The sequence below is a fragment of the Corynebacterium sp. KPL1814 genome, assembly GCF_000478175.1.
Taxonomy (GTDB): Bacteria; Actinomycetota; Actinomycetes; order Mycobacteriales; family Mycobacteriaceae; genus Corynebacterium.
Genome location: NZ_KI515774.1, coordinates 771010 through 827720 on the forward strand (window position 1 = coordinate 771010; position 56711 = coordinate 827720).

A 56711-nucleotide genomic window follows, 5' to 3' on the forward strand; every position below is an offset into this window, starting at 1 on the left:
TCCTGATGACTTCGGTCCCCGCGGCGATGGCAATTCGCAGGACGGAAAATAAGTGGCGATATTTTTCGCCCGCCTCGTCATAGCGGGCATATCTGGTGCGCTGACCTTTACCGCCCTTGAGCCGCGCGGCTGGTGGTGGGGCGCGATCATTGGCATCGCCCTGCTGTATGTGAGCCTCATGCCTTGGCGTGGGCGACAGGTGCGCGGGGCCACAGGCGCGCTTTTGGCGGTGGCGCACGGGCTGATTCTGTACTTGCTGAGCCTGCCCTGGATTGGCGAGTTGGTAGGGACCGTGCCCTATGCGGCGCTTGCCATCTGGCTTTCGGTATATGCCATCCTTTTAGGGATATTCGGGGCCTCTGTGGCGCGGTGGCGATATGGATTTCTGGTCTTTCCCTTCGTGTACCTCGCCGTGGAGGTCCTGCGTTCCTCGGTGCCTTTTGGTGGTTTCCCTTGGGTCAAACTGGCGTGGGGACAAATCGAAGGGCCCTTAGCCAATCTCGCCCCGTGGGGCGGGACCTCCCTGATTACAGTGGCAACGGCGCTGTGCGCCTGCGGCCTTGCCGGCTTATTGCTGCGCGGCGGGCGGGTAAAGATTGCCGCTGGCGCCGCCCTTATTCTCCCGCTCATCGTTGGACTAGCGGCCGGGCGTGGCATCGATCCTGCCGATACCAAGGTTGGCGATACCAAGGTGGCGGCCATTCAAGGTAACGTGCCGCGCAGCGGTCTGGACTTCGCCGGGCAGCGTCGCGCGGTACTAAATAACCACGTTCAGGAAACGGAGAAGCTCGCGCGCCGCGAAGACGATATAGATCTGGTGATCTGGCCGGAAAATTCTTCCGATATTGATCCTTTCCGCGATGGGGAAGCAGCCCAAGCCATTAGCGGGGCCGTCGATGCCATTGACGCTCCCGTGCTGGTCGGTACCGCCACCCGCGATGAGGTAGGCGCGCGCAATACCATGCAAGTCTTTACCCCTGGCCACGGTGAGGGCGATCACCACCATAAGAAGTACCTGCAGCCGTTCGGTGAGACCATGCCCATGCGGGACTTCTTCGCGCATTTCTCTGACTACGTTGACCTCGCCGGTGATTTCAAGGCAGGGGACGGGCCCGGTGTGGTCTCCATGAATTCCGTCGCGGTAGGTGTGGCGACCTGTTATGAGGTCTCCTTCGATAATGCCTTCCATGAATCCGTCAAAAACGGCGCGCAGATTCTGACGACTCCGACCAATAACGCAACATTCGGCTTTTCCGATATGACGTACCAGCAGCTGGCTATGAGCAGGCTGCGCGCGCTAGAAACAGACCGCGCCGTCGTGGTTGCAGCCACCTCTGGAGTGTCCGCACTCGTGCACCCAGACGGCAGCGTGAGCCAATCCACGGAGCTTTTTGAGCCCGCGGCACTGGTAGAACGCCTGCCACTGAAAACCGGCGAAACATTTTCGGTGCGCTACGGTTCGCTCATGCAGTGGCTGATGGTTATTATTGGTACCGTCTGCGCACTCATTGCCGTGCGTACTAACCGATTGGGTCGTACACCTCGCGGTGTCGGCGCTAAAGAAAAGTAGGAGCATTAATTACTGTGAGCACTCTTGATTCTGCGACGCTGGTTATCATCCCAACGTATAACGAGATTGAAAACCTTCCCCTGATTACCGGCCGCGTCCGCGAGGCGCTGCCAGAGGTTCACATCCTCGTTGTGGATGATAATTCCCCCGACGGCACCGGCGAGAAGGCCGATGCTTTCGCAGCAGAAGATGACCACATTCACGTGCTACACCGCGAGGGCAAGGGCGGCCTTTTGGGCGCTTATATCGCCGGCTTCGAATGGGGCCTGGAGCGCGACTACCAGGTCCTTTGTGAGATGGATGCCGATGGCTCCCACGCCCCAGAACAGCTGCACTTGCTGTTGGAGGAGATTGACGAGGGCGCGGACCTAGTCATCGGTTCCCGCTACGTGCCGGGCGGCGAGACCGTCAATTGGCCGGCATCCCGCGAGTACCTGTCCCGCTTGGGCAACCTCTACATCTCTTTCGCGCTCGGAACCGACCTGTCCGATATGACCGCCGGCTACCGTGCCTTCCGCCGCGAGCTTTTGGAAGACATCGACTTTGATGAGCTGTCCAAGGCCGGCTATATCTTCCAGGTGGACTTGGCCTTCCGCGCGGTCAAGGCTGGATACGATATCCGCGAGGTGCCCATCACCTTCACCGAGCGCGAGTACGGCGAATCCAAGCTGGATGGTTCCTTTGTCAAGGATTCCCTCTTCGAGGTAACCAAGTGGGGCGTGGCCCACCGCGCGGAGCAGGTGAAGGATTTTGCCGGCGAGATGTCCAAGCTGGCGGACCACGAGGTCAAATACGGCTCTGTTCACAATGCCGGCCAGAAGGCCCGCAACGGTGTGGGCTGGGCCACCAACTTGGCCAATGAGCTGGGATACTTGGTCAAGCACCAGGTGGGCCAGCTGACTAAGAAGAAGTAATCTAAGCAGCATAAAGCCCGTACCCCAACGCCACCGTGGCGGTCAGGGTACGGGCTTTAATTAATTCCGCTTGAGCCTTTAAGACTTCTTCTGCTGTTCCTGCTCCTTGAGGAGGCGAGCAGCGGTCCGACGGCGGGAGCGCAGGTGGTTAATGCGCTCTTCCAAAAGCTCATCGAGCTCCTCGATGGAGCGACGCTCCCGCAGCATATCCCAGTGTGTGCGCGGTGGCTTGATGGGCTTAGCTTCCACGCCTTCGCCCTCTACGAGGTGGCCCAGTTTGCCATTCTTGCACATCCATTCTTCAGGGATTTCTGCCTCATGTGCAAAGGGCACCTCATAAATCTCACCATCGTCCGTGCGGTATTTCACCATCTGACGCGGTGCGAGGTCGTGGTCGCGGTCAGTTTCGTAGCTGACTGCACCCATACGGCTGCCACGGAGTACGCGATCTGCCATGCAACATCATCCTTTTCAAAGAGATCCCTGATTGACGGCGATAGTTTCGCCTAAGAGCTATTTATTATAACGAACACCCACGCGGTATTGTTCCCAGCCCGCCGTTTAATGGACTAAAGTGTATCGAGTGATCCGTACAGCTAGTCGTGAAAGCAATGTCGGTTCCTGCCAATGGTGTGGAAAGGATATTGACCAAGGCGGTAGGGGACGACCACGTAAGTTTTGCAGCGCCTCGTGCAAACAGCGTGCCTATGAACAAAGAAACAATGTTAGTGGCACGGATATTCCTGCCGATGCAGTAATCTTAAGCCCAGATAAAGTGCAAGGTTTGCGCGACGGCCTTTTTGAATTGCGGTGTTCCGCAGAAGACATTCATACCGCCGCGGAAGAAGGCGCGAGCGCGGAAGAGCTTTCCAGTCTGTGTGAGGAGCTTATTTCGCTGGCTCGGCGTTTAGAAGGACTTCGATAGTAGATGAAAAAGCTTTTTTATAACCGGAAACTCGTCGTTTCCATCTTCGTGGTTTTAATCCTCGTGCTTACTGCCGTAGCGATCGGCCCGATTGTGTACTCGCTTTTCAAAAGCGGCGGCGTCAAGACGGAGCCCGTGACTGCCGATGGCGCCAAGGCAGCCTCAACGCCGGTCGACGGTTCCTGGTCTGTGGCCAAGGGCCGCGCCGATAACCACACCTCGGTGGGCTTTACCTTCGACGAGGTTCTGCCGGCGGAGAGGACGTCCACCTCTGGGTCGACCACGGAGGTCACCGGCCAGGCGGAGATTTCCGATTCCACGCTGGAATCCGCCACCATCACGGTGAATATGGATTCCTTGACCACGGATAAGAAAGTCCGCGACCAAAATATGAAGTCCAAGCTCTTTAAGACCTCAGACTTCCCAGAATCGTCTTTCACGCTTACCAAGTCCGTCTCACTTGCCGATGTCCCCGAAGACGGCACCATAGGCTCCGTTAAGCTCACCGGTGACCTCAAGATCAAGGACAAGACGCAGGAAATCACCCATGAGTTCGATGTTTTGCGCGACGGCGACGATATCGTCATTGGCGGCGATATTCCGATTAACCGCTTGGACTACAACGTGGAGACGCCAGACATGCTGGCGGCTAAGGTTGCCGAGGACGGCGAGATCAACCTGCGCGTCTCCTTGAATAAGGACTAAACCGTGAATTCTCGACGTTTAATTCCCGTGCTTTGGTTCCGCCTCATTGTCGTCATAGCTTTCTCGATTTTCGTCGCGGTCCAACAGATGTGGCTAGTCACGGCGGTTGCAGCATTGCTGGCGGTGTTAACCATCTGGCAGCTGTGGAGCGCCTACAAAAACCAATAGCGTTATTTTAACGTCACTGTGACTAAATGCCGGGGTATAAGTGTGCCAAGGTCCAGCGGCAGGAAAGGACCGCCTGAAGCGAATCTCGACTCAATCGGACGTCCGAGCCGTCCGGAGCCGTGGCGTGCCGCCTGCCAGACACTCCACACAAGCCTCGTCGAAACGATTTCTCAAGCCAGGCTCGCTTCAGGAATCTAAACTCTGGCCGCTGAGGAGCCGAAGTCGCAGAAGCTTTGACGCTCTCAAGACCTCAGCGTGCAGCAACAGGTAGGCCAGCCAACATCCCGGACCGAATCCACGGACCTAAGGGGTTACACTCAAGCCGCCCTCAACTTAACCAGCAGATCTCCATAATTGTCCGATAATGTACATTATGTCATTTTAGATCCGTAGAAGTCCCTCCCATCGTGCCGCGGCCCTTGATCCAAGAATGGTCCAGCCACCCGGGCGCAAAGTGTTCCAAATTTACAAATAGAGCCCCTCAAAAGGCCCAAATCGGCTCGCTATTTGCAAAAACGCATCACGCCATGCCAGCGCATCCCGCATGCAAGCCATGCCGGCACATCACACCAACCCCACACACCACATACACCAAACGTGCAACGCCCAAGGCCAACACATATGCTGGACTTCATGACTATTCAACGCGTTGTCACTAAGCCTTCCCGCGCCGCCCTGTTCCTGGTCTTGAACATTGCAGAAGGCGGCGAGCAAGCCACTCGGGACATGCTCTCCGCATTTGGCGATACCCTCAAGTCCGTCAATTTCCGCCATAACGAGGGCGAGCTGTACACGGTCGTTGGCATCGGCGCCAACATGTGGCCACGCCTCACCAGCGCTCCCCGCCCGGACAAGCTCAAGGAGTTCGAGCCGCTCGAGGGCACGTACAAGGCGCCTTCCACGCCGGGCGATATTTTGCTGCATTTCCGCGCGAATACCTATGACCTCTGCCACGAGATGGCGCGCCAGGTCTTGCGCCAGCTGGGCGATGCTGCGACCGTCATCGATGAGACCCAGGGTTTCAAGTACTTGGACCAGCGCGACCTCCTAGGCTTTGTGGATGGCACCGCCAATCCCCTCCCCGAGGAAGCTCTAGAGACAGTGCTGCTTGCCGATGACGCCGATTATCCCCGCGGCTCCTACGTCACAGTGCAAAAATACACCCATGACCTAGATAAGTGGAGCGGTATCAGCACCGAAGAGCAGGAACGCGTTATCGGGCGTACCAAGGCCGATGACGTGGAGCTCGATGAGGATGCGCAGCCATCAAATTCCCACGTGGCTCTCAATGACCTCGAGGAGGACATCTACCGCGAGAACATGGTCTTCGGTTCCTTTGCCTCAGGCGAGATGGGCACTTACTTCATCGGGTACGCCAAGGACCCAGAAGATATCAACGAGCGTTTACGCAATATGTTCATCGGCGATCCCGAGGGCAATTATGACCGAATCCTGGACTTCTCCACGGCCTTGACCGGTACGAACTTTTTCGTCCCGAGCGTTGAACTGCTGGACGAATTTGATGAGCTTCCGCAATAAAAATCCTAGCGGCGCCCGCCGCGATTGCGGTGGGTCAGTCCGAATTGGACGGAGTCTATCATCCCGAGGCTCATGAGCGCCTCACGAAGCGCGAATTGGAAGGTCCATAACCTGCGGAAAACCGGATCAAAGCCGGCAGCGGCGGCCTCGCGAAGATGCCCATCAAAAAAGGATCGCTGCTGGCGCAGGGATTCGATATAGTGGCTGCCCACGTGCGTTTCGGACACGATGCGCAAGTGCGAGTTCTTATCCACGAGCCGGTGCACGTCCATGGTCAGCGGATAGTCGAGTCCTGGCCAGATATAGGCCCGCATGGCCTGCAAGGATGCTCGGGCAGCCTCCGACATGGACTCGGTGGCCACGATGGATTGAAAAGCCGCCCGACCGTTTGCGGTAAGGAATCGGTCGAGGACTCGGATATAGGCCTTGCGCTCTCGCGGGCTTAATTGTTCGAACTTTTCCACGCTGATGATCGCGTCGTAGTGCCCGCGCCACTGCTTCGGGCTCGGAACGGAATCCGGAATCCGCTCTACGTGGATAGAATCTTCCGTTCCGGCAAAGACAAGCGCCTCGCGCATCTGGGTGATTTGTTCGACATCGCTGGTCAGGACGTCGACTGTGGCGCGGCGCTTGGTAGCGCGTATCGCGGCCTGCATCCCGGCCGCGGGATAGACAAGAAGGTGGGTACCGGCGCCGGTGCGGGTGGCATCGAGAAGCCAGTCTGCCGCCCTGCGCTGCGCCTCTCCCAAGTCATCCCGGTCCACGTTGGTGGGCTCGCTCACCGTGGTGACATCGACAAAGTGGCTCTTCGGCTCCCTGCCGCCGGCTTTCGGGCTAAAGCTCTCGACCGTTTCCCGGATCGTCGTCGGCACGCCGCTGGAGAAAATCCCGCCAACGTGGCTGAGGCCATCGCCGGCATAGAGGTGCACCAAGTCGAGCGGCAGCTCCCCTGGCTCAGAATCACGCACGCTTACCCCTTGCGGTTTGGGAAGGTACCCCACCTGCAGGAGCTTGCCCAAAACTTTTACCAATTGGGCGGAGGATTCGACGGTCCACTCGCCTGCCATATAGCTTTCGGCAAAGCCTAACCATCCGGTAGCGGCGATCCGCTCAAAGAGCGCATCGTGACCCACCTTCAAATCGGGGCCGCCAGCAGCATCGAGTTCGAGCTCCAAGCCGGCGCTATCGCAGGCCTTGGCAAATTCTGCTTCGGCCCGGCGGGATTTTAGCGTCGCCCAGCGCTGCGATGGCACGGTCGCGATATTGGGCCACGCCTCCGCGTTAATGGAGCGTAGATGCTCGGGGGTGGAAAAACTCATGGTTTGGGGAGCGCTCCTGGGTGCAAGGGTCACGGTTGGGCTTATTTTAGCCAGATTCTGAGCGGTTTCGGTCGAGGCACTCCGCATGAAAGGAAACCCGAATCGTATGTAAATGGGCATCAAGTATGCACGTTATGTGACAAGCGTTTACACTATACGGGTACTTAAATAAGCTTTCTCGAGGAAGGTCGCATTAATTCCATGACTGATACCCCTTATCGTCCAAACGGAAGCCGTCACCACGTCGTCGTGGTTGGCGGTGGATTCGGCGGTCTTAACACTGTGAAGAAGTTGAAGAACGCCGATGTTGAGATCACCCTCATCGATAAGAAGAACCACCACCTGTTCCAGCCAATGCTCTACCAGGTGGCTACCGGCATGATTTCCGCTGGTGAGGTTGCCCCTTCGACCCGCCAGCTGCTGCGCAACCAGGATAATGTGGACTTTGTCAACGGCAACGTGACCGACATTAACCTGGAGGATCAGACGGTTACCGCCGAGCTCGATGACTTTTCGCGCACCTACTCCTACGACTCCCTCGTGGTCGCCGCTGGTTCCAGCCAGTCCTACTTTGGCAATGACCACTTCGCCGAGTTCGCCCCTGGCATGAAGACCTTGGATGATGCCCTGGAGCTGCGTTCCCGCATCATTTCCGCCTTCGAAAAAGCTGAGCTTACCGATGACCCCGCTGAGCGCGAGCGCCTCCTCACCTTCATCATCGTCGGTGCCGGCCCAACCGGTGTGGAGCTCACCGGCCAGATCGCTGAGTTGGCTAACCGCACGCTTAGCGATGTCTACTCCACCTACGGCACCTCCGCCGCAAAGATTTACCTGCTCGACGGCGCGCCCCAGGTACTCCCACCGTTTGGCAAGCGCCTCGGCCGCCGTGCCCAGCGCACCCTGGAAAAGGAAGGCGTTAACGTTCGCCTGAACGCCATGGTGACCGATGTCAACGAAGACTCCGTGACCTACAAGAACATGAAGACCGAGGAAGAGGTCACCCTCGAGGGCGCGACCAAGATCTGGTCCGCCGGTGTCGCTGCTTCCCCATTGGGCAAGATGGTCGCTGATCAAGCTGGCGTCGAGGCTGACCGCGCGGGCCGCGTATCCGTCAACGATGACATGACCGTTGGTGACTTCAACAACGTCTACATCATCGGTGACATGATGTCCCTGAACCGCCTGCCGGGTTTGGCACAGGTGGCAATTCAGGGTGGCGAGCACGTCGCCAAGCTCATCGAGACCAAGGTGGACGAGGAGTCCACGGCCGATGAAAAGGAGCCATTCGAGTACTTCGACAAGGGCTCGATGGCCATCGTGACCCGCTTCAATGCCGTCGTGAAGCTGGGCAAGACCGAATTCTCAGGCTTCCCGGGCTGGTTGGCATGGTTGGCCCTGCACCTGACCTACGTCGTTGGCCTGCGCAGCCGCTTGGCCGTATTGGTCAACTGGGCGGCTAATATCCTCTCCCGCAACCGCGGCAACCTGGAGATTACTACCCAGCAGCGCATCGCCCGCAACCTCATCGATGAGGCAGAAGAAGAGAAGAACTAAATTCTCCTCGGCACCAGCCGCCGTCCTACTACCCCGCAACGGGACTGTGGGCGGCGGCTTTTGTGGTTTTCGTTCCTATTTTCCCATTTTTGTTAGGCTTGGGCAGTACAACATGGGGTGCCACGCAGTGGCTGAGATATACCCATTGAACCTGCTCTCAGTTAGAACTAGCGAAGGGATTGTTGTGGATTGTTCATTTCTCCGTGCCCACGATGCGGTGCGCGATACCGCTCCACTTATTCAGTGCTTGACCAATAAGGTCGTCAGCAATATTTCTGCCAACGCGCTGTTGGCCATCGGCGCCAGCCCAGCAATGGTAGATACTCCAGATGAGTCGCAAGATTTTGCGAAGATCGCCAGTGGCGTGCTTATCAATTGCGGTACCCCGAATTCCGAACAATACGACGGCATGCGCGAGGCAATCGCCGGTGCGACCGCGGCTGGAAACCCGTGGGTCCTCGATCCCGTCGGCGCAGGTGGTCTGCACAAGCGCACCGAGTTCATGCACGAAGTCTTGCCGCAGCGCCCGACGGCGATTCGCGGCAATGCTTCCGAGATCATAGCTCTAGCAGGAACCGGAGCCGGCGGGCGCGGCGTGGAGTCCACCGATGGCGTAGAGGCGGCACTGGAACCGGCACTCAAATTGTCCCGCGAGACTGGTGCCGTTGTTGCCGTGTCTGGCCCCACGGATCTCATCGTGCAGGCAGGCGAATCGCCGAGGGCGGTAAGCCTCGAGTCCGGGCACCCGATGCTGCAAAACGTCATCGGCACGGGTTGTTCGCTGGGCGCCATCTGCGCGGCTTACCTGGCAGCGTGGGAGGATCCATTCGCAGCGATCATCGCAGCGCATGCGCATGTGGGGGCCGCGGGCAGCGTTGCCGCGGAGAAATCCTCGGCGCCCGGCTCCTTTGCGGTTGCCTGGCTCGATGCGCTGCATGAACTGTCGACCGATGGAATCAAGAAGCGGATCTCTGCCTCCGAGGTCGCAGACATTGCGGGGCTGTCATGAGCATCGATTGGACGCTGTACCTCATCACAGATCCTGAGCTCGCCGGCGGGCGGGACAAGGTCGTTCCCATCGTACAAGAGGCAGTGCTCGGCGGGGCTACCGTCGTGCAATTGCGCGATAAGGAGGCCAGCGACGAGGAGGTGGAGGCTACCGCCCGCGAGCTCATGAAGGTCTTAGGCGATGTACCGCTTTTTATCAATGACCGCGTCGAGGTAGCGGCCAGGGTGGGCTGCCACCTGCACATTGGCCAAAACGATATGGATTTACACCAAGCACGCGCGCTGCTCGGCCCCGATAAGCTCATCGGGCTTTCGGTGGGCACACGGGAAGAGTTGGACGCCATTGACCCGCAGGAGGCCCCCGATGTCATTGGCATCGGCCCGGTTTATTCGACGGCGACCAAGAAGAATGCGCCAGCGGGAATCGGCGCTGAGGCAGCCAGGCGCCTTGCCACCGCGGCGCGCGAACGCGGCATCGAGTCCGTCGCTATCGGCGGCATCAAGGCGCACAATGCCCACGAACTTTCTGCAAGCGACTTCGCAGGGATCTGCGTGGTCAGCGACGTTATGGCTGCTGGTGACCCGGCAGCGGCAGCACACAACCTAAAGGAGGCCTACCGTGGCTAAAGGAACCTACCCCCGTATTCTCTCGATTGCTGGAACCGATCCCACAGGCGGAGCCGGCATTCAGGCCGATCTGAAGTCCATCGCTGCCGCGGGCGGGTATGGAATGAGCGTGGTCACCGCGCTAGTGGCCCAAAACACCCAGGGCGTGCGCAGCGTCCACGTCCCGCCGCTGGATTTCCTGCAGGAGCAGCTGGATTCGGTCCGCGAGGACGTAGAGATCGACGCCATCAAGATCGGCATGCTTGCCGATGCCCCCATCACCGACCTCGTGTCCACCTTCCTCGACCAGATCGAGCCGTCCGTCCCCGTGGTCTTGGACCCGGTCATGGTGGCCACCAGCGGTGATCGCCTCTTGGACCCAGAGGCGGAAAAGGCGGTGCGCGAGCTGTGCTCCCGTGCTGATGTCATCACGCCCAACCTCAAGGAGCTAGCCGTGCTGACGCAGACGGAGGAAGCCACGGATTTGGACCGTGCCATCGAGGTGGCTAAGGCGTGGGCCGCTGAGGCGGATACGGCGGTCATCGTCAAGGGCGGGCACCTTGACTCGGCGATTGCCGATAACGCCGTGGTCACTCCCGATGGCAAGGTTCACCGCGTGGAATCGGCCCGAGTGCAGACCAAGAATACCCACGGCACGGGCTGCTCCCTCTCCTCTGCCCTAGCAACGCGGCTTGGCGCAGGCGATGATGCCGCCACCGCCCTTGAGTGGTCGACGGACTGGTTGCACGAGGCGATTGCTAATGCGGATGCGCTGGGCGTCGGCAAGGGCAGCGGGCCGGTAGACCACCTGCACCGCTCGCAGCGCTTGATGCGGGCTGCATCCTCGGTCCCGCTTCCTCACTTGGCTGGACCTTTGGAAGAGGTAGAAAATCCCGAACAGCCGCGGGTTGCCGCCGCTGGCCCGTACACGCAGCGCCTGTGGAATATCGCAGCGGAGCACTGGGATCAGGTAAAGGCACTACCCTTCATCCAGAAGCTCGGGTCCGGAGCACTCGCCAACGATGCTTTCAGTTTCTACCTTGATCAGGATTCGCAGTACCTGGCGTCCTACTCGAAGGCCTTGGCTCGCTTGGCCAGCCAGGCACCCGATACCGCACAGCAATTGCACTGGGCGCAGGGCGCCTACGAATGCCTCGCAGAGGAGGCTGAGCTGCACCGCGGGTGGTTGAAGGATTCGGCCACCACGGCACCATCGCGGGTCACCTGCGCTTATACGGATTTTCTGATTCGCAGCACGCACACGGAAGATTATGCCGTCGGCATCGCGGCGGTACTTCCCTGCTACTGGCTGTATGCGGAGGTAGGCCTGCACTTGGCGGAATTCGACTCGCCGGATCACCCCTACCATGCCTGGTTGGAGGTCTACGGCGGCGAAGATTTCCTCGCCGGGGTGCGCGAGAGCATCAGGATTGTGGAGGAAACCTTAGAAAAGGCGGATGAGGCCACCCGTACCCGCGCCGAGCGCGCCTTTATCAGCGCCAGCATTCACGAGGTAGATTTCTTCGACCAAGCGGACCGGCGCTTTTAAGGCCTTATGCCAATAGGTCTGCGCCAGGCCTGGAAAGCACGGCGACCAAGAAGGTGGAATGCTCCGAGAATAGCTTCATGTCCCAAGAAGAGAATGTGAAGTCAACGCGGTAACCCACCTTCTGCGCCATATCGAGGAAGTCCTGGAAGTCCCAGCCGCGGCCTTCCCCAAAGCCGGTGACGAAGCGTCCGCCGGGGGTCAGCGAGTTAAAAATATTCCGCAGGGCTTCCTCGCGGCCGTCCACGGCCAAAAATCCCATGACGTTTCCCGCAGAAACAGCGAGGTCAAAGGGTCCTTCAGGAACCTCTTCCGTGCACAGATCCCCGACGAACCATTCGCCGTCCGGGAAGTCATGTTCGGCGTGTTCGATCAGAATAGGGTCCACGTCGATGCCCACCACGCTGTGTCCGCGGCGCAGCAATTCCCCGCCGACGCGGCCGGTTCCACAGCCGGCGTCGAGGATGGTGGAATTGCGTTCCACCATGGCATCGACAAGCCGGGCCTCCCCATGAATGTCCTTGCCCTGCGCCTCTAGCATCTTCCATTTGCGGGCGAAATTATGGGAGTGGGCGGGATTGGCTTCGGTAACTTCTTTCCACGTAGGCATAGATTCGATTATATTACCCACCGTCGGTGTAAGCTTTACCCGCTGCGTAAAACGTGGCCCGTTTTACTACTTGATTGCGTTACTATCCGCACTATCGTGCAAAGGAGGCTGAAACGATGCCGTCCGTACCCACGCCCTTTAGGGGCCGAAAGAAATCCACGCCTCCTAGTCAGCCTTCCTTCCCACCGGTTCCTGCCGAGCGCGCCATCGAGCACTGCCGCGTCTTCGTTGATGGTGAGGCCCTGCCCGGCGAGTATTCCGCGCATTCCGCCCTAGAAACCGTGGCGGAATATGGGCGTGGATTTGTTTGGGTGGGCTTGCATGAGCCCTATGAATCCCAGATGACGAAGATCGCTTCGCAATTTGGCATCCACGAGCTCATCGTGGAAGACGCTGTTATGGCCCACCAGCGCCCAAAGCTAGAGCGCTACGATGACCAGCTCTTTGTGGTGGCGCGCTCGGTGAATTACCGCGACCACGATGAGGTAAAAGATAAGCGCCAGATCATTTCCACGGGCGAAATCCAGATGATCATGGGCTCGAACTTCATCATCACCGTCCGCCACGGTGCAAAGCTGCCCAACTTGGCCTACACGGTTGAAGACGAACAGGACTTGGTGGAGCTCGGCCCCGTCGCCATGGCCTGGAAGATCCTGGACATGATGGTGGACCGCTACTCCGAGGTGGCGCGCCTTATTAGCGATGAAGTCGATGAACTCGAAGAGGAAATCTTTACCCCGAACCTCAAATTCGATGTCGACCGCATTTACATGTTCAAGCGCGAAGTCTTGGAGATGAAGCACGCCATTTATCCGCTTTCTGCGGCGTTAAAGGCAATGGTCTCGGATCACAAGGATCTCATCTCTAAGCAGATCCGGTCCTATCTGCGCGATGTCTATGACCACGAGCTCGTGGTCAATGACTTGGTGGCCAGCTTCGATGAACGCCTGACCTCGCTTATTGATGCCTCGGTGGCCAAGGTCACCATGCAGCAAAACTCGGATATGCGCACCATCTCCGCGGTCGTCGGCATGTGGGCCGCGCCGACCCTCGTCGCCGGTATTTACGGCATGAACTTCGATATCATGCCGGAGCTGCACTGGGCCTTTGGGTATCCCATGGCAATAATCATCATGGTCGCTGTCGTCGCCGGCCTGTGGGCGTGGTTCCGGAAGAACCACTGGCTCTAGCTGCGCTCACCCATAATCATGGTGCGCAGCGTGGTGCGTGCAACCAAGGTGTCTCCTTGGCGCATTTCTACGCTCCACACGTGGGTCCGCGTGCCCAATTGAATGGGGGTCGCTACCGCTTCTAGCTCGCCCTCACCTGTCGCTTTGATGAAGTCCGTGGAGTTATTGACTCCCATCGCTAGGGCATCGGCAGCCGCGACGCTGGCAAGGGAGGCTACCGTTTCCGCGATGGTGCAATATAGCCCGCCGTTCGCCACGCCCCAGGGTTGGTGGTGCTGAGGGGTCACGGTGAGGTGCGCGCGGGCCTCGGTTGGGCCAACGCGGTCGAAGGTGAGCCCGATGAACTCGGCAAGCCCGCCGTTGACCGAATTTAGTTTCTCCAGTTCCTCCTCGTTGAGCAGGCGCGTGTGCGCGGTGTGAAGTAAGTCATTGAGTATCTGGGTATCTGACATAGCCTTCAAGCTTAGCCGCCAGCGCGGCGAAAGTGAGGCGGTGACGTAGGATAGGCACCATGACTGAAAAGAACGAACTCGCGCACATTGGTGTAGTCGGCCTAGCGGTAATGGGCTCCAACCTAGCCCGCAACTTTGCCCGCAATGGCAATACCGTCGCCGTCTATAATCGCAGCCCAGAAAAGACCCACGCACTCATTGAGGCCCACGGTGACGAAGGAAACTTTATTCCTTCCGAGTCTATCGCGGATTTCGTGGCTTCCTTGGAGCGGCCCCGCAAGGCCATCATCATGGTGCAGGCGGGCAAGGCCACCGATGCGGTCATTGACCAGCTTGCCGATGCCATGGATGACGGCGATATCATCATCGATGGCGGCAATGCGCTGTTTACGGATACCATTCGTCGCGAAAAGGAAGTGGCCGAGCGCGGCAAGCACTTCGTGGGCGCGGGCATTTCCGGCGGCGAGGAAGGCGCCTTGAACGGCCCGTCCATCATGCCTGGTGGTCCGGCCGAGTCCTGGGAGACCTTGGGCCCCATCCTGGAGTCCATCGCTGCCGAGGTAGATGGCACCCCGTGCGTGACCCACATTGGACCGGATGGCGCCGGCCACTTCGTTAAAATGGTCCACAACGGCATCGAGTACGCCGATATGCAGGTCATCGGCGAGGCCTACCAGCTGCTGCGCTACGGCGCTGGCATGGAGCCTGCCGAGATCGCGGAAATCTTCAAGGAGTGGAACTCCGGCGACCTGGACTCTTACCTCATTGAGATCACCGCCGAGGTACTGGCCCAGAAGGATCCGGATACGGGCGCCCCGCTTGTCGATGTCATCTTGGACGCCGCCGGCCAGAAAGGTACCGGCCGCTGGACCGCCATCAATGGCTTGGAATTGGGCGTTCCAATTACCGGGATCGCCGAGTCCGTCTTTGCCCGTGCACTGTCTTCTTCTAGCCAGCAGCGCGCCGCCGCGCAGGAGGGTCAGCTTCCAGCAGGCACGAACGCGGACTTCGACATCGATAAGGATGCGTTCATCGAAGACGTTCGCCGTGCGTTGTATGCCGCCAAGCTCATCGCCTACTCCCAGGGCTTCGATGAGATCAAGGCTGGTTCTGCTGAATTCGGTTGGGATGTCGATCCGCGCGACTTGGCCACCATCTGGCGCGGCGGCTGCATCATCCGCGCTAAGTTCTTGGATCGCATCCGCGAGGCATTTGATACCAATCCAGAGCTTCCCGCCCTCATCCTGGATCCCTACCTCAAGGGCGAGCTGGAAGACCTCATCGAACCGTGGCGCCGCGTCGTCGTCGCGGCAACCCAGATGGGCCTGCCCGCCCCGGTATTCGCGTCTTCGCTGTCGTACTACGACAGCCTGCGCGCCACCCGCCTGCCAGCCGCCCTTATCCAGGGCCAGCGCGACTTCTTTGGCGCGCACACCTTCAAGCGCACCGATAAGCCCGGCACCTTCCACGTCGAGTGGTCCGGTGACCGCAGCCTGACGCAAACGGACTAAACTGCCGTACACATAGAGGGAGGACCTGCTCGGTGCAGGCCCTCCCCTTTTTAGTACCTGGACTTAGACCAAGCCCAGCCACGACCAGTAGGTGGCAGAAAGCAGGAGGATAAGCAGGTATCCGACGATGGTCAGCGGGATACCAGAGCGAAGGAATTGTTTGGTGCTAAAGGCACCGGTGCCATAGGCCAGCATATTCTGCGGCGCCGAGACGGGAAGCAAGAATCCGAAGCAGATGACAAACTGCTGAATGACCACGAAGCCGATGCCGCCGTTAGGCACATCCAGCGTGGAGGCCAAAGCAATAAAGACCGGGATGAGCGCGGAGGCAAGCGACGTAGCAGAGGCAAAGCCCAAGTGGATGAGGATATTAAACAGCGATACCAGCGCAATCGTTGCCAGAATCGGCAGCGAATCCAGCCCCATCAGCCCGAAGGTCTTTTCTGATAGCCACGTGGCAGCGCCCGTATCCAACAGGAATGAGCCGAGCGAAATGCCGATGGCAAAGACGATGAGGGTACCCCAGCTCACTGATTTTTGGGCCTCTGGCCAGGTAAACACGCCGATCTTCGGTAACAGCATCAGGGCAACGGCCACCGCGGTAATGACGGCCGAGCTAATCGGGTGCAGTAGCCCTTCGGTGGCCCAGAAGAAGAGCAGGAGGAGGGAAAATCCGATGAGCCTCTTCTCTTCCGGTGAGGTGGGCCCGAGGTCCTCTAGCTGCTTGGCGATGAGCTCCTTTCCTCCCTCAATGCGTTCCGTTTCCGGTTTGATGACGGCGCGCATGATGAAGTACAGCGCGATGGACATCAAGATGGACCAGGGCGCGGCCCAAATAAACCACTGCCCCCAGGAGACCGACTGCCCCATTTGATCCTCAATAAATCCCACCGCCACGAGGTTTTGGGCGGCGGCGGTTTTAATGCCTACGTTCCAGATTGAGACGGCCTGCGCTGCGGTAATGACGAGTAGAGCACCCAGCTTCGACTCATAGGACAGGCCGAAGGCGGCTACCATACCGAGCAAGATGGGTACTACGGCGCCCGCACGCGCGGTGGCAGAAGGAACGAAGAAGGCCAAGATGATGGCAATCGCAATGGCGCCGATAACGATGTGGGAGGTCTTCTCCCCCGCGACCTTCAGCACGTACAGGGCAATCCGCTTGTGCAGGCCCGTAGCTTGCATCGCCCCGGCCAGAATCAGCGCTGCGGCCACGAGTGCTACCGCGGAGGAGGAAAATCCTGCCATCGCGACCTTGAGAGCGTTGGAGGTGCCGTAGATGCCATCGGATTCTGGATCCGGCCCGAGCCCCAAAAGCAGGGAAATAAGGCCAACGATGAGCAGGGCGCTTACCGGATAGCTCACGGCCTCGGTCACCCACATGATCACCGCGAAGGCCAGCATGCCCAGAGCCACTTTGGCGGGCCAGTCGAGTCCTGGAATCGGGATAAGTAAGACGACCGCTAGAGCCACGAAGGCCAGCGCGAACCACACGGCATCAAGGTGAAACCTCTCCTTCTTCGTGGGCTCTGTTGATTCCTGCGGTGAGGAGTGGGAAGAAGTACTGGCTGCGGATGCTTGTGCTTGAGCCATGTGACGACTCCTTAACAGTTCGGTGTGGCCTTGGAAAGGGCCGGTGAGTGGAGAAAAAGATTTGCGTGCTTCCCAGCACCACCTTCCACGTTAGGTAATAACCAGTGAAATACCTAAAGCAGGGGCTTATTTTTGCTATGGGATTTCTCACTTGTACCGTAGCCCACCAATCGTGCGTCGGCCGATGCGGGATTTTGCGCGCCCACCAGTTAGAATTGCCCAACGATGACTACTTTTGCCGAACTCGGCTTACCTCAGCGCGTGGTTCACGTTTTACACAACCAAGGAATCACGGAAGCTTTCCCCATCCAAGCCGCAGCCATCCCGGATGTACTCGCAGGCAAGGACGTACTTGGCCGCGGGCCTACCGGATCCGGAAAAACCTTTACCTTTGGGCTTCCCACATTGGCTCGATTGGCTGGCTCGGGCGCCTCTACCCCGGGCCAGCCCCGCGCGGTCGTGCTCGCCCCCACCCGCGAGTTAGCGACGCAGATCCAACAACGCCTCGATGAGCCCGCCGCCGCATTAGGGCTACGCGTCCTCGCCGTGGTCGGCGGCGTTAATATCAACCATCACATCCGCTCTCTGGCACGCCCAGTAGACCTCTTGGTCGCCACACCTGGTCGCGCCCAAGATCTCATCGCCCAAGGGAAGTTGTCCTTCGACAAGGTACAGATCACCACTCTTGACGAGGCAGACCAGATGGCCGATATGGGTTTTCTTCCCCAGGTGCGCAAGCTTTTAAACTACACCCCGCCCACCGGTCAACGGCTGCTTTTTTCTGCGACCCTCGACGGGGACGTCAATAAGCTTGTCGAGCAATTCCTGCACGATCCCGTGGTCCACTCCACAGCTCCAGTTGCCGCGGCGGTGGAATCGATGTCGCACCACCTATTTTTCGTGGGCGATCGCCCCGCCCGCAATGAGGTGGTTATGCGCATCGCTGCGCGCGCAGGCAAGACCATCATGTTCATGCGTACCAAGCACGGCGTGGACAGGCAGGTAAAAAAGCTTCGGCGTGCCGGCATTAACGCCTATCCACTGCACGGAGATAAGGGCCAGGGGGCGCGCAGCCGCGCCATTTCTGGCTTTGCCGATGGCTCCATTCCAGTCCTCGTAGCCACCGATATTGCGGCGCGCGGCATCGATATTGCAGACGTTTCCCTCGTCGTCCACGTGGATCCGCCTGCAGAACACAAGGCCTACCTGCACCGCGCAGGGCGTACGGCGCGCGGCGGCGCAACAGGCACGGTGGTTACCTTGGCCACCGATGAACAGCGCTCAGAGGTAGCTGCCCTCATCAAAAAGGCCGGTGTGCGCGCTACCGAATACGATATTTCCCACCGCGAAAACCCGGCCGGTGCCCCTGAGCTGCGCACGGTCACCGGCGCCCGCAAGCCGCACGGACCGGCACTTCCGCCGCCGGGCCAAAACAGTTCTAACGGCTCGGGCCAGCAACAAAAGAAGCAGCCTCCACGCCAACAGAAGCGGCAGGTTGGAGGAGCTAAGAGGGGTAAGGGGCGGCGTCGCTAAGCGCCAGTGCAATAGAAAGGAGGATGTGCGCGTGCAGGTTTTATCTACCGCTGACTGGACCGCCCGCATAAATGAGCACGAGCGGCGGGCAGCGGACCGCCTGGAGAGGTTTCGCCATCCGGGCAGCTATCACCCGGTGTTTGATTTCCTTTTTGAGTACTACCCTGTCCGGCCGTCGCATCTAAAGCGCTGGCACCCGGGCATCGACACGGCACTCGAGGGTAATGCACCCCAGGCTAGCTGGCGCGATTACCACGAGACTGCGGACGGCATCACCGTGGACGTGGAGTCCTATATGCAACGCCGCGGAAGTTCCGTTGACTATATTTTGGATCTGCTGCGGCGCTCTGCCACCAACCCGGTGCACTTTGATTGCTTTGGTCTGCACGAATGGGCGATGGTTTACCACACCGATTCCCCACGCCATGATCTCCCGCTGCGCTTAGGCGCAGAAAGAACCAACCGGGTCGTTGATACTCATTCTCTAAAGTGCTCGCATTATGATGCGTTCCGTTTCTTTACCCCGCCCGCGCGTCCGCTCAATTTGACGGTTCTCAACCGTGAGGATCAACCGGCCAACGACCAGGCAGCCTGCGTGCACGTGACCATGGATCTTTATAAATGGGCGTGGAAGCTCGGCCCCTTGGTCCCAGGTGATCTCTTCCTCGATTGCCTGGATCTGGCTATCGATGCCCGCATCCTTGACATGGAGGCCTCTCCGTATGATTGCCGTAATTGGGGCCTTGGGGTAGTTCCTATTGAAACACCAGAGGGCAAAGCGACGTATGTCAACCGTCAACGGGGCCTCGCGCAGCGAGCCCAACCACTGCGTGAGCGGCTTGTCGCAGTAATGGAAAAGGCTTATTGCCAGTTACACTAGATTAAACGCATCATGCGCTGGCTCGGGAGTTTTGGAGAAAGGCACTACATGGCACGGCACTCAAACGGGGAAAACAGATTCGCACTAGCCGGCTGGGTTATCGCGGTTATCATCATCGCAATCCTTGCCGTCATCGCACCGTTGATTTTCCTGTTGCGCGCTGGGGACGGGTCTGGAGAGCCTACAGCCGCAGATACCGCACACGAATCCTCTGTGGAAAACAACCCAGGAGGATCCTCCTCTCCTGGTGCGACGGACACCGGCGAAGGGGGCAAAGAAGCTTCCTCGTCCAGCGTAGACATGGTGCCCAATACTCTCCTGCTCGTTGATACTTCTGCGAATATGACCGCGATGTTTGACGCAACGCAACAAGCGCTATCTGGCACCGCAGAAAAACTGAGCGACAACAATAGTCAGGTTGCCTTGTGGAACTACTCGTCCCCCATTTCGGAGGCCGCGGCGGTGGGGTACCGCGACAACCTCGGATTCGGCGATGGCTCTGAGGTGTCGCAGACACTCGCGGCACTCGGCACCGGTGGTGTGCCGCAAACGCGCAGCGCTACAATCGCGGCACTGAATACCGCAGCGGATCAAGCCGTTGGCACCAACCAAAAGACACGGGTCGTCCTCGTTACGACCGGTACTGAGCTCGACATGGATGATGCCCAGTTTGCCGCCTCCCTTGACGGCGCGAAGTCAGACAACGTAGAGCTATCCGTTGTCCACGTGGGCCCAGGGGAAGTCGATGAACAGCTAAAGGACGCTGCTGAAAAATTCACTAGTGTCGATGCAGGCACCCAGGAGGACCTCAACGCCGCGGTGGATAAGGCCGCTGGGGTTTAAACAAAAAAGTTCTCCCTCCACCCCCGTGAGCTGGGGTGGAGGGAGAACTTTTAGGAAGACTTAGGAGCTCTTGCGGTTGCGGCGAGCGGCAAGCTCATCGAGGCCAACCACATTGTCATCGGGCAATTCCTCGATGCGCTCTGCAGGGAACGACGTAATTGTGCCGGACAGTTCCTTCAAGATTCCCGGCACTGCGATGCCGAAGACACCCTGACCGCCGGCGAGAAGGTCAATGACCTCATCATTGGAGCGGCACTCGTACACGGTGGTGCCATCAGAGACGAGGGTGAGCTCCGCCAAATCATTGACGCCGCGGTCATGCAACGATTCCACGGCCAAGCGGATATTTTGCAGGGAAATACCGGTGTCGAGCAGGCGCTTGACAATCTTGAGGACCAAAACGTCCTTGAAAGAATATAGGCGCTGCGAGCCCGAGCCGCGGGCGGTGCGAATGGAGGGATTGACCAAGTTGGTGCGTGCCCAGTAGTCCAACTGGCGGTAGGTGATGCCAGCAACTTGGCAGGCGATGGGCACGCGGTACCCCACTTCTTCGTCCGGCCCCACATCAAAGAGGGATTCTTGGACGTACTGGGACTCGGACTGAGTGTCCTCGGTGATGCTCACGTAATTACTCCAATGGGGTTTGTTGGAAGCTCTAAAGATCAATTAAATGCCAAGCGCACACCCCCGTCAAGCGGTGCTTGCTTAACCTTCGAGTACAACTTTAGACTTTAAAAACCACATTGTCACCATTAGTCACACGCGTGTCATTAATTTTTTCCGTCTTCTTCCCCCGTGTGGAAATCGGATTCATCCATGCCAAGGCTGCGCATCATCTCTTCAAAATCGGCATCGGCCTGCGCGTTTCCAGATGCAGAGGTGCTTTCCCCGGCGGAAGTGGCATCGCTATCTCGCCCCTCCTTGGTGGGGGTAGGAAGTTCAAGGTCGAAGTATTCCTTAATGTCCTCCTCGCTGGCGAAAACGGATACCTGCGCCAAGAGCGCAGACTCGGCAACAATGGGAACCTTAAAGTGGTCAGCTACCGCCAAGGCATCGCTCAAGCGGGCATCAAAAACCTCGCCTTGCGTGGTCTGAATATCCACCATGAAGGTGCCTTGATGGTGGTTGACAATCTCGATGGCTTCAACTCCACCTGCAGCCTCCAGGACCTCACAGAGAAGATCGTGAGTCGTGGGGCGATTTGGGTGCTGGTCAGAAAAAACAGCGGCCAATTGAATTCCGTCTACGGCTGAAAGCCAGACGGGAATGAGGCGATTCTCTTCGGGCCAACGCAGCAGCGCGCAGATATCATCTTCTGGCCCAAGCTGGTGAATGCCGTGAAGTTCAAGGGTTACATCACTCATAGCTACCACTCTCCCACATGGGAGGTGGCCATGGTGAGTTAGCCGTTAAATTCGTGGCGCAAATCCGTCTTCACCAAGGTGGCATGCAAAGAAACGACCAGCGCCGTCATCTGCTGGGAGAGTTCTTCTGCCTGCTGGTGCGCGGTATCGGAATTCGAGTGCGCTACGGGGGCCGCGACCTGGGATATCAAGTCCGCTTGGCGGCGTGCGCTATTGCGCAGGGACTTCAGCTGGCTAGCGCTAAAGCCGAATGCCTGCAGCGCTACTGCTGCAGAGGCGATGGCCACGTCGTCCGTATTGAAAAATCCCGCGGCGTCCGGCTTAATGAGCTTGTCCTTGATAAAGGTGGCAATATCCGCCTCGGATGCTCCGGCTTGCTCTGCTACCTCGGCATCGGTCAGGCGTGTTACCGCGGGCGCCTTGAACTGCTGCGGGGACAGCAATGTCTCCGCATTGCCAGCAGAAACAATGGCGGTGACCTGGCCGGAATCCATTGCTTCCAGCTGCTCGCGGATGACCTTAAGCGGGGTGTAGTTATCCCGCTGGGTGGTCAAGATATAGCGCAGCCTATCCACATCTTCCTGCGTGAACCGGCGGTAGCCGGAGGCAGTGCGCTGGGGAGAAATCAGCCCCTCTGACTCGAGGAAGCGGATTTTAGACACAGTGACATCAGGGAATTGCTGATTCAGCGTTTCTAAGACCACGCCAATGGACATGGTCTTAGCCTTCTTCGTATTCGGGCTCTTGCGGCGAGCTGATGCCGCCGCGGATTCTGCTGCGCTCACTGTGTCTATCTCTTTAAAAGTGTCTCAGTAGTCGTTGGATATAAAAAGGAGACCAAACCGCTTTAACCGAGGACGGCAAAACGGTCTGTCTGCTGCGGTTTTAGTCCTGCTTGGTGATGAAGACGAGACGGAATTTACCGATCTGAATTTCATCTCCAACCTCGAGCACCTGCGAGTTGCGCGGTTCGCGGTTGACGTAGGTGCCGTTCAGGGATCCCACGTCTACTACCTCGAATTGGCCGTCATCATTCTTGCGGAATTCAGCGTGACGGCGGGAGACGGTGACATCATCCAGGAAGATATCTGCCTCTGGGTGGCGCCCTGCCGTGGTAGTGTCCTGGTCCAGCAGGAAGCGGGCACCGGCATTGGAGCCACGCTTGACCACAAGCAATGCCTGGCCATCCTCCAAGTTTTCCGTACCTACCGCAGAGGTTTCGGTTCCCTTGGTGCCATTTTCCATTTCCTTGAGCAGGTCAGCGCGGAATACAGAGGTGGTCTCCACCTGTGGTTCCGGGGTTCCGGTGTTCTCGCTCATTGTTACCTCCGGGGATTAGTTTTGAGTTACTTATACCAATAATAGCGACTCTTCCGAGTCTGTGATCTCTCAGTGGGCAATTATTTCACCGAAAAATATTTCCGATGCCGCTCAACACGGAATTTCCCTGCCCCGCAAGGGGGTTATCAGAAACCATATAGGTCCAAGTTGCGCTTGGACGGTTCAACCCAGAGTCTGCAAGGTGTGCCCCCTCGGCGTCAATAGGCACCTGCCTGAAGGTCTCTACCGCCTGATCGACTGCCCGTTGCGCTAAGTCCTTAAACTCGCGGACCGCAATGCGGTGATATTCGTCAATTGGGGTCTCGCGCGCGATGGCGCGCAAGTGGATGGATTCTCGCACATCATCGAGCAGCTCGAGATGATCGGCCCAGCCCATGTCGAGGTGATACAGCATGATCTCCCGCGCCGCCTGAATCCGCGCTACCTCTGGGAGATCCGCAAGCTCGCTCGCCCGCTCTGGGGCGCGCTCAGCTAGTTCCTGCCACGCTTGGTCTGTATCCAATAGCGCTGCACGGCGCTTATCGATGATGATGCGCTGATCCGCCAAGAGCTGGTTATACTTCCAGGTTTGGGCGTGAATTTCTAGCAATTGACCCTCTGTTACCCGCTGGCAATGTGCCACAAAGTCCTGCACCCGTTTGGATTCGATGAGCCCGCCAGGGCCAGGTTGCGCGCTGACCTTTTCCCCAGCACCGCCTTGTTGCACCACATCATCTTCCAGGGAGACGAAAAATAGGGCCAGGCCTGGGTCTCCTTGGCGCCCTGCACGCCCGCGCAGCTGGTTATCGAGCCGCGCGGTACGGTGCCGAGAGGTTCCGATCACGGCAAGGCCGCCGCGCTCGGCCACCTCATCGTGGTCGGCCTCATCGGCGCCGCCGAGCTTGATATCGGTACCGCGGCCGGCCATTTGTGTGGAGACAGTTACCCGCCCAATATCGCCGGCTTCGGCAACTATCTGTGCCTCTTCGCGGTCATTTTTGGCGTTAAGCACGTTGACTTCGATATCTCTATCGCGCAAGGCCTCCGCCAAATTTTCTGATTCCGCAACGTCTTGGGTTCCCACAAGCACAGGTTGACCAGCATCGTGTAGGCGGGCAATTTCCTCGACGATTGCCGCCGACTTCTCCCCTATGGTGGCAAAAATCCGATCCTGCTCATCAAAGCGTTGCAGTGGCTTATTCCGGTCGATAACAGAAACGTGCAGGTCATAAAACTGCCGCAGCTGGTCGGTGGCCTCTACCGCAGTACCCGTCATTCCGCAGACCAGCGGGTACCGGCGCATGAGTTCTTGCAGGGTAATCGTATCGAGGATGCGCCCGCCCTCAGAGACTTCCAAGCCCTCTTTGGCCTCTACCGCTGCCTGTAGCCCGTCGGGCCAGCGTTGTAGATCGGCGACGCGGCCCCGGGAGGCATCGATTAGCTGCAGCTTGCCATCCACCACGATGTAATGAATATCGCGAATCAACAGCGCCTTTGCGTGCAGCGCCAAGTTGACCTTGACCAGGACGGTGCCGATATTGTCCTCGGAATATAGGGAATCGATGCCGAGCTCTCGCTCTACGCGGGCTGCGCCGACATCGGTAAGCTGCACCGTGCGCCCGTCATCCGAGATGACGTACTCGTGGTTCTCCCGGAGGCGGGAGACCACATTGGTAATTTGCCCGGTGGGCGCTTCACCGGGGCGATTTCCGGCCAAGACCAGCGGCACGAGGGCCTCGTCCACCAAGACGGAATCGGCCTCGTCCACCAAGGCGACATCCCCAGGAGCCTGCACCGTCTGTGCACGTTCGGTGATCTGATTATCGCGCAGCAGGTCAAAGCCCAATTCATTGACGGGGGCGTAAATAATATTCTGCGCATAAGCCGCGCGGCGCTCATCCGCGCTCATGCCCTCCGTCACAGAAGCTACCTGAAGGCCAAAAAATTCCACGACGGGCCGCATCCATTCGGCATCGCGGCTGGCTAGGTAGTCATTGACCGTCACGACGTGAACGCGCTTTCCGGTCAGCGCGAAACCCGTTGCGGCCATCGCGCCGACGAGTGTCTTGCCCTCACCGGTAGCCATTTGAATGACATCGCCGGTAAGCAGTCGCAGTACCGCCTGCGATTGCACGGTAAATGGGTGCAGGCCCAGGGTGCGTTCGCACGCTACGGCCAATGCGCCCAGGAATTGTGCCTTGTCTGCGACCTCGCCGCCGCGCACCGCAGCGCGGGCGGCTTGGGCCACGGCAGCATCGTCGCTCTGCGCGAATTTCTCCGCGGCGGAGCGAGCTTCATCCACGATGGCCTTGGATTTCTTATCGTTTCGCTCGCTTTGCGAGCCCATCGCTTTCCAGAACCAATCGAATGCTCCCACGACAATTCCTCCTTTAGGGGCTGGCTGCCTACGACTCTAGTCAACCTCATCTGGCTTGGAACTTATGGGGCCGTTATTGTAGGTGCCATGCAATCCGTCAATGTTAAGCTGCCGTCCAGCCGAGGAACCGAGATGGCAGGAACCATCGACTTTCCTGATGCTCCCCCTCTCGCCTTCGCCGTCTTCGCGCATTGCTTTGCCGGCTCGCGCCATACTCCTGGCGCGGCCCGCACCTCGAAGCAATTAACGGAATTCGGTATCGCCACCTTGCGCTTTGATTTTCCCGGTTTGGGGCAATCAGAAGGCGAGTTCGCGGACACCACGTTTAACCAGAATGTCGACGATATCCGCGCCGCCGCGGACTGGCTAGAAGAACACTATTCCGCACCACAGATGCTCATTGGTCACTCCTTGGGCGGCGCAGCGGTGCTCAAGGCTGCCACGGCACTGAAAAAGATTCGCGCCGTGGCCACCATCGGCGCCCCCTTCGATCCCGCGCACTCCGTGCTGCACTACGCGGATAAGATCGGCGAGGTCGACGCTAATGGTGAGGTCGAGGTCGTTTTGGGCGGCAGGGCCCTGACCATTTCGCGCAAATTCCTGGAGGATTTGGCAGAAACCAATCCGGAAGAATATCTACCGCGGTTGCGCAAGCCCCTTTTGTCCCTGCATTCCCCCATCGATCAGACGGTGGGCATCGACAATGCGCAAAATATCTTCCGCATGACCCGCTACCCCAAATCCCTCGTCTCGTTGGATAAGGCCGATCACCTGCTCACCAAGCAGGGGACGGCTGCCCGCGCCGCTGATCTGATCGGTGCCTGGTCCCAGCAGTTTATTGTCCCCGACTATGAGCCCGAGGAAGTGGGCACGGATGCCGCCGTTGCCCGTCCCGCTACCGGCACCAAGTTCGGCGTCGTGGTGCGCCACAATGATCACCCCGTGACCGCGGATCGCACCAAAAAGGAAGGCGGCAAGGGTAAGGGCTTTACCGCAACCGGCCTGCTCATGTCGGCCTTGGCAGCTGCCTCCACCCAGGCCATCAAGGAGGCCGGCAAGAAGCTTGCGCTTGACGATGTCCACGTATCCATCACCCAGACCGGTACCACCTCCTTCGAGCGCCGCATCGAACTAAAAGGCTCCTTGAGCGATTCCGATATCGATGCATTGCGTGCGGCCGCACGCGATACCGACGTCGAGCGCATGGCCGCCGGCGCTACCATCACCGATATCGTGGACGCCAACTAATGGTGGCCCTCAACCCCATCGCCGGTTCCCGCCGCTGCCCCTGCACGAGCGGGCTGAGCTTTGGCGAATGCTGCGGCAAGTACCACGCCGGCGCCAAAGCTCCCACAGCCGAGGCCCTCATGCGTTCGCGGTTTAGCGCCTTCGTCAGCGGCGATGAGGCCTACCTCCTGCGCACCTGGGATCCGGTGACTCGGCCGGGCTCATTGGACTTGGCTGACTCCCCCATCAGGTTCTACCGCCTCGATATCCTCGATACCGAGCGCGGTGGCCTTGTAGACGATGAAGGCATCGTGGAATTTGAGGCCTTCTACAAGGGCGAGGCAGTGGGCTCCCAGCGGGAGCGATCGTCTTTCCGGCGCCTTAATGGCGCATGGGTCTATTCCACCGGCGAGCTTTAATGCAGGTCACGGCCTAGATTTCACTGTGGAATTATCCTGATGTAATCTAGGGCAGTCGCAACAAATAATGCGACGCCGGGCTATGGCGCAGTTTGGTAGCGCACTACACTGGGGGTGTAGGGGTCGCAGGTTCAAATCCTGTTAGCCCGACAAATTATCCCACGGCTATGGAGTAACTCCTCGGCCGTGGGATTTTCTGTATGCCTCGTCTACACCGCAAAAAGGATGGCAAGGCCTAATAGGATAAGCACCGTGGGAAATAACACGCTCTCCCACTTCTCTAGCGCTTCTGCTACGGCTGGCCGTGTGGCCACGAACTTCGCTACCGCTACAAGGCCGGCGACCAAAACGAGGAATACGATGCAGTACACCGCGATGTCTGAGGGCGAAGACGTGGTAAATACCGGCAGGTACACACCGATATTATCGCCGCCGTTGGCAAACGTGACCCCGGCTACCGCAGCGACACTGAGCTTCTTTCCAGAAACGTCATCGTCGTCTTCCCCGCGAAAAGCCTCCCAGGCTGCCCAGAGGCCAATGGCCAGGGGAATAAGCCCGAAAAAGCGAATCCAGTTTTCCGGAAGGATGGCGCTAAGTCCCAGACCAAGTGCCACGGAGACCGCGAGGATCCCTAAAAATCCCAGATATTGCCCCAAAAGAATGGCTTTGGTCGTGCCCTTCCTGCCCGCGCCACGGGCAAAGAATAGCGAGAGAACAACGATATCGTCGATATTGGTGACGATAAATAAGACGATTGCGGATGCGAGAGTAGTAATCACATAATCAGCTTAACGTATCCACCGATGACAATTGTCATGGAAACTTCGTGACACGACCCCTGCTATTAAAAGCGCAAACGTAGTTAAGTGCAAGACATGAAAACTACACGTATCCCTAACTCAGGTTCCTCAACAGCGATTGAGGTACGCGACGTAGAAAAAGTCTTCGCAGCGAACTCCTCGCATTCAGTGCGAGCACTGAATGACGTATCAGTCTCCATCGCCACCGGAGAAATCGTAGCGTTGTTAGGTTCCAACGGCGCTGGAAAGTCCACACTCATTGACCTTATCTTGGGCCTTACCGAACCTTCTTCCGGCGCTATTACAGTCCAAGGCAAAAGCCCCCAGGAAGCGATCAACAACACACAGCTAGCAGCGGTGCTCCAATCCGGAGGTCTTCTCCCTGACCTCACCGTAAGCGATACCTTAAAGATGATTTCCGCTACCTTTGCCCAGCCCCTAGACATTGGCGAGGTCGCACATCACACCAACTTAGAACCGATATTGTCTCGACGAGTGGGCAAGTGCTCCGGCGGCGAGCAACAACGTCTTCGTTTCGCGCTTGCGCTCCTGGGTGACCCACAGATACTCATCCTTGACGAGCCGACTGCCGGTATGGATCCAGGCGCTCGCCGGGATTTTTGGGCGTCCATGCAGCACCAGGCTGAGCTCGGGCGCACCATCTTCTTCGCGACACACTATCTCGAAGAAGCGGACAATTTTGCTGAAAGGATAGTGCTTCTGCACAAAGGGGAAGTTGTGGCCGATGACAAGGTAATTGACATACGTAGCCGCGGCGAGGTCCGAAGAATTACGGCCCAATTTGACGGCAGTATCCCTCCAATGAGTGCGCTACCAGGCGTTACCGAAATCACCCGCACTGGAGATCACATTCAAATGACTACCTCAGATTCGGATTCACTGGCCCGTCATCTTCTTAACCACACAGGCGCCTATGACCTCACCATTAGCGCTCATAGTCTGGAAAATACTTTCCTCGCTCTCACCGATGAGCACAACTAATCCAATTCTCCTCCCGCCAGCCCCCCCAAACGAAAGATTCCAACCATGTCTAATAGTTCCACCGCGCCTGCGTTGAGTAACACAATGCGTTTTGCTGGGTACAATTTCCTCCGGCTGCGCCGCAACCTCGCCCCGCTATTTTTCACCACCATTTTGCCGGTATTTTTCTATTTACTTTTCGGCACACTAATGGACTTTGGCAGCCTTCCTATTCACAACGGTAACTTTGCAGCTCTCCAAATGATCAGCATGGCCCTGTACGGTGGCGTCGCCGGTGCGGTGGGAGCCGCTGCTTCTTCAGTCACTGATGCTCGGTCCGGTTGGAGACGCCAACTAGCGGTTACTCCGCTGCGCCCTCACCAGATCCTCTGGGCGAATATCACATCCATAGCATTGCAAGCTCTGCTCCCCATTGCAGCAGTGTTTCTCACTGGTGCATTAACTAAGGCTGACATGGAGCCCCACCAATGGGTTCTGTCCTTTCTTGCGTGCGCTGTTGTCTCTATTCCCTTTGGCTTATATGGAATGATATGGGCACTTGCTTTACCGACGGATAACTCCGTGGCTATTGCTTCTTCCTCTATTGTCCTCCTGCTGTTCGCCGCCAATGTCTTTATCCCTCTATCTTCCTCACTTATGGCGTTTGGCCGCTTTACACCCCTTTTTGGCCCTGTCGTGTTGGCTCAATGGCCATTGGCAGAAGGGATGCAACTGCTCAATGATGCCGATGGCACGGTTAATCATTCCTTGTGGAGCGCGGGACTAAACTTCGCCGTATGGACCGCAATTTTCGTCGGAGCCTGCACAGCGCTGCTCCACCGCGACAAATCACGAATGTAATGGATTCATTCCACTCGCCTTTCAAAGGATTCGCTACAAATAATGCGGTGTTTGCCAGCGTTTGGCTTATATTTCTGCTCTTCAGCTTAATTCTCAATTTCGTTCAGCCTGGTGTGGACGCTACGCAGCGCCTAGGATCCACTGCCTGTGTTATCGCTTTCAGCGCCCTATATTTCTTCAGCTTTGGTTCGGTGACTTACTACCCGCGGGGCTGGAACTTACGTTATCGCTTGGCTGCTCGGTGGTCTGCCTTAGCGCTCATAGCGCTTATCGCCATACCCTTCTTTGGAGTTTATGCCACCACATTTGTGCCCTATCTAGCTGCATTCCTCGGGTTTCAATTACCACTGCGCCGGGCATTGTTATGGGTACTTCTTACCGGACTCGTAGTCACAGGTGCCTTATGGAGCGTCGATTCGCAGGACCTCTTAGGGACATTCATTGTGATATTCGGCTGGCCAATCTTGCTGGTGTTGCTAGGCACAATGTCTCAAAGAGAAGACTCGCGCACGGATTTAGAGCATCAACTCGATCTCGCTCGCCAACGCGAAGACATTGCCACCGACGTTCACGATTTGCTCGGTCACTCGCTTACCGTCATCAATTTAAAATCTGAGTTGGCACAGCGGTTAGTAGACGTAGATCCAACTCGAGCTCGAAACGAGCTTCAAGAAATTAGTGACCTCTCCCGTAAGGGTTTGGCAGAAGTCCGCTCCACAGTTACCCGGATGCGCATGCCGACCTTCGAAGGAGAAGTTCAGGCAGCACGGCGAGCGTTCGATACCACAGGGATTCAGGCGCATCTTCCTGCCAACGTCCGAGCCGTAGGACTTTATGACGCCGCCTTTTCCTGGGCCTTACGCGAGCTCACCACTAACGTTATTCGCCACTCGGGCGCAGAGCACTGCTGGGTAAGCGTAACCCAAAATAAGCTCCAAGTCGTAGACGATGGTTGCGGCTTCGATCCGAAAAAGCAGTACCAAAAGGGCGGACTGCAGGGTCTGCACAAGCGAATAGAGGACAGCGGTGGGAAGCTAATTATTATGAGGAAGGACAACCGCACCATAGCGCTGATTACTATGAATAGTGATACTGAGTTACTGCACTTAGACAATGAAGTGGAGTCCGATGGCTGAGACATCTCCACCCATCCGTATCCTTATCGCAGAGGATCAATCATTGGTTCGCGGTGCCCTTGTCGCTCTCCTAGCTACAGAACCAGATATCGAGGTAGTTGCTCAATGTGCAACGGGCAACGAGGTTGCGGAGCTCGTTGCCAAGCACAATGTGGAGGTAGCTCTACTCGATATTGAAATGCCTGGAAAGAGCGGTCTAGACGTAGCTGAAGAGCTCTCCGACAGTCCATGCAAATGCCTCATCGTTACTACTTTTGGCCGCGGCGGCTATGTAAAGCGCGCTATAGATGCCAACATCGCTGGGTTCATAGTCAAAGACACTCCACCAGAACAACTGGCGGAGGCAATTCGCCGAGTAAAGGCTGGGCTCCGGGTTATCGATCCTGCGCTGGCACGAGAGAGTCTTTTTACCCCGGACAACCCGCTCACACCCCGAGAACGAGAAATCGCACAGCTTTTATTATCTGGGGTGGCTTCCTCTGAACTGGCGCGCAAAGTGCATCTTAGTCCCGGCAGCGTACGCAACGTCGTGTCCAGTATCATGACAAAAACCGATGCAAATAACCGCTACGAGGCTGCTAGGAACGCCCAAACTCAGGGCTGGATTTAAAAAGCGCATTTTTCACTAGCCCAATCGGACCGCGTTTTCCAGAAAATCGGCCATAGACATAAACTTAAGCCCCGTTCCAGACAGGAGCGGGGCTTAAGCGATATTTAATTAGGAATTAGGGCAAGAACTACTTGTTCTCGTCATCACCGTCGTTATTGGTGCCGAGCTTGTCATCAATGACATCGCGGGCCTTGTCTACCTGGTCTGCCTTGTCTTCGCCCAGCTTGTCCTTGGCAAAGTCCTCGGCCTTGTCTAGACCTTCGTTGGTAACTTCCTGGCCCTTTTCGGAGTTCAGTGCTTCCTTTGCCTTGTCAAAGATACCCATTGCTAATCCTTTCGTTGTTTACTTCATCTAACCATTGCCGTGCTTGGCAACACTGCCCACGATAATGACACTGCCGAGACTTCGCCACCAAAGATAGCCAAAAGTTCTAAAGTGATAGCGTTAATGAGATCAATGACCAGCTCGCACGGAAAAGACAGAAAATGACGCACACTAGCCCTGGTGCAGACTGCAACGCCGCGGAATTCTTTGGGTTGGTATGGCCTGGCAAGCAAGCCGCGCGCGCTGCGGCGGAGACTCCCCTAGCCGCCGAGTTCGAGCTCGATGCTGCGTTAAGCAGCTCTACCACCTCGCCCAATAGCATCCACGTGGCCGATAACCTGCCGGTTCTACAGCACTGGGTTTCCACGGGCGAAACCTTCAATGTCATCTACATCGACCCGCCGTATAACACCGGCCGGGACTTTGTCTATCGCGATAATTACCGCGCGCGGCGAGAGGTAAATTCCGGCAGCTATGCCCAGTGGCACGCCGAGTGGCTGTCCATGATGTTGCCACGGCTCATCCTGGCCCGGCGAATTCTGGCGGAGAACGGCTTTATATTCGTCTCCATTGGAGAGGACGAAGCTGCTAATACCCGCAAGGTTTTAGACGAGGTTTTTGGCGAGGGCTGCTATGCCGGGCAATTCATTTGGAAAAAGGCCGGCACTGGGAAAAACGATTCCAAGTATGCGGTGGTAGAACACGAATACATCCTCTGCTATGCCAAGAACCCGGACAACCCCGGATTCAATGTAGATTCTGAAGGCTATAAGAGCACCAAATATAACCACGAGGATGAACGCGGCAAATACTCCTTGGTGCGCTTAGATTCTAAGACTCTGGGGTATCTGCCATCGCTTGATTTTCCCATTTCCTCTCCCGATGGCACGCAGCACTGGCCGGACCAACCGGCTGGCCAGAGCCAAGTAGCGCGCTGGCGCTGGGGCAAGGATATGGTGGAAAAGCGCTACGATGAGCTGGTCTTTCGGCGCGGATTCGTCTACACCAAGAACTATCAAAAAGCAGGGGCTCGGCCGCGATCCATCCTCGATGGGCAGAGGTTTGGCGTAACGCGCACCGGACGCCGCGACGCAGAGGACGTCATGGGTGTAGAAGGAATCTTTGAGTTCCCCAAGCCGGTACGCCTTATCAAGCACCTCATCGCCATTGGCGGTGGGGACGATGCCCGGGTACTCGACTTTTTCGCAGGCTCAGGCACCACGGCGCAGGCGGTCATCGACCTCAACCGGGAAGACAATGGCGAGCGCAGCTTTCACCTAGTACAAATTCCAGAGACCACCGCCCCGGACAGTTCGGCGCACCGGGCAGGATTTTTAAGCGTCGCGGATATTTGCGTAGAGCGCGTGCGATCCGTGCCTGGGGCCTCTTTCCGGGCCTACCGCGCAACCTAGGTTTCGCGGGTACCGTCAGGCCTGCCCGGGATGCCGAAGAAGTCCAAGACGCGGTCAGTGGCGAAGAATTGTCCTACTTCATTATTTTTGTCTCCAAGACCACCCGGCCACACGTGGGACCCGCCGCCGATGCGGATATGCTCCAGCGGTGCGGAGCAGCCCCGCCAATGCATGTCGAGGGCATTATTGACCAAGCGGTTGGTTTCTACCTTCTCCGAGCATTTATTGCGCTTGCGGTCCTGCTCTAGGACAGATTCAACGGAGAAATACTTGGTCTTGTGCCGAGTTCCGCCGTGATAGCCCACGACGGGATCATCGGTGCCGTGCATATCGAGGCGCCCTACCGGTTCATGGGCGCAATCTTTCAGAATATCTTCGTAATATGCAGCGGAGATAGTGGCAACCGAATGGAAGATGCCGGGCATTTGACAGGCCAAATAGGCTACGAAGCCACCGCCATTGGACATGCCGGTGGCAAAAAGCTGCGAATCATCAACGTTATAGGTCGCACGCAGGGAATCGAGGATGTCAAGAACGAATTTTTTGTCTTCGCTCCCGCTGGTTTTCGCGTATGGCGCGGGGCTCCACGCTTTCTCTTTTCCCGCGGGAAATACAGTAATGGCTTGTGCCGCATCAAGGCGGGAATAGTCGCGCAAGTTTTCCGCTGACTGCCCCCACCCGTGAAAAGCCATTACAACAGGCCACTCTTTTTGTGCCGTATAACTTTTAGGCACGCTGAGAATAAATGAGCGCCCGGACGGCAGGTTAATCGTCGAATACGATCCCGGTTCTGGACCACTGAGCGGCGCAGAGGTAGGAATCCCGAGCTGCGAGGCAGCCGACCCGTGCGATTGCGTGCTTTCGCTGCGTACCGCCGAGTCCGATTCTTCCTCATTATTTGCGCATGACACGCCCAGCGCCGCCACGCAGCACAAGACTGCGGTGCTCAACGTCGCGCGCACCGGCCTCCGTCTCATGATTTTCGTCCCTTCTGCCAAGCGGCCCATAACTGTTTATAGCGGCCCCCATAATTTAGCAGCTCTGCATGACTACCCTGTTCTACCACCCGGCCATTATCCATGACCACGATGGCATCGGCACGCGAGGCCTGGTCCAGGCGGTGCGCTACCACCAAGGCGGTTCGGCCCTCCATTACTGACTCTGCGGCGTCTTCTAAGGATTCAGCACCCACCGAGCCTGCTTCCGCCGTGGCTTCGTCCAATATGATGATACGCGGATCCAACAGTACGATTCGGGCAAGCGCCAATTGCTGCGCCGCCACCGGGGCCAACGGCATTCCTTGCGCGCCCACGATGGTATCGAGGCCTGCCTCCAGATCGAAATACCAGTCGGCCCGGACTTGGCGCAGCGCCTGCACCATTTCCGCATCGGTAGCCTGCGGCGCCGCGAGCGCAAGATCCTCGCGCAGACTCCCGGAAAAGACGTGCACCTCCTGGGAGACGAGGGCGAGGCGTTGGATACGCTCGGCATCGGAAAGCAGGGCAACCTCGACGCCATCGACAAGCACGGTGCCTTTATCCGGAACGCGCAAGCCCGCAAGCAACGCTGCCACGGTGGATTTTCCTGCCCCAGACGCCCCGACGAGGGCAACCGTTTCGCCCGGCTTAATCTTTAGGTTGACTCCCTCGATGGCCCAAGAGTTATCGCCATAACGGAAGGAAATATCCCGCATATCCACGCTGCCATCGCCCCTCGGTGCACCGCTATCCGGTACCGGTGCGGGCGGATCGATAACCACGCCAACGATGCGCGCCAGCGAAGCATACCCAGATTGCACTGTATCTAGCACGCGCATCAGCCCCATTAGCGGCCCGCGCAAGCGAATGAGTAATAACATCGCCGCGGTGACCGCGCCAACAGTAAGCGCATTGGCCTGCACCACCCAGAAGCTTACTGCCAAACCGCTGCCCAATAAGACCAGCTCAATGCCGGTGAGGTGGGCCTGGAGTACCATCATCGTCCGGCGCGCGTTATATCCTTCTTCCACCACACGCGTTGAAGCCGCGCCGATGCGATCGTGCATCGTCTTTTCCATGCGGAATGCGCGCACCGTATCCCTGCCGTGGATCGCCTCCAAAAGCCGGCGGGCGCGGTCCGCCATGGCGGCGCGCTCAGCGGCATACCGGTCAGGGGCGCGCCGCAGGTAATACCGGCCGGCTAAGAAATACAGCGGGGTCACGGCAACAATAACCACGAGGTATTGCCAATCCACCGTAAGTAGTGCCACTGCCGTTGAGGCAATGACAAAAATGGATTTCGCCAGCACGGGGACCGTTTCTGTAACCGCGGCGGATAGCTCCGCCACATCATCCGTTGAACGCGATACCAAGTCCCCAGTTCCGGCATCCTCGACGCGGTGCGTGGGAAGGCCGAGTGCCGTAGAGACCATATCCTCGCGCAGGGACGCAATAACGCGCTCGGTCAGCTGAGAGAGTACATAGAATCCCGCTGCCGAGAGTGCAGCAGATACTGCGGCGACCCCGATAAGCAGGGCTCCGAGGAGGGCGATGCTGGTGCCCGTCGTCACGGCATCGACAATCTTGCCGAGCAGGATCGCAATGCTGACATTGGCCGCTGCCCCGGCTATCAGGAACACCACGGCAATAACGGCGCGCCGGCGCGCGTGCGGAATGGCCGAAAGCTGCTGTGCCACAACCTTTCTTACCTGTGGCCAGGTGGCGGTGGGAAAACGCATTAGGACTCCACCCCCACTGCATGCCACGCGGGCGCCGATGTATAGACGATGGTGGGCTTATCCTTCCGGTAGTCCGCAACGCGGTGGGCTACCTCTTGTTCGGTAACGGAATCGACCGCCGTCGTGGGATCAGAAAGAATCAGCACCTCTGGATCCGCTGCAATGGCACGGGCAAGGGCGACTCGTTGCTGCTGGCCGCCGGACAGATTGTTTCCGCGCTCACCCACGGCGCGGTCAAGCCCACCGGGAATATCCGCGCCAGCAGCCACCTCTAGGGCCCGTGCGGCCGTATCCGCATCCGGATGGATATTGTCTTGTACAGTCCCGTCAAACAGCATGACCTCGTGTGGCACGACGATGAATTTTTCCCGGGGCAGCTCCCGTAGTTCTTCCGGAGCATGCCCATCGATCGCAGTCACCCCTGGCCGCAGCGCAGGAACCTGTGGCGCAGCGTCCTCGGGCAGGCCAGGCGCTCGCAGTAGGCCTACTATTCGCTGCGCACTCGCCTGCGCCGCGGCCCACCGGGAAGCGATATTTCGACCCAGCATGGTCATCGGGGTAATGATGAATTGGGTTAGGCCAATAATCATAATGAGCTCGCCAATGCTCATCTGCCCATTCAGCGCTAGGTAGCCAGCAGCAACGGCGACGGCGATGACATAGATCGAGCCCAGTGCCTCGGTAGAAGCATTCAATCCTGCCTGCGCCGCATTGGCCTCAACGGTTCGCTCGTAGGCGGCATCGGAATCACCCGCATAGCGCTTGCGCACCGTACCTATCGCACCGATCCCCTTAATAATGCGCAGGCCATGGACAATATCCGTCGCCGTCGCACTGGCGCGGCCCAATGCCGCTTGCCGGATACCAGAACGCTTGCGCAATGGACCAGCCGAGCGCAGCGTTCCCCACACCACGATGGGACCGCCGCATAAGATGGCCACTCCTAGCGGCAGATTCGCCCGGCTGGTCATCACCGCAACATAAATGATGGACGTAATCTCTGCCACCGGAAACACCGTCATCATCACGGCATTTTGTACGCGGGTCGCATCGGTAGAGGCAATGGCCAATAACTCTCCTGGCGTGCGTTTCGGCCCGCCCATCCCTTTGGAATCCATAATCCGATCCGTGATGGCCATGCGCACGTCGTGGCCGATGACCAGCATGCTGCGCGCGTTGAGCCCGCGGCCACACCACCCAGTGACGGTATTTACGGCGAAGGCTAGGACCAGAAGTGCAAGCCACCACCACAGTCGCCCTATCGATCCTTCCACCACCGCTTCATCGATGGCATAGCCCACGATGACCGGCGTTGTGCCGTTGAGCACGAAGGAGATAGCCATGCACACGGCCGCGGGGATGGTCATCCCAGGCCGGGAGAAGACAGTCTTCAGCAACCACCGCGGATCTGATGGTTCTGGAAGTGTTGCCATAACAAGCCATTCTAATTCCCGGTAGGTTAGATAGCCTATGTCGACTCGCCATCCCAACCCCCAGCACTTCCCCAGCTACCGCAACCCCTCTGCGAAGCAGAAGCCTACCTTCAGCACCGATCCCCAGCGCACCCAGGCAGCGCGCGCCTTCCACCACGGTGCACATACCTATCAGGATGTCCGCCCCCATTACCCGCCCGAGGTTGCTGAGCTCATCGCCGGCGCCCACCGCGTTGCCGATATCGGCGCCGGCACCGGCAAACTTACCGAGTCCCTCACCAATCCCACCGTGTTTGCGGTCGAGCCATCTCCAGACATGGCCCGCGTGCTCCACCACCGCCTAGACGTTCCCATCATCCGCGCCACGGCCGAGCACACCGCGCTTGCCGATGCCTCCCTCAACGCCGCCTGCCTCGCCCAAACCTGGCACTGGGTCGACGTTGCCGCCGCCTCCGCCGAGCTGGACCGCATCCTCGCGCCGGGCGGGCGCGTCCTTTTAGTGTGGAATACCCTCGACGTACACGCGGATCCCTGGATCCTTCGGTTAAGCCGCATCATGCACTCTGGCGACGTGCATAAGCCCGGCTTCTATCCGGAGTACAGAGCGCCTTGGACATTAGACCGCGAGCTCCGTCTGAGCTGGACCCACGAACTCACCCCAGAACAGCTCCACCAACTCATGCACACCCGTTCATACTGGCTAAGAAATAACGAGGACATCCACGAGCGCATGACCCACAACCTGAACTGGTACCTCTACGAACACATGGGCTTTTCTCCCGGGCAAAAACTACACATCCCGTACCGCACGGATGCTTTCGTGCTGGTACGGGAGGCGAAGTCTCGCGACTGATTACAGGAGAACCTGGGCCAAGAGGGAGCCGACCACACAGGAGGTAAATACGGAGATCGCTCCGGGGATAAGGAACGAGTGGTTGATGACGTATTTGCCAATTCGCGTCGTACCCGTGCGATCGAAGCCGATGCAGGCCAAGTCGGAAGGATACGTGGGCAAGATGAAGTAACCATAAGCCGCACCGTAGAAACCAACGATGACAGCCGGGTCAATGCCCAATTGCAAGCCAATGGGAGCAATTGCTACCAGTGCAGCAGCCTGCGAATTTACCAACTTGGACACAACTACCAACACGACGGCGTAGGTCCAAGGGGCCGCCTCAACGACAGAGCCCAAGTTCGTCTCCAGTGCATCGATGTGGGATTGGAAGAACGTATCTGCCATCCACGCAACACCAAAGACGGAAAATACAGCTGTCATGCCGGCCTTGAATACTGGCGTAGATGCAATCTTTTTAGTATCTACCTTGCAGCTAAGAAGGATGATGGCACCGGCGACGAGCATGACCATCTGGATGACTAGGTTCATGGATACAGGGCTCAGCTCGCCGTCATCACCAGGAACCAGTGGGCGCAGGAACTCGAAGGCGCCGAGGAGGACCACGCAGGCAATAGCGATGAGGAAGACGACTACCGAGCGCTTAGCCTCGCGGGAAAATTCCTTACCGATGAGCGAATCGGCGCTCTTATTGATGCTGGCGGCAAACTCTGGGTCTTTCATCCGCTCTTGGAAAGCCGGATCCTTGTCCAGGTCCTTTCCGCGACGCAGCGACCATAACGCAGCGAGAACAACACCGCATAAGGATGCGGGAAGCGCCACCGTAAGAATCTGCGGAATCGAATAAGCCTTGTCGATAGCTCCAGCATTTTCCGCAAGGATCGACGCAAGAGAAACGGTAGCCACGGACACGGGCGAAGCGGTAATACCCATCTGGGCCGAGGTCGAGGCCACTGCCATTGGACGCTCAGGACGGATGCCCTTTTTGAGCGCGATGTCTTCAATAATCGGAAACATGGTGTAGACCACGTGGCCAGTGCCGCACAGTACGGTAAGGAACCAAGTAGTCAGTGGTGCCAAAATGGTGATGCGCTCTGGATGAGCACGCAAGAACTTCTCTGCATGCTGCATCATCACTTCCAAACCTTGTGCTTGTTGCAGCGTGGCTGCGCAGCCGATAACGGCAATGATCGTAAGCATGACCGACACGGGGGGCTCGCCCGGTGCCAAGCCAAATACGAAGACCATCAGCATCAAGCCGATGCCAGAAATTAATCCTAGGCCGATCCCGCCATAGCGGGTGCCCAAAAGCAAAGCACTTAAAATGATTATGACTTGAAGCACGATAGCCAGGACTGAATCCGGGGCAATCACATTCGCTAACATGTCATGCCTTTCAAACAGAAAGTAAATGGTTGACAAGTTTTATCCTATCGGCGCCATAGTGCTTTCACCGAAGCGAAAAGGAGAGCGAAGTGTCACACCATTGTTGGTGACACTTTTGCTCTCCTAAGTGGTAAAATACCGGGTTAACCGGCGAAATTATGTAGTTTTGAGGCGCCCTGATGCCTCTACAGTGAGCTCCGGCTGTGCCGGCGAGACAAGCTCAACTACACCTCACGTGCCAACCCCGAAAGCTGTTGCGCACTTAGTTGTCGACTCCTCAGGCCTTGTCCTTCCCGGACTTTAATTCGACCTTGTACTGTAAGTGATTTTTCACTGCGGGCCACTCATGCCGCAGCACGCTGTACACGCAGGTATCTCTGACTAACCCGTTATCCAGTATCTGGTGGCCGCGAAGGATCCCGTCCAGATGCGCCCCTAGGGATTCCAACGCGCGGCGGCTTTCGCGGTTAAAGGAGTTGGTGGTGAAGAACACGGATAAGCAATCAAGCTGCTCAAATGCATGGCCCATGAGTGCCAGTTTGCAGTCTGCATTAACCGCAGTATTCTGCGCCGATTGCCTGTACCAGGTGTATCCGATTTGTGCGCGCCTGTTATCTAGGTCTAGGGCCTGATAGCCAGTCATTCCCACGGTAGCGCCGGCTGAATCAAATACCGTAAAAAGCTGCGATCCGTGGGAGTCATACCAAGAAATGCGTTCTTCCACGGCTTTTTCCATCTCGCTTGGTGATGGAACCTTGGTGTACCACCGCTTCCATAACTCCCCGTCCTGTACCGCCTCAGCTAGTCCAGGGGTATGGTCCACGCTCAACGCCTTGAGAGTGATATTTTGCCCGCGCAAGATCTCGATTTTCTGTGACACCGTATTTACCTTCTTGCTTTCTGGGCCTAAGCCAATGATCTAATGTCTTTCAAGCTTAGCTGCCAATGACACCGAGCGTAATGAGGTAGATAAAAAACAAGCGAAGCCCCACAAGTGTGAGTGCTTCGCTCGCTTTCGCAGTGAACTCTTATTTCCGCTTCTTGCCTCGGCGTTCGCGCACGCGCACGGCGATGCGGATGGGAGTGCCGTGGAAACCAAAACGCTCGCGGAACTTGCGCTCAAGGTAGCGCCGGTAGGATGCATCGAGGAATCCAGTGGTAAATAAAACAATCGTCGGTGGCTGGGTCGATGCCTGCGTAGCAAAGAGCACGCGCGGCAAACGATTATTCTTCATCGGCGGCGGGTTGGCCGCAATCGCCTCACGCATCCAGTTATTGAGCTGACCGGTAGACACGCGCTGATCCCAGCTCTCTAGGGCATCAATCATGGCAGGCTCCAGTTTCTGCAGGGCGCGACCGGTCTCAGCTGAAATATTAACGCGGGTCACCCACGGCAAGTGCCGCAGCTGCTCGTCAATCTCTCGGTCGAGGTAATAGCGGCGGTCCTCGTCCATCAGGTCCCATTTATTGAACGCGATGACCAGTGCCTTGCCGGATTCCAGCACCATATTGAGCACGCGCTGGTCTTGCTCGGAGATCTCCTCGGAGGCATCGATAAGCATGATGCATACCTCAGCCGCATCGATCACGCCGCGGGTGCGCAAGGACGCATAATACTCGTGGCCCTGCGCGTTCTTGACTTTCTTGCGCAGGCCCGCGGTATCAATAAACTTCCACAACTGCTCATCTAACTGCACCAGCGAGTCCACGGGATCCACCGTGGTGCCGGCGACATTATCTACCACCGAGCGCTCCTCGCTGGTGAGCTTATTGAGCAACGAGGACTTGCCCACATTAGGCCTGCCGACGAGCGCGACGCGGCGAGGGCCCGACGTAATCGAGGTCTCGCGCGGTTCTTCGGGGAAGCTGCGCAGGATCTCATCCAGCACGTCCGCGCCACCGCGTCCGTGTTGTGCGGACACCGGCCACGGGTCCCCGAGGCCCAAGGCGTAGAACTGCGCCATATCCGCATACTGGTTATCGGAATCGAACTTATTCGATACCACGATCACCGGAACCGGAGACTTTTGCAGGCGGCGCGCCATAACCTCATCGGTTTCGGTAATGCCTACTTTGGTGTCTACCACCATTACGATGACATCGGCGGTATCCATCGCCATTTCTGCCTGGCGGGCGATATCGGCGTGCATGCCTTTGACGTTGGGATCCCAACCGCCGGTATCCTGCACGATAAAGCGCTGCCCATTCCAGTCCGCCACGTAGGACACGCGGTCACGGGTAACGCCAGGGTGGTCTTCTACGACGGCCTCGCGGCGGCCGAGGAAGCGATTAACCAGCGAAGACTTGCCCACATTCGGCCGGCCCACAATGGCGACGGTGCACAGGGCTTCTTCGGTGGCATCGGCAAAGCCAAGCGACTGCGAGAGCTGCTCCCACTCGTCCTCACTGAGAGGTTGCTCGAGGTCGTCCTCGTCCCCGTAGTCGGCCTCGCCGAACTCTGACTCATCAAAGTCGTAGTCGAATTCTTCGGCATCAAAATCGTCCGTAGCCCACCCCGGCGAGGTCTCTACCGTTTCCTCGTCGAACTTACCCGCAGGGTAATGGAACTGCGTGACTTCTTCCTCTGGGGACTCAAAATCTTTATTGCTCATGAGCGGGACTCCTTAACCACGTTGATAAGAGCCTGCACGACGTCCTCCGGGCTCATGTCAGAGGTATCGACGATAGTGGCATCGTCGGCTGGGCGAAGCGGCGAGGTGGCGCGGGAAGAATCCGCGGCATCGCGGCGCTGCACATCTGCCAGTACCGATTCAAAATCGGAGGCGATGCCGGCCTTTTCGTTTTGACCGTGTCGGCGCTGCGCGCGAACTTCCGCCGAGGCCGTCATGAATGCCTTGGCGGGGGCATCGGCAAGCACCACGGTGCCGATATCGCGGCCCTCTACGATGGCGCGGTGGGCGCGTTGCGCCAGCGTGCGCTGCAATGCCACCAAGTTCTCGCGCACCTCTGGGATGGCAGATACTGCGGAGACGTTCTGGGTGACCTCGTCTTCCCTGATGACGCGGGAGACATCGGCGCCATCGAAAAGCACCTGCGTGGAATCCGGATCATCGGAAACCTCCAAGGGCAGATTCGCCGTCGCGGAAATCACCGCTTCCTTGTCCGCGGGATCCACGCCTTGGCGCAATACCGCCAAGGTTGCCACGCGGTACATGGCGCCGGTATCGATGTATTTTGCGTCCAATTGCTTAGCTAGGGCCCGGCATGTCGTGGACTTTCCCGTTCCGGAGGGGCCATCGACCGCAAGAATCAAACCTTCATCAGGCATATTCGAAATCATTACATTCCCACCGCTTTGTACAAGCTCGTCAACTCGTTGGAATTCAGTGCGCGCAGCCCGCCGGGCTTCATATCGCCCAATTGGACCGTGTGCAGCTTGGTGCGCACCAGGCGCTGTACGGGATAGCCGGCTTCCTTCAGCAGGCGGCGCACGATGTGCTTGCGGCCTTCGTGCAACTCGACTCGGACCAGAGAGAACCCCTGGTTCTGGTCCACTACCTGCACGAAATCGGCCTTGGCTAGGCCATCCTCTAGCTCGATGCCCTCTTTGAGCTGGCGCACAAGCTTATTATCGGCCTCACCCAGTACCGTGGCCAAGTAAGTTTTCTTCACCTCATACTTGGGGTGCATCAGGCGGTTGGCCAATTCCCCATCGTTGGTGAGGATGAGCAGGCCTTCCGTATCCGCATCCAAGCGGCCGACGTGGAATAGGCGCTGGCCCGAGGCAACCTTTTCAGACACCACGTCCCCCACGCAGGGGCGACCGAGATCATCTGACATCGTCGACTGCATTCCGCGGGGTTTATTGAGGATGAAATATTCTTGGTCCTCGTTGACATTGACGCGAACACCGTCGACGCGGATGACGTCCACGGCGGGATTGACCTTAACGCCCTGCTTGAGAATGACATTGCCATTTACTTCGACACGGCCGGCATCAATGAGGATTTCCGCGTGGCGGCGCGATGCGACGCCCGCCTTGGCCAAGACCTTCTGCAGGCGCTCGCCCTTGGGCTTTTCATCATCGACCAGCCAGTCAGCGCCCAAATCGCGCGCCACCGACTCTGCAGTGGCCTTCTGCTTTTTCTTGGAAACGTGTTGATTACGAGCCGGCTTGGCATTAGAGACAACGATATCGCTGTCTCGCTGCTTCTTATCCGGTGTGCCGTCACGGCGAGCGGGAGGAGTCACTTAAGTGTCCTTTTCTCTCGAAGATATGAAATTACCTGCGTGAGTCTACCCCACCTCAGTACTCTTCGTCGATTGCATCGACATCTGGGAGAAGCGGTGCCAGATCCGGAAGGCGTTCCAGCGAGTCTATGCCTAGGAGTTCGAGGAAAAGCTCGGTGGTTTCATACCGGTGCGACGCCCCTTCGAACTCGTCCTGTGGGAGCTCGCGGATGAGCCCACGCAGGTTAAGGGTGCGCATCACGCCGTCCACGTTGACACCGCGGACCGCCGAGACCTGCTGGCGCGTGACCGGTTGGCGATAGGCCACGACGGCGAGGGTTTCCAAGGCCGCGCGCGAGAGCTTTGTTTGTGCCCCATCCAATAAGAACTCCTCCACCGCGCTGGCGTTTTCCTGGCGGGTATAAAACCGCCAACCTTCTGGCGTTTCGCGCAGCTCAATTCCAGAGCCGCGGCTATCGAATTCGCGTTGGATGGCCCGCAAGCAGTCACTAATGACCGCCGGTTCCACGCTAAGCGCCCGCGCCAAGGACTCTACGGATGCCGGCGAATCGAGCACCAGCAAAATCGATTCGAGCCGGGATCGCAATTGCGAAATGAGCGGAAGATCCATGCCCCTTAGAGTACAACCACGGACGGCGGTGCTAGCACTAGTCCCAATTTGCTGCGGCTACAACCGCGGGATCTACGTCCAAGCCGGTCCAGGAAAGGTCCAGCTGGCCCAGCGCTTCCTCCTGCTGGGCATCGACCGCCTTGGCCTTAAACAGTTCCAAGAGCGCCAAGAACCTGCCGACGATATGCATGGTTGTGGTGCAATCCCGGGTAAGCGAGGAAAAACTTGTCCACTGCCCTGCGCCCATGAGTTTGAGCGTTTCGAGGATCTTTCCAGCTTGTTCGGGTACGGAGACGGCAACGCCATGAATATGGCCCGTTGCCACTTCTTCCGGCGGCTTGGGGCGAAAGACACCCGCCGCCATTTCCGCAAAGCTCGCCGGAGTATGCCCCAACGTCACGGGAGGTAAAAGCTCCGCAAATTGCTCCTCGATGCTGACCGCGCGCGGATAGGAGCGCTGCGCTTCCCGCTGCCAGCGGGCAAATTGATCCGCCGCCTGCTTATAGGCTTTGTACTGCAAAAGGCGGGCAAAGAGCAGGTCACGCGATTCCAGCAGCTCCAGGTCCTCTAGATCATCGACCTCACCCCGTGGCAAGAGCCGTGCGGCCTTTAAGTCCAACAGCGTTGCCGCCACGACCAAGAAATCAGTCGTCTCATCCAAATCCGCGTTCTCGCCCAACTGCCGCGTGTAGCCCACAAATTCATCGGTCACCTCAGACAAGGCCACATCCGTGATATCCATCTTCTTGGCCTGGATGAGCTGCAAAAGCAGATCAAATGGGCCCTCGAAATTCCGCAGGGCAATGCGAAACCCCGTAATCTCTGGTTGCGTCACGGTAGCTTAAACGGTCGAGCGCTCGATGACTTCCTTCGCCAGATCGCGGTATTGCTGCGCGGCCTGCGAATTTGGAGCCCACGAGGTGATGGGCTCGCCGGCCACGGAGGTTTCTGGGAAGCGCACGGTACGGGTAATGACGGTATCGAATACTTGGTCCCCAAAGTATTCCACCACGCGGGACATTACCTCGCGGGCATGCTTGGTGCGCCGATCGAACATGGTGACCAAAATACCCATGACTTCCAGATCGAAGTTGATGCGGTCAGAGACCTTTTCCACCGTGTCCGTGAGCAAGGCAAGCCCGCGCAGCGAGAAGAACTCGCATTCCATGGGGATGATGACGCCCTGGGAACAAGCTAGGGCGTTGACCGTAAGCAGACCCAAGGAAGGCTGGCAGTCAATAATGATGAAGTCATAGTCACGGCGCACCGGACGCAGGGCGCGCGCCAAGGTGTGCTCGCGGCCTACTTCATTGACCATCTGGATCTCTGCCGCGGAAAGATCAATATTGGCCGGAACGAGGTCCATGCCGGACACGCTGGTGTGATGAATGGCGGAGTGTATAGAAGTATGGCTATCCAGCATCACGTCATAAATCGAGTCCTCGATGTCATCATGGTTTAATCCCAGCCCAGCGGAAAGGGCGCCTTGCGGGTCCAAATCAACCAGTAGGACCTTGCGTCCATACTCTGCGAGGCAGGCCCCCATGTTGATGGTTGACGTGGTCTTTCCCACGCCACCCTTTTGGTTACACATCGAGATGATGGTGGCGGGCCCATGTTTTTCCAAGGGGGCGGGTTCCGGCAGCTCGCGGACAGGGCGGCCAGTTAGCCCCGTCTCTACATCAGAGGCTGAAAAGAGACCCTCTTCGCTCACAGTCAAACCTTCTTCCTTGACGCCAAGTCATGGACCATGACATTTGGCATAGGGTTGCTTACAACGTTGTAACTATAGCGTACCCGCTCCCCTGTATGACTACCGAGACTTTGCAAATATCAAGCCTCTATCTTTGACTTAAGCAATGGAAGCTACGCCCTCGGATGCGCCGCGCGCCATACCTCCCGCAAGGAATCAGCGGTAACGTGCGTATAGATTTGCGTGGTAGTCACTGAGGAATGTCCTAAGAGCTCCTGCACGGTGCGCACATCGGCACCGCCTTCGAGAAGGTGCGTGGCAAAGGAATGGCGCAGCGTGTGCGGGGAAATAGATTTATCCAACTGGCTGCGCTGCGCAGCGGTCTTAATGATGGACCACGCGCTTTGCCGCGAGAGCGCCCCGCCGCGCGTATTCAAAAACAGCGCGGCAGTCTTGCCCTTTCCCAGCACGGGACGGGCGCGCACTAGGTAGGCGTCGATAGCCTGCCTGGCATGCGAGCCCAGGGGTACAAGCCGCTCCTTATCGCCTTTGCCATGCAGGACTAGGACGTCATCGGCAGTAGCTACGTCATCGACGTTGAGCGAAATTACCTCAGAGATGCGCGCCCCAGTGCCATAAAGCACTTCTAGAAGCGCCCTATCGCGGAGGTCAACCGGCGTTTCCGTAGGCGTCGATTCGATGAGCCGTGCCACCTCATCCACGCTCAAGGTTTCCGGCAAGTGTTGCCCCGTGGATGGCGGGCTCACCTCGGCGGCAACATCGCTATCAACTTCACCCTCCGCAACGGCGAATTTATGCAACCCGCGCGCCACGATGAGGGCACGGTTGGCAGAAGATACCGCCATATTTTCGCGCAGATCCTTTAAATAGGCCTCCACCATCGGTCGAGTTACCTGCCGTAGGTCCTGGACCCCATTTGCTGCCAGCCAGTCCACGTATCGGCGAATATCCCGCCGGTAATTGCTCAGGGTATTTGCTGAAACGCCGCGTTCGACGGCGAGGTGATTCAACCAAGTCTGAGCGATGTCCTCTGCAGCAGTCACTGCTTTTTCAGATCCGGTCCGCTGCGTCGAGCAGCCATGTGGGTCGGGCGCAAATCGAACGGCGCATCCACCGAACGCGTCGGCTTTCCCCCAATGACCGTGGCATATGCAGATAAAATACCCGCGCACGCAACGGAATTAACTATCTCACCCCTCAGCACCCTGTCAACCGCCTGGTCTAGGTCCACCCAGGCAAAATCCATATCGGCTTCTTCATCGCCGGTGTCCTGCAGCGCGGGAACCTCACTAAGGTCACGAGCAAGGAAAATCCGCACGGCTTCCTCACAAAACCCCGGCGAGGTCACCATATCCGTGAGAACTTCCCAGTCCTTAGCGGCAAGGCCCGCTTCTTCTTGCAGCTCGCGCTGCGCGCCTGAAAGCTCGTCCTCGCCCTTCACATCGAGCAGTCCTGCGGGCAGCTCCCACAGCCGCTTGCCGACGCTATGCCGGTACTGATGCACCATCGCGATCCGCCGATCCTCATCTAAGGCGACCACCGCGACGGCTCCTAGGTGCTCGATGATCTCCCTATCCGCCGTGTTGCCTCCTGGCATGGACAAGGTATCGCGGCGTACGGCGACGATAGGCGCATCAAAAATTAACTCTGAATCCAAGACCTGAAAATCGTGGGCCACTGTTATTTCTCCTCTTCCGGTAGGGCGGAATCTGCGCTTTCTGCCGATCCGTAGTCCCCCCTGCCCCCATTAAGCTGTTCTTCGGCGGCGGAAATCACAGCAATGCGCTCTACCGCGCGCTCAATGCCGTCTACGGTAGAAAGATCCACGTCATTGGTGCGCAATTGCTCTACTGTCTTATCGTCCTGGGTCTGCTTGCTCCGCGCGCTCATCACCACGCTGCCATTGACCTCATCCAAAGCGGTGGCAAACTCAGCCAAGGTGTCGGAATAATATCCGCGCACCCCGCTGCCAGAAACAATGAGGATGGACTGGGCAGGAAGGATAGTCCCGTCCTTATAATCAATAAAGTCCTCATCGCGCAGGGCACGCAGCAGCTCAGATCGCTCTTTTACGCTAGCGAGCGGTTCCGTGCTTTCTGGGTCCATGGATAAGGCCGCGCCCAAAACCTCGCCGCCATAGCTTCCTACGGTTTTATCGAGTCCTTTAAGATCTGCCTTTTTCGGGGCCTTATCTTTAAGGATTTTTACGATATCGTCTTTGCTTTCCCCGCGCAGAAAGTCCTTACTTAGCTTGATTTCTCCCGCTGCGGTGGCCCCGGAGGCTTCTAAGAGCTTCGTGATATCAGAAAGATCGCTGCTATTTGCGTCATCGGTGGAAATGACCAGCACCGGTCGCTGCGATAACGTACCGGAGACCAGATCTGGTGCCACATCATTGACGATGTCATCGCTCGCCTCATTTTGGTTCTGCAAGATCTTATTTTCTTGCACTACCTTGCGGTGTTCCGCACGGATCGGGTCATCGTCGGCCACGCTGGTGGTCAGGTTGGGCGCGATCACCAAGGCACCGAGGGTCACACCAACCGCCGCCCCTAGTCCGAGGCCCGTAATTAGTTGCGCTTTCGCCATATTTTTACCCCCCGCTTAGAATAGGCTCGACCAGGTCTGGCTTAAATTACTCAAGAAATCCTGGCTCCCGCCGAAGCCCACGATCAAGATGATCGCTGCAATCGCCACCAAGATACTCAAAAGGGCCCATAGCCAACCAAGGTGTGAGGACGGAGCGGAATACAGGTTGATTACTGCCTCAGCATCGACCACCTTGGTTCCGGCCTTCAGCCGAGACATTACAGCAGACGGAGCCACGCGGTTGGCAAAAACATCATCGAGGTCAAAGCCGCCACCTGACTGCATGATAAGGCCCGCACCGTGGTAATCCGCAAAGAGCAGCGCTAAATCCGTGGCCGATTCCGAAGCCGCCGGAAACGTCATGGCCCCGATGCCCAATTCTTGGATGCGGTCAATGCTCTCCACGCTGCCTTCTGGATCCGCAGGCACCACAATGCGCGCGCCGCAACGCAGCGCCTCATCGCTTACCTTGGCAGGATCGCCAATGATGAAGTCAGGCTTATATCCCTGCTCCAGCAGAGAATCCGCGGCTTCATCAACCGCAATGAGCAGCGGTTCATACTCCCGGATGAAATTGCGCAATTCTTTCAGCTGGGAGCGGTGGTCTTCAGTGGGAGATAAAACGATGACCTTCCGGCCAGCTATCTCGGAACCGGATGCGGGGACCCCGAGGCCATCGATAAGCAGCGGGCCTTCAGAATTAATGAAGTCGATGGAGCTCGCGAAATAGGACTCCATGTGGTCAATGAGTGCGCTTTGTGCCGCCTTGAAGTTCTTGTCTGCGCGCTCCCGGGAAACCTTCTGCCCCGTCCCGACTACTTTATCCGCGACGTAGACCTTTCCATCGTCCCCAATATGTGCCTTCTTGCCATCCTTAAACTCCGAGATAAATTCCTCGCCGAGGCCTTCGAGGAGGTCAATGTCGGCATCGAGAAGCATGTGCGGACCGCAATTAGGAATGGAGCCAGTAGAAAACCTGGCGACGTTGACCACCGCTGAGGGCTGCAATTCCACGAGGGTTTGTGCCTCGGGGCGAGAAATATTCGCCGCATCAATAACGGCGATATCACCTTCAGAAAACTTCTTAAGACCTTTCGCGCCCGGGGTGCAATCGCGCAATGCAGCATGCTCACCAGGATGATCAGGGGTACGGGAAAACAGAGCCATGGGCTCCATTGTTCCTTGCTTAGTCCGCCAGCTGGGTAAGGCGCGCGGAAGCTTCTTTTTGTGCGCGATCAAAAAGCTCTTGGGCATGGGCGCGCCCCGTCTCGGTGTCATCCAAACCAGCCAGCATGCGCGCCAATTCCTCCACGCGCTCCTGTTCCGTTAGCTCGGCTACCCCAGAGGTAAATTTATCTTTCGAGACATGCAAATGCGCATCCGCATACGCCGCTACCTGCGGCAGGTGGGTCACGACGATAACCTGATTGTGCGCAGCCAGCCGTGCTAGCCGACGCCCAATTTCTACCGCCGCACGCCCGCCCACGCCGGCATCGACCTCGTCGAAGACCAATGTCGCACCGTCCTCGCTGGCGAGCACAACCTCAAGGGCAAGCATGACTCGAGACAACTCGCCACCGGAGGCCGCAGTGGCCAAAGGCTTCCCATTGAGCTGCAGCTCCGCAGCATCGGCGCCTGTCTTGGAATACTTTGCCGCGGAAAGCTCAACCGACATAGTGGAATTGGGCATGGCCAATCCATGCAGCTCTTCAGTCACCAACTTGCCCAGCGCCTCCGCCGCTTTCCGGCGGCTCTTCGTAAGCTTCGCCGCCTTCCGCTTCATCTCCTGCTCGGCCTCTTTGACCTGCGCCTTAAGTTCCTCGAGGACTTCAGTGGAGGTATCCATCGACTGCAATTTGGACTCCGCCTCATCGCGCCACGCCAAAACACCATCGATATCGCTGGCGTATTTACGGGTCAAGGCTCGGAGATCCTGTTGGCGTTGCAGAGACTTTTCCAGCAGATTCGGATCTGCCGGCAGTCCCGCGAGGTATCCACCGAGCTCAGCTGAAATATCGCCTAGCTGCGTGGTGATTTCAGAAATGCGCTCGCCTAAGTCCGCCAGCTGCTTATCCGAGGATCCCACTAACGCCGATCCCGCGCGCCCGAGCAGCGAAGAAGCGGCCTCATCAATCTCTTCCGTTCCATCGATCGCTGCCAAGGCAGTGTGCGCGGATTCGCGCAGACCGTCCACGTCTTGCAGGCGCTGCACCAACTGCACTAGCTCCGCGTCTTCCCCTGGCTCGGGCGCCACACCGTTGATCTCCTCTAGGGCATATTGCAGGCGGTCAACTTCCTGGGCAAGTTCCCTACGAGACTCGGTGCGCCGGCGATAATCCTTGGCCAGGCTGCGCCACTTTTTAAAGGCCTCAGCATAGTCTTCCCGAACGCCAGCCAGTTGCGGGTCTGCACGGTCCACGGCCGCGAGTTGCTCCTCTGGGGCCAAGAGGCGCAATTGGTCATTCTGACCATGCACGGTAATTATCTCCCGCGCGAAATCTCCCAACGTGGCGGCCGGTACGGCTCGCCCTCCCAAATACGCCCGCGATCGCCCCGCAGCCGAAACCGTGCGCGAGACAATAAATTCACCATTTTCATCTGGCTCACCGCCCACCGAGTCCACCAGCTGGCTGATGCTCTCCTTCGCGGAACTAAAATGGCCCTCCACGGCCGCTTTTTTAGCGCCATCGCGCACCCGAGAGGCATCGGCACGCCCGCCGGCCAACAATCGAAGCCCCGTAACCACCATGGTTTTGCCAGCGCCGGTCTCACCGGTCAATACGGTCAGGCCCTCCGATAATTCCGCAGAGCTATGGCGAATGACTCCTAAATCATTGATAGAAATATCGACAAGCACTATTTCTCCTTCGGTCCACGCCAGCCTTCCACGGGCAACCGCAGCTTAGAGACCAATCGATCCGTAAAGGGCTGATCATCCAACCGCACCCAGCGTACGGGGCGCTTACCGCGCACCACCTCAACGCGGGCGCCCGGCGGCATAATAAGTTCCCTGCACCCATCCAAGATAACCACGGCCGGTGTGGTTTGCATGGTTGATTCCACCGCCACCAAAGAGTTGGGAGAAACCACTAAAGGTTTAGTAAAGAGTGCATGGGCATTATTCGGCACGACCAAGATTGCATCTAGCGATGGCCACAGCACTGGGCCGCCGGCAGAAAATGCATACGCCGTTGAACCCGTTGGCGTCGAAATTAGCACGCCGTCACAACCGAACGACGAGACCGGGCGCCGGTCGATCTCCAAAATCGCATCCAACACGCCCGACCTGTTCTGGTTTTCTACCGAGGCCTCATTCAAAGCCCAACTGCTAGCCAGTTGGTGACCGTTGGCATCCGAAATAGAGACATCCACCGTCAGTCTGTCCTCCACCCGGTAGCTCTTCTCTATTACGCGAGCCACGGCACGGTCTAATGACTCCACTTCCCATTCTGCGAGGAAGCCAACATGACCCAGATTCACTCCGAGGACAGGAATATCAACCGCGCGTGCCATATCAGCTGCACGCAGGAAGGTTCCATCACCGCCGAGAACAAGGACCAGTTCGCATCCCGCCGCCGCGTTATCAGTATGCGGGACGTGCTGTAGCCCCGGCAGTACGGTTTCGTCCGCACAAACGCGAACCGTTATCCCTGCCTCCTGCAATAACTCGGCTGCACGGGAGGTAGCCTGCAGGTTCTCTGCGCGATTGGCATGCGGAACCAACAATATCTCTCGCATTACTGCGGACCTTCTTCAACGGCAGTATCAATCATCTGTTTCATTGTAGCCACGTCCGTGGACATACCGTCCTTTTTCAGCCACAGGAAATATTCCACATTTCCACTCGGACCCGGCAACGGTGAAGCCACAACACCGTGCAGACTAAGGCCTAAAGACACGGCAAATTCAGCAACGTCCTGCGTGACCTCTGTACGCATCTCCGGAGAACGAACCACCCCGCCGCTGCCGATGCGCTCCTTGCCCACCTCAAACTGCGGCTTGACCATGGGCAGGAGCCACGCTCCGTCCTTCATACACTCCACAATTGCTGGCAGCACCAGTTTTAAGGAAATGAAAGATAAATCCCCGACCATGCCATCGCACTGGCCATTGGTCATCTCCGGAGTAATAGTGCGGATATTGGTCCTATCCAAGACGGTCACGCGCTCGTCATTTTGCAGCCGCCACAGTAACTGCCCATAACCGACGTCAACGGAAAGTACCTCACGCGCACCGTACGCCAAGCACACATCCGTAAAGCCTCCTGTCGATGCCCCTGCATCTAAGATGCGGCCATTCATGTCGACGTCGAATGCGGCAAATGCGCCTAGGAGCTTGTGCGCGCCACGAGATGCCCACTTGTCTTCCTCAGACTCCTCGACCTTGATGGAGACTTCAGGATCCACGACAGTTGCAGGCTTTTCTGCCTTAAACCCGCCGACCGTCACACGGCCAGACTTGATCATCTCGCGGGCTTGCTCACGAGATCGCGCAATTTTTCGGCGCACAAGCTCTGCATCCAGCCTGCGGCGTTGTGGTGGCATTAGTTCTCCTGCAAAGCATTCCGCAACACGGAATGCGCCCTGTCCAGTTGGTCGACTTCTTCTGCGAGTGTCGGTGCATCCTCGCCGAGAATTGTCGAAATCTCCGAATCTACTTCTTCGGGCTCTTTCACGGCCCGAAAATCGTGTGGCTTTACCGCCATTTCGACACAACCTTCTCCGCAAACTCGCTACGCGGCTGAATATACCGAGGTGGTGCTGGCATCGACCACGCCACTTCCAAGACCGTCCGCAGCGCTTGCACTGAGGTAGAGGATTCGTTTCCCCCCTGCAAGAGAACGTCATACCCATCACACCGCGCGGTAAAATCTCCTTGCGGTCCAGGTCGCACCTGCGAAATAGGCAATGAAAGCTCGTGCATGCCTGCACCAATGAAGTTAGGCCGTGCCTCCACGGGGGCCTCGATAAGCTCCAGCTCGCCCGATACGCCGGTCAAGACATGAAAGGTATTCATCGCTGCGGCGTTACCTCCAACAATATCCGTATCTAGCCGGTCGCCCACCGCCAATGGCTTTTTCGACCCAACCTTTTTGGCCGCAAGGAAGAACATTGCTGGTTCAGGTTTGCCGGCAGATACGGGCTCTACTCCCGTCGCCTTTTCGACGGCAGCGACTAGGGAGCCATTGCCAACGCCTAGCCCCCGCTCAATTGGAAGGGACGTATCCAAATTTGAGGCGAAAAATTTCGCGCCTGCCCGGATAGCCAGCGCGCCCTCCGTCAGCTGTTCCCACCCGACGGACTTATCAAATCCTTGCAGGACGGCTGCTGGTTTATCATTAGCACTCGAGACCACGGAAAAACCCATGTCCTTGGCCAAGTCCCTGAAAGAATCCGCGCCGATAATTAGCACCTTCGCACCCGACGGGATTTCCTCGGCAGCTAACTGCAACACTGCCTGGGCGGAGGTGACGATATCACCAGAATCCGCAGTCAAACCGATATCCGTCAGCATTGTGGCAACGGCTTCTGGGCTCCGCGACGCATTATTTGTTACATATACGGCGGGAACTCCACACGTATTAATAACGTCTACGACGTTGCTTAGCGGACGGCCACCCTCCCAGACGGTTCCATCCAAGTCCAACAATAAGGCGTCATGTTTGCTCAAAACACTCATTACTTACATTCCGCCAATCGGTCAGCGGCATCGGTCCAGTCGCCCTCATCAATGGCGATGGTGTGCTCGAACCACTCGTGTGCTTCATCGTTGCGACCCGCAGCAAGAAGCGCGTTTGCATAGGCATACGACAGCCTACAAGCACTTACTCCCCGATCGTTGCGGTCAGGTTGTGCCCTCTGAATGGTAACCACCGCTGATTCAGGCTGATCGAGGTCAAGGCGAGCGCCTGCCAACACAATTGCTAATTCGGTAGCGGATTCTTTGTCTAGCTCCTTGGCCTCCTCGCTGCGTCCTAACTCCAAGGCCTTTTCCGGCCGACCCAATCCGCGTTCACAATCAGCCATAACCGCAAGCATTCCTGGACCGCCAGAAATACGGCGGGCAGCGCGCAGCTCAGATAGCGCCTCTTTCCACTCGCTGGCGCGGTAAGCAGCGATACCGTTAACTTCTCGGGCGATAGCCACGCGGCCTGCACGATCCTTAGCCGCGCGCGCATGCCGCAGCGCCAGCTTAGGATCATCATCCATCCAAGTCGCCGCCATGATCATATGCTTGGCGACGGCCTCCGAGTTTTCTTTGGAGAGTGATTTCAGGTCTTGGAGCACCAATGGGTCCAAATCATTGATATCAATTTCTTCAGGAATGTCCGGATCGGTCATACGACGGTTGATTCGCTCTTCCCTATAACCAGAGCGCTGTGGAGAGAAAGATTTCTTCTTTCCCCCTCCGCGAGAATCACGGTCCCCCGAGTTGCGTGGATTTCGACCCCGACGGTCTTGTCCTCGGCCAATACGGCCGTGCTGGTTGCGCTCCGACATTCAGTCCTACCCTTTCTTGGTTGGAACTCGCACAGAAATACCGCACCCATTCTACAGTGCTAAACGACATTCAAAGAATCTAGAATATCCTCGTCCATTGCTCGCAGTGTCATCAACCCGGTCACTGCTTTTGGGCGCACTGGTGTGGTGGTGTTGGGTGGGTGGTTCCTATTTTTTGTTGTTGTGTTTGTTTCTTTTGTGTGTGAGGAATTGTTTCCAGGTGTAGTGCCAGTGTGAGTTGCAGGTAGCGAGTGGTCCTTTCGGGTGGTCTATTTGGTAGGTGCCGTCTTGGTGTAGCCAGGCGATGGTGCCGGTTATTGGGTCCATGTGAGGTTACCCTCGTTTAGTGGACACCCGATTAGTGCGGATCTTGTGTCCGTAGGAGAGGATGTTCATTGTGAGTTCGTCAAGGAAGAAGTACACCCCGGAGTACCGGCAGGAGGCCGCCAGATGAAGTGTCCCAGGTTTTGTTCCGTTTGAGTAGATGGGAAAATCTGGAATATGCCAAGAAAATTTGACCAGGATGCGAAGGATCGTGTGGTCCGTCTTGTAGAGGACCGCATCTTGGCGGAAAATATGTCGATGCAAGCCGCGTGCCAGGCAGTAGCCCCAAAGCTGGGGGTGTCATGGCACACAGCCCGTCAATGGACCCAACAGGCCCGCCGTGCGGGAAACATCCCAGAACCCGTGCCTGAAGATCTGGCCGCCGAAAACGCGAGGCTTCGCCGTGAAAATCAAGAGCTACGCGACACCAATGAACTTTTAAAGGCTGCCTCAGCTTTTTTCGCGTCGGAACTCGACCCAAAACGTCGGAAATGATCCGGTTCATCGATGAATACCGGAATCGTTTCTCTGTCGAGTTCATCTGTAAGACGTTGAAGAAAAACCGCGCTGGTGGGTTCATCACCTCGCGTGGGTATCGTCAGTCCAAGGCCCGTGGGGTAAGTGCTCGCGGCCTTCGTGATGCTGTGCTGGTTGAACGCATTAGTGCTATCCATCGGGATAATTACGGCATCTACGGTGTGCGGAAAATGTGGCATGCTCTTCATCGTGACGGAATCGATATCGGTCGTGAACAAACCGCGCGGCTGATGCGTCTAGCCGGTGTATCAGGCAAAGGCAAAGGCCGCTCGCCTATGACCACTCGCACACCTCAAAGGCCGGATTTGCGCCCGGACTTGGTGGAGCGAGAATTCAAAGCCGAAGGCCCGAACAAGCTGTGGGTGGCTGATATTACCTACGTGCGCACGAAGAAAGGCTTTGTGTATGCCGCGTTTGTCACCGATGTTTACTCCCGACGGATCGTTGGGTGGGCGTTATCAGATTCCATGCGCACCGAAGCGTTGCCGCTGCAAGCTCTCAACCAGGCGATCGCGTCTGCTGAGGAAACAACAGGTCTC

Annotated in this window: 58 protein-coding genes, 1 tRNA gene and 1 riboswitch (2 of these 60 only partly in view); of the genes, 26 read left to right on the plus strand and 33 right to left on the minus strand. The window is 57.7% G+C overall.

All coding sequences use genetic code 11. From position 1 onward, the window contains the following. The 3 genes in view from HMPREF1257_RS03610 to HMPREF1257_RS03620 are tightly spaced (at most 14 nt apart) and all read left to right on the plus strand, a layout consistent with a single transcriptional unit that may run on beyond the window. A protein-coding gene (locus tag HMPREF1257_RS03610; RefSeq protein ID WP_023022319.1) for an FxsA family protein crosses the window boundary here: on the plus strand, window positions 1–52 show its end. The gene continues 548 nt to the left of window position 1, outside the view; 52 of the gene's 600 nt are visible here — the last part of the coding sequence; its start codon lies off the left edge, out of view; its stop codon occupies window positions 50–52. After that, window positions 53–1570, plus strand: a complete 1518-nt coding sequence (gene lnt / locus HMPREF1257_RS03615; protein ID WP_023022317.1) for an apolipoprotein N-acyltransferase — start codon at window positions 53–55, stop codon at window positions 1568–1570. A gap of 14 nt (window positions 1571–1584) precedes the next feature. After that, complete coding sequence (locus HMPREF1257_RS03620; protein ID WP_023022315.1) at window positions 1585–2484, plus strand: polyprenol monophosphomannose synthase; 900 nt, start codon at window positions 1585–1587, stop codon at window positions 2482–2484. A gap of 78 nt (window positions 2485–2562) precedes the next feature. Here HMPREF1257_RS03620 and HMPREF1257_RS03625 read toward each other — a convergent pair whose 3' ends face one another. Then, a complete protein-coding gene (locus tag HMPREF1257_RS03625; RefSeq protein ID WP_005279221.1) occupies window positions 2563–2940 on the minus strand; it encodes an RNA polymerase-binding protein RbpA in 378 nt (125 codons plus the stop codon). Window positions 2941–3067: 127 nt separating this feature from the next. On the opposite strand from HMPREF1257_RS03625, the gene HMPREF1257_RS11785 reads away from it, so the two are divergent. The 4 genes from HMPREF1257_RS11785 to HMPREF1257_RS03645 all read left to right on the plus strand — a co-directional run bounded on the left by HMPREF1257_RS11785 (window position 3068) and on the right by HMPREF1257_RS03645 (window position 5821). Further along, a complete protein-coding gene (locus HMPREF1257_RS11785; RefSeq protein ID WP_081443662.1) occupies window positions 3068–3409 on the plus strand; it encodes a hypothetical protein in 342 nt (113 codons plus the stop codon). A gap of 3 nt (window positions 3410–3412) precedes the next feature. After that, a complete protein-coding gene (locus HMPREF1257_RS03635) occupies window positions 3413–4114 on the plus strand; it encodes a YceI family protein (RefSeq protein ID WP_023022313.1) in 702 nt (233 codons plus the stop codon). 3 nt (window positions 4115–4117) lie between these two features. Continuing rightward, window positions 4118–4282, plus strand: a complete 165-nt coding sequence (locus HMPREF1257_RS12360; protein WP_023022311.1) for a hypothetical protein — start codon at window positions 4118–4120, stop codon at window positions 4280–4282. A gap of 633 nt (window positions 4283–4915) precedes the next feature. Further along, on the plus strand, window positions 4916–5821 hold the full coding sequence (locus HMPREF1257_RS03645; RefSeq protein ID WP_034659225.1) for a Dyp-type peroxidase: 906 nt from the start codon (window positions 4916–4918) through the stop codon (window positions 5819–5821). Window positions 5822–5826: 5 nt separating this feature from the next. On the opposite strand, the gene HMPREF1257_RS03650 is transcribed toward HMPREF1257_RS03645, so the two are convergent. Then, window positions 5827–7140 carry a class I SAM-dependent methyltransferase gene (locus tag HMPREF1257_RS03650; protein WP_023022307.1) on the minus strand — a complete coding sequence of 438 codons (1314 nt, stop codon included), beginning with the start codon at window positions 7138–7140 and terminating at the stop codon, window positions 5827–5829. A 201-nt stretch (window positions 7141–7341) separates the two neighbouring features. Between HMPREF1257_RS03650 and HMPREF1257_RS03655 the strand changes: the two genes are divergently transcribed. From HMPREF1257_RS03655 to HMPREF1257_RS03670, 4 genes are all read left to right on the plus strand, one after another. Then, a complete protein-coding gene (locus HMPREF1257_RS03655; protein ID WP_023022305.1) occupies window positions 7342–8694 on the plus strand; it encodes an NAD(P)/FAD-dependent oxidoreductase in 1353 nt (450 codons plus the stop codon). Window positions 8695–8797: 103 nt separating this feature from the next. Continuing rightward, window positions 8798–8891, plus strand: a riboswitch (TPP riboswitch). Further along, window positions 8879–9703 carry a hydroxyethylthiazole kinase gene (gene thiM / locus HMPREF1257_RS03660; RefSeq protein WP_034659151.1) on the plus strand — a complete coding sequence of 275 codons (825 nt, stop codon included), beginning with the start codon at window positions 8879–8881 and terminating at the stop codon, window positions 9701–9703. (Overlaps the previous riboswitch by 13 nt.) Then, window positions 9700–10329, plus strand: coding sequence for a thiamine phosphate synthase (thiE, locus tag HMPREF1257_RS12465; RefSeq protein WP_023022302.1), 630 nt, complete (start codon window positions 9700–9702; stop codon window positions 10327–10329). Before thiM ends, thiE begins: the two co-directional genes overlap by 4 nt. Next, the gene (locus HMPREF1257_RS03670; protein WP_023022300.1) at window positions 10322–11857 is read left to right on the plus strand and encodes a bifunctional hydroxymethylpyrimidine kinase/phosphomethylpyrimidine kinase; all 1536 of its coding nucleotides are present in this window, start codon (window positions 10322–10324) and stop codon (window positions 11855–11857) included. Before thiE ends, HMPREF1257_RS03670 begins: the two co-directional genes overlap by 8 nt. A gap of 4 nt (window positions 11858–11861) precedes the next feature. Here HMPREF1257_RS03670 and HMPREF1257_RS03675 read toward each other — a convergent pair whose 3' ends face one another. After that, window positions 11862–12464, minus strand: a complete 603-nt coding sequence (locus HMPREF1257_RS03675; protein ID WP_023017516.1) for a bifunctional 2-polyprenyl-6-hydroxyphenol methylase/3-demethylubiquinol 3-O-methyltransferase UbiG — start codon at window positions 12462–12464, stop codon at window positions 11862–11864. Between the two features lie 116 nt (window positions 12465–12580). On the opposite strand from HMPREF1257_RS03675, the gene corA reads away from it, so the two are divergent. Continuing rightward, window positions 12581–13654: a magnesium/cobalt transporter CorA gene (corA, locus tag HMPREF1257_RS03680; RefSeq protein ID WP_023022298.1), complete on the plus strand. Its 1074-nt coding sequence runs from the start codon at window positions 12581–12583 to the stop codon at window positions 13652–13654. On the opposite strand, the gene HMPREF1257_RS03685 is transcribed toward corA, so the two are convergent. Continuing rightward, a complete protein-coding gene (locus tag HMPREF1257_RS03685) occupies window positions 13651–14106 on the minus strand; it encodes a PaaI family thioesterase (protein ID WP_023022296.1) in 456 nt (151 codons plus the stop codon). The genes corA and HMPREF1257_RS03685 overlap by 4 nt on opposite strands. 59 nt (window positions 14107–14165) lie before the next feature. On the opposite strand from HMPREF1257_RS03685, the gene gndA reads away from it, so the two are divergent. Continuing rightward, on the plus strand, window positions 14166–15617 hold the full coding sequence (gene gndA / locus HMPREF1257_RS03690) for an NADP-dependent phosphogluconate dehydrogenase (protein ID WP_023022294.1): 1452 nt from the start codon (window positions 14166–14168) through the stop codon (window positions 15615–15617). A gap of 63 nt (window positions 15618–15680) precedes the next feature. On the opposite strand, the gene HMPREF1257_RS03695 is transcribed toward gndA, so the two are convergent. Next, window positions 15681–17210 (minus strand): DASS family sodium-coupled anion symporter, encoded by a 1530-nt coding sequence (locus HMPREF1257_RS03695; protein WP_023022292.1) that lies wholly within the window; start codon window positions 17208–17210, stop codon window positions 15681–15683. A gap of 225 nt (window positions 17211–17435) precedes the next feature. Between HMPREF1257_RS03695 and HMPREF1257_RS03700 the strand changes: the two genes are divergently transcribed. From HMPREF1257_RS03700 to HMPREF1257_RS03710, 3 genes are read left to right on the plus strand one after another with little or no spacing between them, the layout of a single operon-like run. Further along, window positions 17436–18743, plus strand: a complete 1308-nt coding sequence (locus HMPREF1257_RS03700) for a DEAD/DEAH box helicase (RefSeq protein ID WP_023022290.1) — start codon at window positions 17436–17438, stop codon at window positions 18741–18743. Between the two features lie 31 nt (window positions 18744–18774). Continuing rightward, window positions 18775–19623 carry a hypothetical protein gene (locus HMPREF1257_RS03705; RefSeq protein WP_023022288.1) on the plus strand — a complete coding sequence of 283 codons (849 nt, stop codon included), beginning with the start codon at window positions 18775–18777 and terminating at the stop codon, window positions 19621–19623. A 48-nt stretch (window positions 19624–19671) separates the two neighbouring features. Continuing rightward, the gene (locus HMPREF1257_RS03710) at window positions 19672–20466 is read left to right on the plus strand and encodes a vWA domain-containing protein (RefSeq protein ID WP_023022286.1); all 795 of its coding nucleotides are present in this window, start codon (window positions 19672–19674) and stop codon (window positions 20464–20466) included. Window positions 20467–20526: 60 nt separating this feature from the next. Here the strand turns inward: HMPREF1257_RS03710 and HMPREF1257_RS03715 are convergent, their stop codons facing one another. From HMPREF1257_RS03715 to secA2, 5 genes are all read right to left on the minus strand, one after another. After that, entirely contained in the window at window positions 20527–21090 is a 564-nt protein-coding gene (locus tag HMPREF1257_RS03715) for a MerR family transcriptional regulator (protein ID WP_005282882.1), read from the minus strand. 146 nt (window positions 21091–21236) lie between these two features. Then, window positions 21237–21830 (minus strand): bifunctional nuclease family protein, encoded by a 594-nt coding sequence (locus HMPREF1257_RS03720; RefSeq protein ID WP_023022283.1) that lies wholly within the window; start codon window positions 21828–21830, stop codon window positions 21237–21239. A 38-nt stretch (window positions 21831–21868) separates the two neighbouring features. Continuing rightward, a complete protein-coding gene (locus tag HMPREF1257_RS03725) occupies window positions 21869–22615 on the minus strand; it encodes a MerR family transcriptional regulator (RefSeq protein ID WP_034659152.1) in 747 nt (248 codons plus the stop codon). 100 nt (window positions 22616–22715) lie between these two features. Next, a complete protein-coding gene (odhI, locus tag HMPREF1257_RS03730) occupies window positions 22716–23150 on the minus strand; it encodes an oxoglutarate dehydrogenase inhibitor Odhl (protein ID WP_023022279.1) in 435 nt (144 codons plus the stop codon). A gap of 85 nt (window positions 23151–23235) precedes the next feature. Continuing rightward, window positions 23236–25527 carry an accessory Sec system translocase SecA2 gene (gene secA2, locus HMPREF1257_RS03735; RefSeq protein ID WP_023022276.1) on the minus strand — a complete coding sequence of 764 codons (2292 nt, stop codon included), beginning with the start codon at window positions 25525–25527 and terminating at the stop codon, window positions 23236–23238. Window positions 25528–25614: 87 nt separating this feature from the next. Between secA2 and HMPREF1257_RS03740 the strand changes: the two genes are divergently transcribed. The 3 genes from HMPREF1257_RS03740 (at window position 25615) to HMPREF1257_RS03750 (ending at window position 27323) form a co-directional block, all read left to right on the plus strand. After that, window positions 25615–26775 carry an alpha/beta fold hydrolase gene (locus HMPREF1257_RS03740; protein WP_023022274.1) on the plus strand — a complete coding sequence of 387 codons (1161 nt, stop codon included), beginning with the start codon at window positions 25615–25617 and terminating at the stop codon, window positions 26773–26775. Further along, entirely contained in the window at window positions 26775–27173 is a 399-nt protein-coding gene (locus HMPREF1257_RS03745) for a YchJ family protein (protein ID WP_023022272.1), read from the plus strand. The genes HMPREF1257_RS03740 and HMPREF1257_RS03745 overlap by 1 nt, the downstream gene beginning before the upstream one ends. 76 nt (window positions 27174–27249) lie before the next feature. Further along, window positions 27250–27323: transfer RNA gene (locus tag HMPREF1257_RS03750), tRNA-Pro, on the plus strand. A 59-nt stretch (window positions 27324–27382) separates the two neighbouring features. Here the strand turns inward: HMPREF1257_RS03750 and HMPREF1257_RS03755 are convergent. Further along, window positions 27383–27952 (minus strand): cadmium resistance transporter, encoded by a 570-nt coding sequence (locus tag HMPREF1257_RS03755; RefSeq protein WP_023022271.1) that lies wholly within the window; start codon window positions 27950–27952, stop codon window positions 27383–27385. A gap of 96 nt (window positions 27953–28048) precedes the next feature. On the opposite strand from HMPREF1257_RS03755, the gene HMPREF1257_RS03760 reads away from it, so the two are divergent. The 4 genes from HMPREF1257_RS03760 to HMPREF1257_RS03775 all read left to right on the plus strand — a co-directional run bounded on the left by HMPREF1257_RS03760 (window position 28049) and on the right by HMPREF1257_RS03775 (window position 31561). After that, entirely contained in the window at window positions 28049–28975 is a 927-nt protein-coding gene (locus HMPREF1257_RS03760) for an ABC transporter ATP-binding protein (RefSeq protein WP_023022269.1), read from the plus strand. An 84-nt stretch (window positions 28976–29059) separates the two neighbouring features. After that, entirely contained in the window at window positions 29060–29815 is a 756-nt protein-coding gene (locus tag HMPREF1257_RS03765) for an ABC transporter permease (protein WP_023022267.1), read from the plus strand. Continuing rightward, window positions 29815–30951, plus strand: coding sequence for a sensor histidine kinase (locus HMPREF1257_RS03770; protein ID WP_023022265.1), 1137 nt, complete (start codon window positions 29815–29817; stop codon window positions 30949–30951). The genes HMPREF1257_RS03765 and HMPREF1257_RS03770 overlap by 1 nt, the downstream gene beginning before the upstream one ends. Beyond that, the gene (locus HMPREF1257_RS03775) at window positions 30944–31561 is read left to right on the plus strand and encodes a response regulator transcription factor (RefSeq protein WP_023022263.1); all 618 of its coding nucleotides are present in this window, start codon (window positions 30944–30946) and stop codon (window positions 31559–31561) included. Before HMPREF1257_RS03770 ends, HMPREF1257_RS03775 begins: the two co-directional genes overlap by 8 nt. A gap of 127 nt (window positions 31562–31688) precedes the next feature. On the opposite strand, the gene HMPREF1257_RS03780 is transcribed toward HMPREF1257_RS03775, so the two are convergent. Next, window positions 31689–31886, minus strand: a complete 198-nt coding sequence (locus HMPREF1257_RS03780; RefSeq protein ID WP_023022261.1) for an antitoxin — start codon at window positions 31884–31886, stop codon at window positions 31689–31691. Window positions 31887–32047: 161 nt separating this feature from the next. On the opposite strand from HMPREF1257_RS03780, the gene HMPREF1257_RS03785 reads away from it, so the two are divergent. Beyond that, window positions 32048–33298, plus strand: coding sequence for a site-specific DNA-methyltransferase (locus HMPREF1257_RS03785; protein WP_023022257.1), 1251 nt, complete (start codon window positions 32048–32050; stop codon window positions 33296–33298). Here the strand turns inward: HMPREF1257_RS03785 and HMPREF1257_RS03790 are convergent. From HMPREF1257_RS03790 to HMPREF1257_RS03800, 3 genes are all read right to left on the minus strand, one after another. Beyond that, window positions 33295–34068: a PHB depolymerase family esterase gene (locus HMPREF1257_RS03790; RefSeq protein ID WP_369707579.1), complete on the minus strand. Its 774-nt coding sequence runs from the start codon at window positions 34066–34068 to the stop codon at window positions 33295–33297. The genes HMPREF1257_RS03785 and HMPREF1257_RS03790 overlap by 4 nt on opposite strands. A gap of 203 nt (window positions 34069–34271) precedes the next feature. After that, the gene (locus HMPREF1257_RS03795; protein ID WP_023022253.1) at window positions 34272–36014 is read right to left on the minus strand and encodes an ABC transporter ATP-binding protein; all 1743 of its coding nucleotides are present in this window, start codon (window positions 36012–36014) and stop codon (window positions 34272–34274) included. Continuing rightward, window positions 36014–37447, minus strand: coding sequence for an ABC transporter ATP-binding protein (locus HMPREF1257_RS03800; RefSeq protein ID WP_023022251.1), 1434 nt, complete (start codon window positions 37445–37447; stop codon window positions 36014–36016). The genes HMPREF1257_RS03795 and HMPREF1257_RS03800 overlap by 1 nt, the downstream gene beginning before the upstream one ends. 37 nt (window positions 37448–37484) lie before the next feature. On the opposite strand from HMPREF1257_RS03800, the gene HMPREF1257_RS03805 reads away from it, so the two are divergent. Next, window positions 37485–38300 (plus strand): class I SAM-dependent methyltransferase, encoded by an 816-nt coding sequence (locus tag HMPREF1257_RS03805; RefSeq protein ID WP_023022249.1) that lies wholly within the window; start codon window positions 37485–37487, stop codon window positions 38298–38300. Here HMPREF1257_RS03805 and HMPREF1257_RS03810 read toward each other — a convergent pair whose 3' ends face one another. The 18 genes from HMPREF1257_RS03810 to HMPREF1257_RS03890 all read right to left on the minus strand — a co-directional run bounded on the left by HMPREF1257_RS03810 (window position 38301) and on the right by HMPREF1257_RS03890 (window position 55152). After that, window positions 38301–39686 (minus strand): anaerobic C4-dicarboxylate transporter, encoded by a 1386-nt coding sequence (locus tag HMPREF1257_RS03810; RefSeq protein WP_023022247.1) that lies wholly within the window; start codon window positions 39684–39686, stop codon window positions 38301–38303. Window positions 39687–39963: 277 nt separating this feature from the next. Then, on the minus strand, window positions 39964–40566 hold the full coding sequence (locus HMPREF1257_RS03815; RefSeq protein ID WP_023022245.1) for a GNAT family N-acetyltransferase: 603 nt from the start codon (window positions 40564–40566) through the stop codon (window positions 39964–39966). 148 nt (window positions 40567–40714) lie between these two features. Further along, entirely contained in the window at window positions 40715–42298 is a 1584-nt protein-coding gene (gene der / locus HMPREF1257_RS03820) for a ribosome biogenesis GTPase Der (protein ID WP_023022243.1), read from the minus strand. Continuing rightward, the gene (gene cmk, locus HMPREF1257_RS03825) at window positions 42295–42987 is read right to left on the minus strand and encodes a (d)CMP kinase (RefSeq protein ID WP_023022241.1); all 693 of its coding nucleotides are present in this window, start codon (window positions 42985–42987) and stop codon (window positions 42295–42297) included. The genes der and cmk overlap by 4 nt, the downstream gene beginning before the upstream one ends. Next, window positions 42987–43898 (minus strand): pseudouridine synthase, encoded by a 912-nt coding sequence (locus HMPREF1257_RS03830; protein ID WP_023022239.1) that lies wholly within the window; start codon window positions 43896–43898, stop codon window positions 42987–42989. Before HMPREF1257_RS03830 ends, cmk begins: the two co-directional genes overlap by 1 nt. A 55-nt stretch (window positions 43899–43953) precedes the next feature. Further along, complete coding sequence (scpB, locus tag HMPREF1257_RS03835) at window positions 43954–44508, minus strand: SMC-Scp complex subunit ScpB (RefSeq protein ID WP_023017548.1); 555 nt, start codon at window positions 44506–44508, stop codon at window positions 43954–43956. A 37-nt stretch (window positions 44509–44545) separates the two neighbouring features. After that, on the minus strand, window positions 44546–45343 hold the full coding sequence (locus HMPREF1257_RS03840; RefSeq protein ID WP_023017549.1) for a ScpA family protein: 798 nt from the start codon (window positions 45341–45343) through the stop codon (window positions 44546–44548). Between the two features lie 6 nt (window positions 45344–45349). Beyond that, a complete protein-coding gene (locus HMPREF1257_RS03845) occupies window positions 45350–46222 on the minus strand; it encodes a ParA family protein (RefSeq protein WP_023022236.1) in 873 nt (290 codons plus the stop codon). 152 nt (window positions 46223–46374) lie between these two features. After that, on the minus strand, window positions 46375–47265 hold the full coding sequence (gene xerD / locus HMPREF1257_RS03850; RefSeq protein WP_023022234.1) for a site-specific tyrosine recombinase XerD: 891 nt from the start codon (window positions 47263–47265) through the stop codon (window positions 46375–46377). Further along, entirely contained in the window at window positions 47262–47900 is a 639-nt protein-coding gene (locus HMPREF1257_RS03855; RefSeq protein WP_023022232.1) for an NUDIX hydrolase, read from the minus strand. Before HMPREF1257_RS03855 ends, xerD begins: the two co-directional genes overlap by 4 nt. 2 nt (window positions 47901–47902) lie before the next feature. Beyond that, entirely contained in the window at window positions 47903–48811 is a 909-nt protein-coding gene (locus HMPREF1257_RS03860) for a copper transporter (RefSeq protein WP_023022231.1), read from the minus strand. A 15-nt stretch (window positions 48812–48826) separates the two neighbouring features. Continuing rightward, on the minus strand, window positions 48827–49987 hold the full coding sequence (gene steA / locus HMPREF1257_RS03865) for a putative cytokinetic ring protein SteA (RefSeq protein ID WP_198010483.1): 1161 nt from the start codon (window positions 49985–49987) through the stop codon (window positions 48827–48829). A gap of 10 nt (window positions 49988–49997) precedes the next feature. Continuing rightward, window positions 49998–51668, minus strand: a complete 1671-nt coding sequence (gene recN / locus HMPREF1257_RS03870; RefSeq protein WP_023022227.1) for a DNA repair protein RecN — start codon at window positions 51666–51668, stop codon at window positions 49998–50000. Then, window positions 51668–52549, minus strand: coding sequence for an NAD kinase (locus tag HMPREF1257_RS03875; protein WP_023022225.1), 882 nt, complete (start codon window positions 52547–52549; stop codon window positions 51668–51670). The genes recN and HMPREF1257_RS03875 overlap by 1 nt, the downstream gene beginning before the upstream one ends. After that, a complete protein-coding gene (locus HMPREF1257_RS03880) occupies window positions 52549–53355 on the minus strand; it encodes a TlyA family RNA methyltransferase (protein WP_023022223.1) in 807 nt (268 codons plus the stop codon). The genes HMPREF1257_RS03875 and HMPREF1257_RS03880 overlap by 1 nt, the downstream gene beginning before the upstream one ends. Then, window positions 53355–53516, minus strand: a complete 162-nt coding sequence (locus tag HMPREF1257_RS12365; RefSeq protein ID WP_005282788.1) for a hypothetical protein — start codon at window positions 53514–53516, stop codon at window positions 53355–53357. Before HMPREF1257_RS12365 ends, HMPREF1257_RS03880 begins: the two co-directional genes overlap by 1 nt. After that, complete coding sequence (locus HMPREF1257_RS03885) at window positions 53507–54490, minus strand: HAD-IIA family hydrolase (protein ID WP_023022221.1); 984 nt, start codon at window positions 54488–54490, stop codon at window positions 53507–53509. Before HMPREF1257_RS03885 ends, HMPREF1257_RS12365 begins: the two co-directional genes overlap by 10 nt. After that, window positions 54490–55152 (minus strand): hypothetical protein, encoded by a 663-nt coding sequence (locus tag HMPREF1257_RS03890; protein ID WP_023022219.1) that lies wholly within the window; start codon window positions 55150–55152, stop codon window positions 54490–54492. The genes HMPREF1257_RS03885 and HMPREF1257_RS03890 overlap by 1 nt, the downstream gene beginning before the upstream one ends. Window positions 55153–55812: 660 nt before the next feature. Between HMPREF1257_RS03890 and HMPREF1257_RS12180 the strand changes: the two genes are divergently transcribed. Continuing rightward, window positions 55813–56711 (plus strand): IS3 family transposase gene (locus tag HMPREF1257_RS12180; protein WP_176453645.1). Its coding sequence is split into 2 segments (ribosomal slippage): window positions 55813–56101 and window positions 56101–56711, totalling 1236 coding nucleotides; it runs 336 nt beyond the window's last position; the frame shifts between segments, so codons are not numbered across the junction.

Bases quoted from the DNA above. Each gene is read 5' to 3' on its own strand.
- scpB (WP_023017548.1), bottom strand. From the start codon at position 44,508: ATGGATCTTCCGCTCATTTCGCAATTGCGATCCCGGCTCGAATCGATT.
- HMPREF1257_RS03885 (WP_023022221.1), bottom strand. From the start codon at position 54,490: ATGAGTGTTTTGAGCAAACATGACGCCTTATTGTTGGACTTGGATGGA.
- HMPREF1257_RS03655 (WP_023022305.1), top strand. From the start codon at position 7,342: ATGACTGATACCCCTTATCGTCCAAACGGAAGCCGTCACCACGTCGTC.
- corA (WP_023022298.1), top strand. From the start codon at position 12,581: ATGCCGTCCGTACCCACGCCCTTTAGGGGCCGAAAGAAATCCACGCCT.
- HMPREF1257_RS03625 (WP_005279221.1), bottom strand. From the start codon at position 2,940: ATGGCAGATCGCGTACTCCGTGGCAGCCGTATGGGTGCAGTCAGCTAC.
- HMPREF1257_RS03890 (WP_023022219.1), bottom strand. From the start codon at position 55,152: ATGACCGATCCGGACATTCCTGAAGAAATTGATATCAATGATTTGGAC.
- gndA (WP_023022294.1), top strand. From the start codon at position 14,166: ATGACTGAAAAGAACGAACTCGCGCACATTGGTGTAGTCGGCCTAGCG.
- HMPREF1257_RS03805 (WP_023022249.1), top strand. From the start codon at position 37,485: ATGTCGACTCGCCATCCCAACCCCCAGCACTTCCCCAGCTACCGCAAC.
- HMPREF1257_RS03875 (WP_023022225.1), bottom strand. From the start codon at position 52,549: ATGCGAGAGATATTGTTGGTTCCGCATGCCAATCGCGCAGAGAACCTG.
- HMPREF1257_RS03710 (WP_023022286.1), top strand. From the start codon at position 19,672: ATGGCACGGCACTCAAACGGGGAAAACAGATTCGCACTAGCCGGCTGG.
- HMPREF1257_RS03760 (WP_023022269.1), top strand. From the start codon at position 28,049: ATGAAAACTACACGTATCCCTAACTCAGGTTCCTCAACAGCGATTGAG.
- HMPREF1257_RS12365 (WP_005282788.1), bottom strand. From the start codon at position 53,516: ATGGCGGTAAAGCCACACGATTTTCGGGCCGTGAAAGAGCCCGAAGAA.
- HMPREF1257_RS03645 (WP_034659225.1), top strand. From the start codon at position 4,916: ATGACTATTCAACGCGTTGTCACTAAGCCTTCCCGCGCCGCCCTGTTC.
- HMPREF1257_RS03685 (WP_023022296.1), bottom strand. From the start codon at position 14,106: ATGTCAGATACCCAGATACTCAATGACTTACTTCACACCGCGCACACG.
- HMPREF1257_RS03795 (WP_023022253.1), bottom strand. From the start codon at position 36,014: ATGCGTTTTCCCACCGCCACCTGGCCACAGGTAAGAAAGGTTGTGGCA.
- HMPREF1257_RS03775 (WP_023022263.1), top strand. From the start codon at position 30,944: ATGGCTGAGACATCTCCACCCATCCGTATCCTTATCGCAGAGGATCAA.
- HMPREF1257_RS03745 (WP_023022272.1), top strand. From the start codon at position 26,775: ATGGTGGCCCTCAACCCCATCGCCGGTTCCCGCCGCTGCCCCTGCACG.
- HMPREF1257_RS03695 (WP_023022292.1), bottom strand. From the start codon at position 17,210: ATGGCTCAAGCACAAGCATCCGCAGCCAGTACTTCTTCCCACTCCTCA.
- der (WP_023022243.1), bottom strand. From the start codon at position 42,298: ATGAGCAATAAAGATTTTGAGTCCCCAGAGGAAGAAGTCACGCAGTTC.
- HMPREF1257_RS03635 (WP_023022313.1), top strand. From the start codon at position 3,413: ATGAAAAAGCTTTTTTATAACCGGAAACTCGTCGTTTCCATCTTCGTG.
- odhI (WP_023022279.1), bottom strand. From the start codon at position 23,150: ATGAGCGAGAACACCGGAACCCCGGAACCACAGGTGGAGACCACCTCT.
- HMPREF1257_RS03740 (WP_023022274.1), top strand. From the start codon at position 25,615: ATGCAATCCGTCAATGTTAAGCTGCCGTCCAGCCGAGGAACCGAGATG.
- HMPREF1257_RS03765 (WP_023022267.1), top strand. From the start codon at position 29,060: ATGCGTTTTGCTGGGTACAATTTCCTCCGGCTGCGCCGCAACCTCGCC.
- HMPREF1257_RS03675 (WP_023017516.1), bottom strand. From the start codon at position 12,464: ATGCCTACGTGGAAAGAAGTTACCGAAGCCAATCCCGCCCACTCCCAT.
- HMPREF1257_RS03770 (WP_023022265.1), top strand. From the start codon at position 29,815: ATGGATTCATTCCACTCGCCTTTCAAAGGATTCGCTACAAATAATGCG.
- HMPREF1257_RS03880 (WP_023022223.1), bottom strand. From the start codon at position 53,355: ATGCCACCACAACGCCGCAGGCTGGATGCAGAGCTTGTGCGCCGAAAA.
- cmk (WP_023022241.1), bottom strand. From the start codon at position 42,987: ATGATTTCGAATATGCCTGATGAAGGTTTGATTCTTGCGGTCGATGGC.
- HMPREF1257_RS03810 (WP_023022247.1), bottom strand. From the start codon at position 39,686: ATGTTAGCGAATGTGATTGCCCCGGATTCAGTCCTGGCTATCGTGCTT.
- steA (WP_198010483.1), bottom strand. From the start codon at position 49,987: ATGGAGCCCATGGCTCTGTTTTCCCGTACCCCTGATCATCCTGGTGAG.
- HMPREF1257_RS03800 (WP_023022251.1), bottom strand. From the start codon at position 37,447: ATGGCAACACTTCCAGAACCATCAGATCCGCGGTGGTTGCTGAAGACT.
- thiE (WP_023022302.1), top strand. From the start codon at position 9,700: ATGAGCATCGATTGGACGCTGTACCTCATCACAGATCCTGAGCTCGCC.
- HMPREF1257_RS03700 (WP_023022290.1), top strand. From the start codon at position 17,436: ATGACTACTTTTGCCGAACTCGGCTTACCTCAGCGCGTGGTTCACGTT.
- HMPREF1257_RS03650 (WP_023022307.1), bottom strand. From the start codon at position 7,140: ATGAGTTTTTCCACCCCCGAGCATCTACGCTCCATTAACGCGGAGGCG.
- HMPREF1257_RS03785 (WP_023022257.1), top strand. From the start codon at position 32,048: ATGACGCACACTAGCCCTGGTGCAGACTGCAACGCCGCGGAATTCTTT.
- HMPREF1257_RS03720 (WP_023022283.1), bottom strand. From the start codon at position 21,830: ATGAGTGATGTAACCCTTGAACTTCACGGCATTCACCAGCTTGGGCCA.
- HMPREF1257_RS03780 (WP_023022261.1), bottom strand. From the start codon at position 31,886: ATGGGTATCTTTGACAAGGCAAAGGAAGCACTGAACTCCGAAAAGGGC.
- HMPREF1257_RS03860 (WP_023022231.1), bottom strand. From the start codon at position 48,811: ATGGCGAAAGCGCAACTAATTACGGGCCTCGGACTAGGGGCGGCGGTT.